Below are 57,671 nucleotides of genomic sequence, written 5' to 3' on the forward strand. Positions count from 1 at the left end.
AAGATTAGATCTATTCAGCACACTTTGGCTCGTATGAACAAAATAGATCTAAAAAGTAGCGCTATAGCTGACGGATACGGCAGAAATGGCCGCAATCGGCGCCAGGCTGACAGAATAGAGCTAAAAATTAGATCTAATCAGCACACTTTGGCTCGTATGAACAAAATAGATCTAAAAAGTAGCGCTATAGCTGGCGGATTCGGTGGAAATGGTCGCAATCGGCGGCAGACTGACAGAATAGATCTAAAGATTAGATCTATTCAGCACACTTTGGCTCGTATGAACAAAATAGATCTAATAACTAGCTCTAATCAGCACACTGTCAAGGTTCGCTGGAGCGACATGTTACTTTACGAATTATGCCGTCGCGTAATGGCCCGCCGCACGAAGCGGTCTCAGGTGTTCAAAAAGCATAAGAAATAGCCAAAAGATACCCTTTCCTCATCAACCACTCATGCCTTATGATGAATGAGGAATTAGCTTACAAGAGAGATACTGGCATAGTGGAGTGTAGAGCATGAATAATAAGTGGTTGAATTACGGCGGGCTGGTGCTGATCGCCGTCGTGTGGGGAGCAAATTTCGGCATTTCGCGGTTAGCGATGGAGTCGTTTAACCCGATTGTATTCTCGATTTTAAGGTTTGGTTTGGCGATCCCCTTTTTCTTTCTGATCCTAAAGCTGACGGAGGGGAGTGTCGGCATCCCGTGGCGGCTGGTGCCGAAACTGGCGTTAATAGGTCTTGTCGGCGTTACAATGCTGGAAATTATGGTCATGTATTCGATCAAATATACGACGCTGGCCAACGCATCGCTTCTTAATGTAGCGCCATGGCCGATCTTTGCGGCGATATTCGCACCATTATTCACGCGCGAGTCCATTACAATGAGGCTCGTCGTGGGCGGCGGGATATCGATTGTCGGCGTATGTCTCGTCATTCTCGGCGGGGGCGAAAGCTTCAACCTCTCCTCCGAAAATATGCTGGGCAACGCGATGGCTTTCGCCGTCAGCATCATCGGTCCGCTGTTCAACCTGAGCTCCATGTCGCTCATGAAGCAATATTCGGCGCTGCGGGTCAGCACCTGGACGATTGTGTTCGGCACGCTGTTCATGCTGCCTCTGACATTCGGCGGGTGGGGCCAGACGAATTGGGCAGAACTCGGCACTGGGCATTACCTCTCGATCGCATACAATGTTCTCATTTGCACGGTTGTAGCCTTTGTCATATGGAACGCCTGCATGTACAAGGTGGGGGCGACGAGGTCCAACTTCTTCCGCTACGCGGTTCCCGCGGCGGCAGTTGTTGCAGGCTACTTTATGTTCGATGAGCGGATCGCACTGCTCCAAATGTGCGGCGCCGGCTGCATGGCCGCAGGCCTCATCTGGATCTCCATCGAGCGCAAACGGCCCGACAGCAATGAGCTTCCGATAAGCGCGCCTCCGCAAGGCCAAATCGTATAGCATGGTCGCAGTTGCAAGGGTTGCCGAGCAAGGTCAGTATCGGACGATGTTCGGGCAACCCTTTCTTATTATGTGGGCAACGTCTCGAGCTGTTAAAGACTTATGGACTATTATCACTCGGATTCACTAGCGGTTCGGTAAGTTATAAAGAAATAAGGCTATCCAAGCGGATGGCCTGTTAATGGTTTAATTTGTTGATTGGAAATTAAAAGCTTTCCAAATTCGTTCTGTTGTCCGACATCAATCAAATCTCAACAAGCTCCATTGATTTCAAACCATACTTACTAGTTTACTTGGCGCGTCCTCACGCTGCATTGGATCGAAGAGTTGGATAGCAAGTGCCTTACAAACCTTATCGACCGTATCTAGTTTTACTCCACCAAACCCAGCTTCGATTTGAGAAATCCGTGCTTGTGTTGTATGAGCACGTTTGGCCAACTCGCTTTGGGTTAAACCGGCCTTTTGCCGATGCACAAGTACCATATTTCCAACAAATACGGCAAAGCTGTCTAAGTACTCTGCTACCGCGGGGTCTTTTCTAGCTTCTTGCATAAATTCAGCAAAGTCGTGCCCCGGTTTATTACGAGGTCTATCAGTGATTTCAGGTATCGGAAAATCATAATTGTGTTCTGTCATTTTTGTTCACTCTCCCCTTCAGATAAGCTAATGTATTTCTTCGGCTCTTTTAGGAAATCGGAGATCAGATTAAATGCTTCATTTCGGATTGCCTTGAATGCTGGATCTGTTGTTTGTCCTTTAATAACTGCGCGTATCATAACCAAATAGTTTACACCTTGATTCTGATGTTCTATAAAAACAATCCTGACAGCACTAGGTTCCCAATTGATTCTAAATTCAAGCAACGGAACAAACCCTACAAGGTCTTTGGCAATTAGAGTTGTATACGGATTACCATCATCACGGGATAATGTGATGCGGTTTGCTAGAGCATGAGCTACGCCATAATTCTCTAGAGTCTGTAAACCGTTTGTAACTAAGAAAAATACTTGCTTTAAATGCGGGTCATTACTTCCAGCAGTTTTGAGCGCCTCAAGAAAATCTAAAACTGGCTTCGCTCCGTTAGGATTTGTGTAAAATTCAATTACGTTTTTCATTATTATACCACGCGCGATATTTTTTTATCAATCGCATTTTTCCTTTCCTAAAATTATGTATGTAAAATTCAATATTTATAATAACATACAAAGAGAGCTATGCCGTGCTGAAATAGTGCATTTGTTGCTATTGAGCTGTATAGCTAGAAAAATGGTAAAATCAGGGATGGAGAGATTTTATCATTTACATTAGAGGCGCACATGGACGATATAACATATCAAAATCGCCTCCCCATAACTACCTCCTCATGTACACTTACTTAACAAAATGCTTCTGCGCTTCATCAATTTGGCTATTCGATGAAGTGGTCTGTGTCAGGCGCTCGCGGCTGCCAAGCTGTCCTTGAACGACCAGCAACTGAAATTTATTTTCAACCGTTTTGGAAGTGTTTGCAATAATTGCGACAATTGCAAAAAATGTAGCAACAGCAACGGTTTCCGCTGTTTCACCCAGGCATTAGAACAACCTCGAATATCTGACGCTCATGGAAAGCGAGCAGGTGCGCGAAGGCATTCTAAACTACTTGGAGCTTGCGAAGGAAGCGGGCCTCAAGATTGGTTTGGCCTCAAGCTCGCACCGCGCATGGATCGACAAATATATGGACCAGCTCGGCATCGCGCATTATTTCGAATGCATCCGAACGGCGGATGACGTGGCGAAGGTGAAGCCCGATCCGGAGCTCTACGTGCAGACGCTTGCCGGTCTCGGCGTGAGCGCAAGCGAAGCGGTAGCGATCGAAGATTCTCCCAACGGAGCCCGGGCTGCAGCCTCCGCAGGCATGGCCTGCATAGTCGTCCCTAATACGATGACGAGGAGCTTGTCGTTCGACGAGTCCCGCCACTATTATCACTCGGATTCACTGGCGAATATCGATTTTAACCAAATGGCAGCGGGCAAGCTGATAAGCATCTCCCAATAGGTCGTTCACTGGACGATGAAGGCTGTTCATTTTGGCGCAGGAAATATAGGAAGAGGTTTTATCGGACTTCTTCTGTCCGGTGCGGGCTACGAGGTGACGTTCGTGGTGACCTCTACACATTATCGCTTGCGAGAATGCCATTGCCGGCAGCTCCCTGTTAAAGAGGCAGATTTATCAGCATTTGGCGGGGGAGTGGCGTGAGAAGGCGGATTACTACATTGCGTTCCCGGACGCGGCGGTCGATCGGATCGTACCCATTCAGGAGCATGAGGATGTGCTGAAGGTGACGGTAGAGCCGTATTTTGAATGGGTGATTGACCGTTCAGCAATGATCGAGGGCCATCGGCAAATTGACGGCGTCAAATATGTGGATGCATTGGAACCTTACATTGAACGAAAGCTATTCACCGTTAACACGGGCCACTGCACGGCGGCTTACCATGGCTACCTGGAGGGATGCGATACGATTCAGGACGTCATGAAGGATTCGCGGCTGAAGGCGGAAGTGCTGAATGTGCTGCTAGAGACGGGAAGTCTGCTCACCTCCAAGTACCATTGGGACGAGAAGAAGCATCGGAAATATATTAACAAAATGCTGCTGCGCTTCACCAATTCCCGGCTTTCCGATGACGTGGTCCGCGTCGGCCGCTCACCGCTCCGCAAGCTGAGCTTGAATGACCGGCTCGTCAGGCCGGCTCTGCAGGCGCATCGGCTCGGCATGAATATCCCCCACCTGACCTCGGCGATTGCCGCTGCGCTCCTGTTCGATTACGACAAGGACGAGGAGGCGGTTTTCCTCCAGAACGCGATTCGCAAAACGGGCATTCACGAGGTCATCACCGACCACATGGGTATCCCCCACAAGCACGCGATCCATCAACAAATCGTAGACAGCTACGCCGCGCTCAAAGAGAGCTATGCCGCGCTGAAATGATTAGGCTGACGCCAATATGGAAAAGCTTAATAAAAACCATATATAGGGCGGTATGTAAATGCACTTCGTATACAATGCGCTTTTCTTATATGCCGGTATAAAATGGGGAGATTGGAGGAGGTGGCGGGATTATTATCCGACTATCCTATTCTTTATTTGCGGCGACCTGCTCATGAACTTTCTCCTTTATAATTATTCGATGTGGACCTATCAAGAAACTTTTTTTGGCGAGCAAATATTACGAAATCATACTTTTATCAGCCTCATGATTATGTTTATCGTCTATCCGTCGACGATCTTGATTTATCTTGGCCGATTCCCTCAAGGCAGATGGAAGCAAGCGTTGTGGGTGGCTTTTTGGACTTTATTATATTCATCTATGGAATACATCAATCTCCATTACTTGCATTTGATTAAACATCATAACGGCTGGGAAATGTGGTGGTCTGTGTTCTTTAATGTATTTATGTTTTTAATTATTAAAATCCATTATAAACATCCTCTTCTGGCATGGGGGATATCCATCATTATGATCTTATTTTTGTGGTTCATGTTCGATATACCTATTGAAAAGCTGAAGTGACACGAAGCGCCTTGTAGCTTAGGTGCTTTTTATAATTCAATCTAATTTCGGGGTGTGAATTGGGTGCTGTTGGAAAGAATGATTGAAACAGCCGTTTGGATAATAACGACCATTTTATTAATCGTGTTTGTGCCAAAAAGAAAATGGCATGAGGCCCAGCTTAGCTTCATATTCATGCAAGTTCCATCTTGTTTATTTGGGCTTCTTGTCGTTGAATACAATTTAATCGAATACCCTGTTCGTTTTTTTGCGAATGCAACGAATTCGAGTTTTACTTTTGAATATTATGCTTTGCCTGCAATGAGCGTCCTCTACAATTTGTACTTTCCACAAGGGAAATCGTTGTCCAGAAAAATAATGTATGCATTAGCATTCCCTTCCGTTACGACATTCACGGAAGTTATCCTTGAACGTTATACCGATAATATTGAATATGTGCATTGGACATGGTACTTTTCATGGCTCAGTATGCTGCTGGTGCTGCACCTCTCGTATTTGTACACCAGATGGTTCATGAGGACTGTGAGATGGTGAAAAGGAAAAAAGCCGCTCGAATCGAGCGGCTTATTCCTTTCACCGAATATCCTCAGCTATCCGATCGACTACAACAGCCATCCATAATCTTGTCGGCAGTCCACTACATAATCAACAAACACCATGCTATCTTTTATTTGATAAATGAGCAGATATCTCTTGCATAATAGCAGCTTCCGATATTTATTAATGGGCAAAGCGGAGTCGGATAACCAGGGGTTCCGATCTGGGAGCCTTTCCAATGATTTAGCAGAAGCCTTAAAATCATCGATCAGATTTTGTGCGGCCTCTACGCTTACTTGCGCTAAAAATCGAGCATGTGAAACCAGCATTGCACTTGCTTTATCCGAAATAATGACGGTATAGCTTCTATTTGCGTTTTCCATCTATGACCTCTTTGACGGCTTTCTCCATCATGGAAGCTGCATCAGCAATCGAAACGCCTTGTTTTCCGCTTAACCTTTCCTCTTCGGCAGCTACCAGGTTTTCTCTCAACCTGAGCATGCTCTCACGTCTTGTGAATGCCGCGATATCCATTACGACCAAATCGCCCTCGCCGTTTTTTGTAAGATAGACAGGCTCGCCGGTTTCTTTGCACATCTCTGAAATTTCATTGTAATTATTCCTTATTGCCGCTGAAGGTTTAATATACATAACCGATCCCTCCCTTAATAGTATTATTATACTCTTATTATGACCTTATTATACTACGCTATCCTAAAATGCCGCAACGACTAATCGCCTCCCCATAACTACCTCCCCATGTACACTTACTTAACAAAATGCTGCTTCTCTTCACCAATCTAAGTTAGTGAATAAATCCAACATAGCGCGCCGAAAGTGGCTTGGGAGCCGAATGTGGCTCGGGAGCTGAATGTGGCTTGTGATGTTAGATGTCACCCAATTTCCCATCAAATGAAACCTTACATGACAATGGATTAAATCGCATAATATTTGCACTTTTCTGCGAAAAAATCCTTTTAAAATGGTTTTGGACAAGGTAGAATCAGAAAAGCGGCTTTTCGACGAGTCGAATTTTAGGGTGAAGGAATGAACCGGAAATGACAGTTAGTGTAATGGAAGAAACGTTAAATCCGTATCAAATCGCGCAGCAGCAAATCGACGCGGCAGCGGCGTATTTGAATTTGCCGGAGCATGTTACTCAAATTTTGAAGCAGCCAAAACGGGTATTGTCGGTAAGCTTCTCCGTTCGTATGGACGATGGCTCGATTCGCGTGTTCGAGGGCTATCGTGCCCAGCATAACGATGCGATCGGACCGACGAAGGGCGGCATTCGCTTCCATCCGGAAGTGACGCTTGACGAGGTAAAAGCATTGTCGATGTGGATGAGCTTCAAATGCGGCGTTGTCGGACTCCCGTACGGCGGAGGCAAAGGCGGTGTGATCTGCGATCCGCGCGAGCTCAGCAAGGGCGAGCTGGAACGCGTCAGCCGCGCATTCATGGAGGCTATCGCTGATTTTGTCGGGCCGGACAAGGATATTCCTGCACCGGACGTATACACGACGCCGCAAATTATGGGCTGGATGATGGATACTTACAGCAGACTGAAGGGCGTCAATTCGCCTGGCGTCATTACGGGCAAGCCGCTTATTATCGGCGGTTCGAAGGGGCGCAACGAAGCGACGGCGCAAGGCTGCGTGTACACGATCCTTGCCGCGCTGAAGGATAGGCAGCTTCCGGTGCAGAACGCGACGGCGGCGGTTCAAGGCTTCGGCAACGCAGGCCGCATTGCGGCGCGCTTGCTTAGCGAGGCAGGCTGCCGAATCGTAGCCGTAAGCGACTCCAAAGGCGGTATCTATGATCCGAACGGATTGGACATCGAGAGAATCTCCGCGCTAAAGGATCATTCGTCCATTCGCGAGTATGGCGAGTCCTTCGTTATTTCCAATGCGGCTCTGCTTGAGCTGGATGTAGATATTCTAGTGCCGGCGGCGCTTGAGAACGTCATCACAGCCGTCAATGCCGATCGCATTAAAGCGAAGATCGTTGCCGAAGCGGCGAACGGCCCGACTACGCCGGAGGCGGATCGGGTGCTCGCGGCCAAAGGCATCACGGTTATTCCGGACGTACTCGCCAATGCCGGCGGCGTGACGGTGTCTTATTTTGAATGGGTGCAGAACCTCATGAACTACTACTGGAGCGAAGCGGAAGTGCTCGGGAAGCTGGAGACGAACATGATTCAATCGTATGTGGCGGTTCGCGATCTTGCGCAAGAGCATAGCACCGACCTGCGTACGGCCGCTTATATGATTTCCATTAAACGAATTGCAGCGGCTATGGAAGCGAGAGGCTGGATTTAAGCGATTCATTCGCAAGTCTAAAAATATATTCCGAAAAGGTGGCAGCATCATGGCAGAGCAGATTCGCATTGGTATAGCAGGTTACGGTAATTTGGGGCGCGGCGTAGAACTCGCCATCAAACAAAATCCGGATATGCGCTTGGACGCTATATTTACGCGCAGAGCGCCGGAATCGATTCCTTCCGAGACGAAAGTGTATTCGATTGAAGATGCAGAGCGCTTCGTGAACGATATCGACGTTATGATCCTGTGCGGCGGCTCCGCGACGGATCTGCCGGAGCAAGGACCGGCGTTCGCCCGCTTGTTCCATACGGTGGACAGCTTCGATACGCACGCGCGTATTCCGGAATATTACGAACAGGTGGATGCGGCGGCCAAAGCAAGCGGCAAGGTCAGCGTCATCTCGACGGGCTGGGATCCGGGCTTGTTCTCGCTGAACCGTCTGCTGGCGGAATCGATCCTGCCCGAGGGCAAGGAATATACGTTCTGGGGCAAGGGCGTAAGCCAAGGCCATTCCGATGCGATTCGCCGGGTGACCGGCGTGAAGCACGGCGTGCAGTACACGATTCCCAGCGAGGCGGCGGTCGAACGCGTGCGCGGCGGCGAGAATCCGGAGCTGGCAACGCGCGAGAAGCATATCCGCGAATGCTATATCGCAGCAGAGGAGGGCGCTGATCAGGAGGCTATTGCGGAGGAAATCAAGGCGATGCCGAACTATTTTGCCGACTATGATACGACGGTGCATTTCATTGACGAAGCGACGATGAAGGCCGAGCATGGGTCGATGCCGCATGGCGGCTTAGTGCTGCGCAGCGGCAAGACGGGCGTGAACAGCACGCAAATTATCGAGTTCGGACTGAAGCTGGACAGCAATCCGGAATTTACGGCAAGTGTACTAGCGGCCTATGCCCGTGCTGCTTATAAATTAGCCCGCGAAGGACAAGCCGGCGCCAAGACGGTGTTCGACATTCCGTTCGCGTATCTTTCGCCAAAATCCGGCGCAGAGCTTCGAAAAGAGCTGCTATAGCGCAGAAAAATATTTTTCAGAAAAGCGCTTTCTTCTACATTTATTGCCTTTACGAGATTGGAAAATGTAGGATATACTGAAATGGTTGAAATAGTTCTGTCGAATTAGATCGAAAAGTGCTGATAACATGACTTATTTATGATAGAATAGTCTCAAACGTGCCTATCAGGTGCTTTTGATCAAATTCTGTTAGGAGATCAGCATGATAGACATCCATACCCATATTTTACCCGGATTGGACGATGGCGCAGCGAATTGGGATGATACTTTGGACATGGCCCGGGCAGCCAGCTCAGAAGGAATCACAACGATCATTGCAACTCCGCATCATGCCAACGGGTCCTATACCAATCTAGCAGACGACGTAGCTGAGCACACTCTCTCCGTTAACGAACAGTTACGTGCGAAGGGTGTGCCTGTTACGATTATGACAGGTCAAGAAATCCGAGTTCATGACGATTTGCTGGAGGCTTGGCACAGGAAGGAGCTGCTCCCCTTAGCCGGCTCGAAATATGTATTGCTGGAGATGCCGTCCTCTCGCATACCGAAGGCGATGATCGAGCTCATTCATGAGCTGAATGTCATGAAGCTTAAACCGATCATCGCACACCCGGAACGAAATGCGGAGGTTGTGCAGCATCCCGAGCGGCTGGCCGAGCTGGTGGAAGCCGGGGCGTTCGCGCAGGTTACATCCCATTCGCTCTTAGGGGGATTCGGCAAACGAATCGAGCAATCCGCTTGGACTCTATTGAAGAATGGCTCCATACATATCGTAGCTTCGGATGCGCATCATATCGAGCGGCGCGGCTTTCGCCTGCGCGAAGCGTACGATGCCATTGAGAGGCGGATGGGAGAACAGTGGAAGAGTTACTTGCAAATCAATGCCCGTCATGTTTTGGAGGACGAGCCGTTTAACCCGCAGCCCTTCGCTGCGAATTCAACCGAGGGTGCCTTGCGCCGAGTTCTTTCCTATATCTTCAATAGATAGCTCGAGTTAGCAGGGAAAGTAGTGCAACGAAATACATATGGCAAGAGATTCGAATTGGCTTTACTAGTCATTCATCTAGTAGATGGATGCAACTATTTCTAATATAGAGGTGAGAGAGAGTGACATTAAGGAAAAAATTAGCAGTATCCACAATTGCAGCGAGTGTCGCTATGTCCGCATTCGCTGGCATTCCGCTTAGCAACAAAGGTTTGGCGGAGAAGCTTGGAGTAAGCGGGGTTGCTTATGCATCTGCTGCTTTCCCGAGCGCGACTGTAACGACTAAAGTGAAACAGCTTCGTGATGCGCTTATTGCAACTAACGGTTTGGACAAGGTTCAAGAACTTCGTGCGGTAATTAGCGGCTTGTCAGATCCGGTTAAAGGCGACATCGCAGATCCGATTGTAGCGAAGTTTATGAAGGGTACTGCTCCAGCGGATCAAGCGGCTAAAATAGCTGTACTGAAAAATCTATTTGTAGACGTATTAGCTCTGACGTATGACCCGTCGCTTACAGGATTGGAAAAAATTCGTACCGAGTATAACGGCGTACTTCAAAGCTATGCATCTGCTGCTCAAGTGCCGGATTTAACGATAGACAATATCGTTAATTATTTTCTCTTGATTCAAGACCAAGCCATGCTGCAATTGAGGACGAAGTCTTACACTGAACTATCAGCTCTGTTGACCGATCCGGTTGGCTTTAACAAGCTTCTTGAACAATCGTTGGCTGCATTGCCTGATAAGCAATATGATGTCGAAAAAATACTCCTTTACTATGGAGTAACAACAGAAGATGTTGCCAGTGTATTGTCAAATCTTAAAATCAAGGTTGATAATAATGGGAAATTTGCGATTGCTGCATTAGCTCTATACAATGCTTATCTGCACTTGAATCCTGCACCCGTTACACCAACACCTGGCGGCGGAATTATTACTCCACCTCCGGTAACAATCGAAGTTCCGAAGGAAGCTGCAGATCTGGCTGGGAAGCTGGTTGATCTCAAAGGCGCAATCACTAAAGCGACTGGTGAAGAGAAAGCGAAGCTGATCGAAGAGGCTGTCAAAGAAGCTCAAACGCTTGTTGACAAGCTTGCAGAAATTAAGAACACAGTTACAATCGTTGACGGCAAAGCTGCTCTTAAGCTGGACGAGAATAAAACACTTTCCGCAATCGCGGGTATTGCTGCAATTGCTGATAGCTTGAAAGCAGCGGCAACCGGCACTGAGCTTTCTGCTCTTAAAGTAACGATCGATCTTGGCGCTGTAGCACAAGACGATGTTGAAATCGACCTATCCACTGCCATCATGGAGCAAGCCATTAAAGCGGGCCTTACAGCTGTTTCGCTTAAAGTAGACGATCTGACAGTAGATCTTCCAGTTGGCGGTACATTCTCTTCCGCAATTAACTTCACGATCAACAAGTCCGATGCAAGCGAAGAAGTAACCGGCGGTCTGAAAGCAGCTTCCAAAGTTTATGACTTCAACTTATCAATTGGCGGAGTAGCAACAACAACCTTTAGCCAACCAATCGTAATCAGCATTCCGCTGGGCGATACAACTGGTCTTGATATCGAATTGCTGTCGATCGCTAAGATCGTAGACGGCAAGCTTGAATTCCATGGCGGACGCATTGAGAACGGCCATATCATTGAGCCGCGCGATACTTTCTCTTCCTATGTAGTAGTAGAGAACAAAGTTTCATTCAATGATTTAGCTAGAGTTCAAGCTTGGGCTGGACGTTCGATTGAAGTGGTAGCTGCCAAAGGCGCAATTATCGGTAAGTCCGAAGGCGTATTCGCTCCAGATGCGAAAGTAACGCGCGCTGAGTTTGCGAAAATGCTAATCCGTGCCCTTGACCTGGATAACAGTTCCGCTACGGAAGGCTTTGCCGATGTGAAAGCTGGCGACTGGTTTGCACCTTACGTGGCTGCAGCAGCAGAGCTCAAAATCATCAACGGCCGTTCCGCTTCGAAATTCGATCCGAACGCTACGATCACACGCGCTGAGATGGCAACCATGATCGCTCGCGCCTTGAAAGTATCGCAAGGCGCTTCCGATGTAGCTGACGTGGATGCGGCTCTTAAAGGCTTCTCCGATACCGGTAAAATCAGCGCTTCATTGAAAGACGGCGTTGCATTCGCAGCCAGCCATGAAATTGTAATTGGCAGCAACGGCAAATTCGCACCGAACAGCAACGCGACTCGCGCAGAAGCGGCTGTCATTATTTACCGGGCGATTAATTTCGGCAAATAACTTATAATTAAGACAAAATCTTCCTCTCATGCAGATGGGAGGAAGATTTTTTATCGAAATTTGTAGTCTAATGATAGATTCTAGGTTATTATGTATATAAGTATAGTTCTACGGGGTTATATCTATCCTGCCGAATTGTATCTAATGGAGGAGTATAGAGTGTCTAACGAACTAGATTTGCGACAGTATATGGCTGTTCTTAAGAAGAGATTAGCTCTTATTTTATTGTCAGTATTCATTTGTTCTGCAGCGGCAGCCGCATTTAGTTTATTATTTCAAGATCCTGTTTACGAGGCTTCAACGAAAATCATTGTTAACCAAACAGCTGCACAGACGACAACTAGCCAACTGGATATCAACCAAATCAACTCGAACATAATGATGATTAATACTTATAAAGAGATTATTAAAACGCCGGCAATTTTAGATAAAGTGGCCGAGCAATATCCCCAATTAGGTTTGACGGCTAATGAACTTTCCCGCAAAATCCAGGTTAACTCCGTTAATAATACACAGGTTATGACATTAGTCGTACAGGATGTGGATTATAAACATGCGGCACATGTTGTGAACGCAGTATCCAAAGTGTTTCAAGAAGAGATTCAACACATATTCAAAGTAGAGAATGTGTCGATTTTAAATGAAGCTGTTCTAACAGAACAACCAAATCCAGTATCCCCAAATGTCGTGCTTAATATCGCAATCGCATTTATCGTGTCACTGATGCTTACTGTTGGTATTTCCTTTTTACTTGAATATTTGGACGATACTATTAAGTCTGAAGCAGATGTAATGCAGTACTTAGGCCAACCAACGCTAGCCATGATATCACGAATGAGTCCAGAAGATGCTAATTCTAGCCAACTAAGTAAATCCAAACAAACCTATAAGGCAGGTGAATTAGAACGTGTCTCAATCGAAAAATAGACGTCAACTCGTTACAATGACGAATCCTCGGTCGCCTATTGCTGAATCCTACCGTACGTTGCGGACGAATATTGATTTCTCATCAGTTGATGAGAAGCTTCAAGTGATTATGGTTTCCTCTGCAGGTCCTGGAGAAGGCAAATCGACAACAATAACGAATCTGGCTGTTACTTTCGCTCAATCTGAGAGGAAAGTCATTCTAATTGATGCTGATCTTCGCAAGCCAACCGCCCACCATACGTTTTCGATCTCTAATCGTTGGGGGTTATCCTCTGTTCTCTCGCAGCAATGCTCAATAGATGAAACTATTCAGATTTCCGATATACCTAATTTGGATGTGATCACCTCGGGTGCAATTCCTCCAAACCCGGCAGAAATGATGGCCTCGAAGAGAATGACCGCAGTTATTGATCAGTTGCGGCAAATGTATGACATTATTCTTATCGATACGCCGCCACTATTAGCTGTTACCGATGCTCAGATCATTGCAACCAAAAGCGATGGCGTCATATTAGTTGTTGATCAAGGTAAAGTGAAGAGAGATATTGCTGCTAAAGCAGTGAAAAATTTAGAAAATGTTAACGCACGTATTCTTGGTGTTGTTCTTAACAACGTCAAGCGCAAGACTAATGAAGAAGCATACTATTACTATTATGGCGTGCAAGATAAGTGAATAATGTGCGTATATAGTAGAGAATTAAAGGAGCAGTGCGGTTATGAAAGTAAGAAAAGCGATTATACCAGCTGCCGGTCTTGGGACCAGGTTTCTACCAGCTACAAAGGCAATGCCTAAAGAAATGCTGCCTATTGTAGATAAACCAACGATTCAATATATCGTGGAAGAAGCCATCGAATCAGGGATTGAAGATATTATTATCGTTACAGGAAAAGGAAAGCGAGCTATTGAAGACCACTTTGATTATTCATTTGAGTTAGAAGAAAACCTCTTTAAGAGTGGTAAACTCGATTTACTGAGAGAAGTACAGAAGTCATCTAATATGGTTGATATTCATTATATTCGTCAAAAAGAACCAAAAGGACTTGGCCATGCGATATGGTGCGCCCGTAATTTTATCGGAAATGAACCATTTGCTGTACTGTTAGGTGATGATATTGTGAAAGCCGATACCCCTTGTCTCAAACAGCTAATTGAACAATATGAGCGTCATAATGCTTCGGTAATAGGTGTGCAAAACGTATCGGTTGATGAAGTTTCGCGGTATGGAATAGTAGATAGTAAAGAAATAGATAATCGTTTATATGGTGTACATAATTTGATTGAGAAACCCAGTAGAGAGGTAGCGCCCTCTAATTTAGCGGTAATGGGGCGTTATATTCTTACTCCAAAGATATTTGAGATATTAGACAATCAGAAACCCGGGGCAGGAGGGGAAATACAGCTTACTGATGCTATAGCTCAATTAATTCAATATGAAAAAGTGTACGCTTATAATTTTGAAGGTATCCGATATGATGTTGGTGAAAAAATGGGCTTTATTAAAACAACTATTGAGTTTGCACTACAACGCGAAGATTTGAGGAATAATCTATTAGAGTATTTATCGCAATTAGTTGAAGAGAAATTAATAAGAGTTAAAGCTTAAGTATTTAAAAATAACATTTGTAGGGTGATACAATGTCATTATCCAATCAATCGTCTAGTGTAATACAGGGTGAGATAACTCAGCTTCAGGATACTTCATCTACTAGAATAGCGTTTAAAAATTATTACATAATAAAAAGATTTATAGATTTATTGGGTGCGTTTATCGGAATAGTATTATCGATGCCTATATTTTTATTACTAATTGTAATTATGAAGATTCAAGACCCTAAAGGGCCTGTGATATTTAGGCAATGGAGAATCGGAGAAAACGGAAAGAAATTTGCCATTTACAAGTTTCGCTCTATGGTTCGAAATGCTGAGAAAGTTCTTAAGTCTGATGAAGCTTTATACAAGAAATATATAGAAAACAACTATAAACTTGAGCCGGATGAAGATCCGCGTATTACGAAAATTGGATATTTCCTTCGTAAATCTAGTTTAGATGAACTTCCACAATTAATTAATGTGCTTATCGGAAATATGAGCCTCGTAGGACCGCGTCCGGTCGTGGAAGTAGAACTTAAGGAATATAAGCATAAGCTCGATGATTTCCTTTCCGTCAAACCAGGTATTACAGGATATTGGCAAGTATGTGGAAGAAGTGATGTAGGCTACCCTGAAAGAGTCGATTTGGAATTATATTATGTATATAATAAATCCATAAAACTTGACTTTAATATATTATTAAAAACAATAGTAATTGTTTTAAGAAGAAATGGTGCTTACTAGTATGAATTATCGAATATCACTCAATTAATATAAATTTAAAGGTAACACCATGAGAAAGAAGTTGGAATTTATATTATGGGTACTAAAAAACGTATTATTGAAAATATGATTTCTCTTTTCGTGCTTCAAGGAGCGAACTATTTGTTGCCGTTAATCACTCTACCTTACCTTGTAAGAGTACTGGGATCAGAAAAATTCGGCTTGCTCGCCTTTGGTTCAGCATTTATTTATTACTTTGTAGTTATTACTGAATACGGTTTTAATCTTACTGCAACGCGTAAGATTGCCATTCATCGTGACGATAAACAAAAGGTTTCAGAGATCTTTAGTACAATAATGTTTATTAAAGTTTTCCTAACATTAATAACTTTTGTGATAATGGCTGCTATGGTATTAATTATACCTAAGCTTCGCTTGGAATGGGAACTTTATTTTGCATTATTTTTGACGGTATTAGGGAATGTTATGTTTCCGGTTTGGTTTTTTCAAGGAATGGAAAAAATGAAGTATATAACGATCCTTAATATAGTTGCTAAGATTATTACTACTATAGCTATTTTTATATTTATCCAAAAACAGTCTGATTACCTTTTGGCGGCATTCATACAATCATTAGGCTTTGTAATAGCAGGTCTACTTAGCTTATGTGTAATATGGCGACAGTTTTCAATACGTTTATCAAGGCCAGCGTACTGGTCAAGTATTGCAAATGAATTAAAGGAAGGTGGTCAAGTATTTATTGCCACTTTATCGGGAGTTGTATATGGACAGGGCACCGTACTAATTACAGGTTTTATAGCAGGACAATCTGCTGCGGGATATTATGCCATTGCACAGAAAGTGGCATCAGCAATAGTTGGATTGGTTCAACCCGTTACGCAAGCAATATACCCTTATTTATGCAAGTTAATTTCAAACGACTTAAGTAAATATATAAATTTTAAAAAACGAATACTATTTTATGGTTTAGCAACTGGAGTTGTTTTAGGTATTATTCTTGTTTATTCTTCTGATTGGGTTGTTAAATTGATAACTGGTGAAATAAGTCCTGAATTAATCATGTTACTTAAAATTTATTCACTGGTTATATTATTTACAATGATGAATGTGTTGTTAAACCCGTTTGTACTTTCTATGGAAAAATTTAATGCGATGCAAAAAATGTATATAATAACAGCAATCTTATTCTTAGTTGTATCCATCCCAGCTACTATGTGGCTAAATACTTACGGCATGGTAATAAGTATTCTTATAATTGAAGTTTATGTATTCATTAATAGCTTAAGAATTACAAAGGTGGATATAAAATGGCAAAGATCTCAGTGATTATTAATACTTTAAATGAAGAACAGAATATTGGTAACTGTCTTGAATGTGTGAAATGGGCGGATGAGATTATTGTTGTAGATATGTACAGCAATGATAAAACGGTTGAAATTGTACGTGAGTATACAGACAAGGTGTATTTTCATGAACGTATGGGTTATGCTGATCCTGCGAGGCAGTTTGCTTTAAATCAAGCTAACAATGAATGGATTTTGGTAGTAGATGCAGATGAGTTAGTGCCTAAAGAAATGCGAAATCGTATTATAGAAATTGCAGACTCTGGAAAATGGGATGCGGTATTATTACCTCATCTCAATTATTTTTTTGGACATAAAATGGAGGCTTCTGGATGTGGGCCTTTACAAAATATGCATATTCGTTTTTTCAAAAAATCAGTCATGCAATATTCTGATCGCATTCATAATTTTGCGCATGTTACTCCATCGGCACGTATTTATTATCTTAAAGATACCAGTTGTTCTTTTATTCATTTTAGTTATTTAGATGTTGAACATTTTTTGGAAAAGGTAAATAGATATACCACCATTGAAGCTAATAATGCTAAAAAATCTGGTGAAACTTTCTCTTTATTAAGGACAATTTGGAGAGGATTTAAAGAAGTTGTTTATTTTTTTGTGAAGAAGGGTTATAAAGATGGGCTTTATGGTTTTGCGTTATCTATATTTATGCTATCTTATAGAATTAGTGTTGGGCTAAAACTATATTTGTTGGAAAAATATCAAACTGAAAACCCTCGAAGTGCAATTATTGAAAATTATCAAAGTATAGCTGATTATTTTATTCAAGAATATCGTAATGAAAAAACTTAATGGAATTTTGTAATAAGGAAGGTGATAATGTGAAAGTAAAAGTATTAACAAGATATCCGTGGTCAATTGGTTACGGTGGTGCTGAGGTTCAAGCACAGAAATATGTTGATTATGCTTTGAATAAAGGTATCGATATTTCTTTCATGGACCACTACAGCAAGAGCGTTGATTATGATATATTACATTTGGTTGGTTCGGATTATAATACTTTTCAAATGATTAACTTTGCTAAATCTAAGAATATAAAAGTTGTATTATCACCAGTTTATTACACAACACAGTTAAAAGCTAAGATGATTTCGGTCTATCTGAAACTATTTAAAACGAAACATCATTCATCTCATAATTTAATGAAATATGCTATGGAATCAGCTGACTTTTTATTACCAAACAGCATGATAGAACAACACCAGTTAATTGAAGTGTTTGGGTTAAAACATAAGATTAATTCATTTAAAGTTATTTATAATGGAGTGGATGATGAAGATATAGAATCTGTAAATAGAGATCATTTTGTAAATCAGTATGGTATCAATCGTGAGTATATATTGTGTGTTTCTATGATAGATAGAAGAAAAAATACCCTAAAACTTGTAGAAGCATACCTTCAATCAGGTAGTGATAGCCAATTGGTTATTGTAGGAGATATTAGAGATGAGAACAATATCTATACCGACAAGTTTAGAAAGTTAGTTGATGGGAACAAAAGTAAAATAAAACACATTCCTCTCATTACAGATAAATCTTTACTTAATTCAGCTTATGCTGCAGCAAAGGTACATGCCATGCCTAGTCTATTTGAAACGCCTGGCTTGTCAAATTTGGAAGCAGCAAGTTTTGGGTGTAATCTGGTTGTTGGGGATTGTCCTCCAGTTAGAGAATATTTTAATGATTTACCATTTTACGCTAATCCAAATAGTATTGACAGCATTGCTAATGCAATAATCAATGCAGAAAAAGAGGATAGATCTCAAGATGCAAGGGTTATTGCTTCTAGATATTATTGGCATAAAGTCGTTGATGATCTTGCTGATATTTATAGATTAGTAGTCAACTCCTAAAAATATTTATTTTTTAGAAAGCGAAATAAATAATGAGTGATATCCTGATCAGGATCATCTTGTTTTAATTTGTGATATGGATACGAAAGATCCATATCACAAAATGTTATTGGAGCGTATGACTAGTGAGCCATGGGTGGAAAAGGTCTTTGTAACTGGATTTTTATCGGATGAAGATGTGGTTCGAATCTTAGCCGCAGCGGATGCCGTCTTATATAAAAAGCATTATAAAATGAGATTGGAGATTTATTTAACTGATAAGATAAAGGTTAACCGGAATATTATTAGAGCATTAGTCAATTTGATGAGAAGGTTAGATTTATAGCCTGATCCTTACTTGAAAAGGTGAAGCAGATAATGAAAATATTACTTATCAGTGGTTCTTTTCCACAAATGAAGTGTGGCGTCGGGGATTATACATTCTTATTAGCGAAAGAATTGTCAGATAGAAATAATATAGAACTTGCTGTATTAACAAGTTCAAATGTTGATATGAATGATTATCGTGATGATCGATTTCGTGTTCATCCAATCATTAAGAGATGGGATATAAGAAATTTTATTGAAATTATTAAATTCATTCGTTACTATAATCCAGATATAGTCCATGTACAATATCCTACAATGGGATATAAAAAGAGCATATTTCCTAACTTGATTCCTTTAGTAATGAAAATATTAAAAGTTACGACTGTACAAACATGGCATGAACCACTAAGTTGGAAAGGGAATTTTCGTTATATACCTAATCTGATTTCAGAAAACAATATTATATTTGTTGAATCTAATTATCTTTCAATGATAAGCCATGTTTATAGGCGTTTTTTGAAAAATAAAAATTATATACACATTCCTATTTCGTCAAATATTCCTAAATCTGTGTTAAGTGATGAGGAAAAAGTGAGTTTAAGAAATAAATTCGATAAAAACGATAAGAGAATAATTGGTTATTTTGGATTTGTTACTGAAAATAAAGGAATAGAGTATATATTTACTTTCTCCAATCCTAAGACGGATGTAATAATATTAATATGTGATCTTGACGCAAATAATTTATATCATAACAAAATATTAAACTTAGTCGAAAATTATAGAAAAAACAATGGAGAAATATATATAACAGGCCATCTTTCAAAATATGATGTTTCAAACCTGCTTTCTATTGTTGACGTTATTGCCTTGCCTTTTGTTAATGGTGTTTCTGAAAGGAATGGCTCATTTTTAGCCGCAAGAGCACAGGGGACATTAATATTAACAACCCATAAAGCTTTGAGAGGTTATGATAAAGAGAATAATGTTTATTATGTTCAATGTAATGATATCGAAATGATGAGAAATGTTTTCGAGTTTATAAAAAAAAATGATTCAAAAGAAAAGTTCGAATATGAAATAAGCTGGAGTAAAGTTGCTTCTCAGCATCTTGATTACTATAAGGAAATTTCTCTATAATAGAAGATTTAATAACTAAATTTGAAGGAGTTAATATGATTTCCTCTCAAACACAATATGAAGAACTTGGATCAAACAATAGAGTAAAGCGAATCATAATCGGGTTTGTAAAAAGTCGAAGTAATATTGAGACATCATTTGTTGGATTTTTGCTATTCTTGTCATTTTATTACTTTAGTTATAGATATCCATTTCAAATAAATAGTTCGTTGACAAGCCCAACTTACAAAGATACACCGTTTATCCTTCAGGTCTTAAAATATGTACTGTTTTTGTGGGGGATATATTTCACAAGTTTAAAAGCCTTTGCAAACCGTTTAAAACCTCAATATAACAAAGAAAAAATGTTTTTTTTCTTTGTATATCTTTATTTGTTCATTATTCCAGTCACTAGCGGCACTATGGCAAAGAGTTCATACTTAATTGAGACAGGAATATTTTTTATTGCATTGCTTCCGATTCTTTTATTTTCAAACGGTAATTTAGATGCTGTAAAAGTTAGCAGGTCCTTCTCTCTATTCTTATGGGTTTCGATATTATATGAAATCGTTCAAATTGCTTTGTTTATAATTAACGACAGATTACCTGCACTTGCTTACTCCAATTCGTGGTCCGTCCGTTTCGGATCAGTTTGGGATGATCCCAATAGTTTTTCTTTTATACTTGCTTTTCTAATCCCATTTGTTGTTCTTAAGAAGGGTGCGAAAATTGAAAAAATCTTTGTTGTTTCGTTCTTATTGGTTGCACTCATGCTAACCCAGTCTCTAACAGGAATTGCGGGAGTTTTTGCGAGTTTGTTTCTCGGTACTTTCCTGATAAACATAGTTAAACCGAGGAAATCTAGCGCGCGATTATTATTTTTAATCGTTATTTTATATAGTATTGGGGCAATTATGTGTTATATTTTATATTTGAATTCCCCACAGTTACAAAACCTTTGGTATCTTAAGCAAGATAGTATAAATGCACATCTAAATATCATAGATACTTTTTACCAAGCGGGATATGTTGAACTTATGGGTTTTAATCCCCAAGGAATGCACGGCGAATCAGGTTATATAAACATACTGTTAAACTTCGGAATTATCTACTTAATAGTTTACCTATTAGTCCAACTGATAGTTATTGTGAAATTGTTGAAAATAATAAAGGGTTCGCCAAAAGAGGGTTCGGAAATATATTACGGAGCGTTATTTTTTGTAATTAGCTTTGCTTTAGGTATGACTAACCTTCCGCTAGACGTTGCTTTTCCTATTAATTTAGCCTATATAATTTGCGTAATATTTGTTTACACCTTTGAACAGAACGAATCATAGAAACGGGTAAGAAACACTAGTTTATTGATAGATGCATATTTTCCAATCGATTCTAAAGGAGTTTAACATGCACCAAATAACAATCGACTTGAGAATGCTTCATAATTCGGGAATAGGAACCTATATTCGAAATCTTGTTCCTTTAGTTATTAGGTTATTCCCTGATACCTCGTATAACCTTATTGGAAATATCACGGAAATGAAGCAATATGATTGGGCGCAAAATAAGAATATAACCTTAATCGATTGTAAGTCGAAGATATATTCAGTCTCAGAGCAATATGAACTTGTTCGCAAAATCCCAAAGGATACTACTCTATTTTGGTCTCCGCATTATAATATTCCTATCCTCTATCGCGGTAAATTACTAGTGACGGTCCATGATGTCTTCCATTTGGCTATGCCGCAGTTTACAGGCGGTTATCATAAAAGATTATATGCAAAAGGGATGTTTCATTTCTTACGTTCTAAAGCGAAATCGATTATTTGTATTTCTGAGTTTACGCAATCGGAGCTAATAAGATTAACTGGAAAGAAAAAACATCAACCGATACATGTTATCTCTAATGGTGTTAATAATAAATGGTTGAATGTGGAGAAAAAACATAGCCCGCATAATAAACCCTATTTACTTTACGTCGGCAACGTAAAACCTAATAAGAACCTCAAAAATCTGATAAAAGCTTTTGATATGATTAAAGGACAGATTCCCCATGATCTTCTCATTGTCGGGAAAAAAGAAGGGTTTATTACAGGGGATGCTGCTGTCTTTGAAAGCACAGACGATCATCTGGACAGGCTGCATTTTACAGGCCATGTTAGTGAAGAATTATTGGAACAATATTTTGCTAATGCCGATATGCTAGTATTTCCTTCACTTTATGAAGGCTTTGGGTTGCCGCCTCTGGAAGCAATGGCATGCGGATGTCCTGTTTTAGTGTCAAGCGCTGCTTCACTACCGGAAGTATGCGGGGAAGCGGCTCTGTATTGCGATCCGTACCAGCCGGAAGATATTGCAGCACAAATTAAACGATTAGTATCTGATTCTGTTCTTCAAGATCAACTTAGAGCAAAAGGGCTTGAAAAAGCGAAGCAATTCACGTGGGACCGTTGTGCTATGGAGACGGCCAAGGTGATAAGAGAGGTATTGGAAGCATGAGAATAGCAATAGTTCATGAATGGTTGACTACCTATGCAGGGTCGGAACGAGTGCTTGAACAGCTGATGATCCTTTATCCGGAGGCAGATTTATTTAGCGTAGTAGACTATTTGCCTGAAGACCGGCGAGGGTTTATCCTGAATAAGAAGGTTACTACATCCTTTATACAAAAACTGCCCTTTGCAAAAAGGATATTTCGTAATTATCTGCCTCTAATGCCACTTGCTGTCGAACAATTTGATTTATCGCAATATGATCTTGTGGTCTCAAGTTCACACGCCGTTGCAAAAGGAATAATTACTGGTCCTAGTCAGCTTCACATCTCCTATGTGCACTCTCCCATTCGATATGCTTGGGATTTACAACATCAATATTTAAATGAGACGGGACTGAATCGGGGCGTAAAGGGCTGGATAACTAGAGGAATCCTGCATAATATTCGAAAATGGGATTACCGTACAGCAAATGGGGTAGATGCTTTTCTGGCCAACTCAGCATTTATCGGAAGAAGAATCTGGAAGGTTTATCGAAGAGAAGCACAAGTGATTTATCCTCCGGTTGATGTTGAGTCCTTTACCTATAAAGAGGTCAAAGAGGATTTTTATTTGACAGCCTCAAGGATGGTACCCTATAAAAAGATCGATTTAATTGTCGAGGCTTTTAAGCAAATGCCGGATAAAAAGCTGGTTGTTATCGGTGACGGGCCGGATTATGATAAAATCAAAGCGCTCGCCGGACCTAATGTTTCCTTGTTAGGATATCAATCCTTTGAAGTTTTAAAGGACCATATGCAGCGGGCTCAGGCATTTGTGTTTGCGGCCGAGGAGGATTTTGGTATTACACCGGTAGAGGCGCAAGCTTGCGGTACGCCTGTTATTGCATTTGGTAAAGGTGGAGCGTTAGAAACGATCATTGGCTTGGAATCGGAACAACCTACAGGGGTATTTTTTAAGGAACAGACTCTCGAATCCTTAGTGGATGCGGTAAACCGTTTTAACCGGGAAAGAACTCGAATTTCTACACGAGCATGCAGAGAAAATGCAATGCGCTTTTCAAACGAAAGATTTAGGCGGGAAATCAAGGAATACATAAATCAGCGTGTTGTTGAGTTTACTAGTATAACGATGTAGAGGAGAATAATTAAATGTATACATTAGGGAATGTGCTCAATGTTAATCAAACGTATTATGCCGTAGTCGAAAAACTGAATAAGGGCGTTATCACGTTTCAATGCATGAAGCAGAACACAGGCTATAATCTGGACCTTATTGGATAGCGAAATGACTGATATTTTAATTCTTCCCGAGGATACTTCCAATTCAACGCCAAGCTGGTTTGGATTTATTCTAACGGTGAAGGATGGCAGTAAGTATTCGAGGAATGCCATTACCCAATGGCTAATACAGATAAAATTATGTATGATACGTTCCTTGTCGGTGTGTATCCTGGATTAAACGATGAAATGATCGATTATATGGCAGCGCAAATTATCGACGCTGTTGAGCATTCAAAACTATAATTAGGATGTGTTCACTATGAAGCTCGTACTACTATCAGGGGGATCGGGACAAAGGTTATGGCCATTGTCTAATCAAGCGAGGTCGAAGCAATTTCTTAAAGTGCTTCAGAATCCACAAGGCGATCTGGAATCCATGGTGCAGCGGGTATGGAGGCAGCTGGAGCATGTCGGTTTATCCAATCAATCTGTTATTGCGACGAGTAAGACGCAAGTGGATATGATTCGTAATCAGATTGGTCAAGATGTATCCATCGTCGTTGAACCAGAACGCAGGGATACGTTTCCGGCTATTGCTTTAGCAGCTTCCTACTTTTATAGTGAGCAGAATGTTGATTTAGATGAAGTGGTGGGCGTTCTTCCGGTAGACCCCTATGTGGAAGACACTTTTTTTGAAAAAGTGTCACAGCTAGAAGATATTGTGCAACATTCCGGGGCCAATCTAGCGTTAATAGGAGTAGAGCCCACCTTTCCTTCATCAAAATATGGATATATTGTTCCGTACAGTTCTGAACCGGATAAAGGGTATCGATTAGTCAGTCATTTTCAGGAGAAGCCATCGGAAGAGGCAGCGGCTAAACTTCTGCAAGATCGAGCATTATGGAACTGCGGTGTATTTGCTTTTAAACTTGGCTACTTAATTGACCTAATTAAATCTCTTAAACTTCCATTTGATTATCCAACATTGCTCAAACAATATGGGCAATTGACCAAGATAAGCTTCGATTACCAGGTTGTTGAGAAGACCGAAAATATTGTGGTTCTTCCTTATGATGGTTACTGGAAAGATCTTGGCACTTGGAATACGCTCACGGAAGAGATGGGCACAAGCCAGCTGGGGCTTGGTGCTATTAGCAAAGATAGTGAGAATGCCCATTTGATTAACGAGCTTGATATCCCGGTTACAATACTGGGAGTCTCTAATGTTGTAGTGGCCGTAAGTCCAGATGGAATTCTGGTATCGGATAAAGACGCAAGTCCAAGACTAAAGGAAATGCTTCATTTTGACCAAAGACCGATGTACGAGGAACGTCATTGGGGTTGGTATCGGGTATTGGACTATACTCGGTTTGATCAGAAAGAGGAAGTGCTTACTCGTCGTATAGGAATAACGGCAGGTCGAAATCTTAGCTATCAACTGCATAATATTCGGAGAGAAGTATGGACGATTATTCGCGGCGAAGGTGAGTTTGTATTAAATCATCAACATCGTTATGTTAAAGCAGGCGATGTATTGGAAATTCCAGTGAAAACGATGCATGCTCTTAAAGCAATAACGGATCTGGAATTGATTGAGGTACAATCCGGTGAAGAGTTAATGGAGCTGGATGTGATTGAAATCTATAACGATTGGGTAGATATTGAACAATATTGTTTAGTAAGTAGTACGTAATAAAATAGGATTTTGAATGAAATGGACGCTTGGTGCAACGCTAAGCCTCCTTTTTGTTATTTTGGCTGGAGTTAATTGGAGAATTCAACATCCCACTTCTAAAAAAGGATTTGATCATATGCTTACAAGAGTAAAAAGAATGAGGCCATGGCTGAAATGGACACTTGGTACTGTGCTGGGTCTATTTATCCTAGGAATATGCGGGATTGGATATTTATTTTATCAAGTGAAGTCCATTTCCTTGGAAGATATCAAGGAGAGGCAATCGGCGAATGCGATTGTAGATGCGGAAGACTCTGATGAGACTGAGGTTCCTAAAGCTTTGGACGGTGCAGTAGGAAAGGCGAATGAATTTGCGAATAAACCAATTGAAACACAGGATGCTCTTGATGTCGCAGCTATACTTCTTAACTCGGGTCTTAGCTTTAAAGAAATTTATTGGCTGCAGGGCAGCGCTTCAGATGATTTGCCTACAGAAGAGAAACAGAGAATTCGAGATCTTCTCTTGGAGAAACTATCAGCAGAGGAGATTGAGGCACTACGGTCCATTACGACTCAATACGGCAAAGGTTTGCTTATTCTAGATCCAAACTATCCTATTGAGGCTGTAGGCGTTAAGGATGAGGCAGAACGCGCACGAATAATTGAACAAGCGAATGCCAAGCAACCGGAAACGAATAAGCCTGAAGTTGAATCTGAACAGACTACAGTTAAACCTGTTCCAATTGAGCCTGAGATTGAAAGTGAAACCGAGACTGCAACGAAACCAATTAGTGAAGAACAGCAAGCCGTTAAGGAAGGTATTCAAGCAGACTATAACTCTCAATTAAGTGCTCTCCAATCTAGTTGTGTTGCGAAGAGCAATGCATTGGCTTCTCAATTAGTTAGTGATGTTAAAGGAAAACAAGCGAACGGCGAGGAGATTTCCATAGACTTATTACAAAATACGTATTTGCCTAAAATTGCGGCATCGGAAGCACAATGCGACAACCAATTTTCTTTCACATTAGCGAACGCTAAACTAGAATACGAAACTGCTGGGTTAGATTCAGCGGAACTAAACGAGTGGCAATCTACGTATAATTCTGCCAAAGCCATAGCGAAATCAAATGCTTTATCGCAATTGAGCGCTGCATTGTCTGCAAAATAAGCAAAGTGGAGGATGACATAATATGAGAGTTTCTGTCGCAGGAACAGGTTATGTAGGACTCGTAACTGCAGTCACTTTGGCCGAGAAGGGCCATTTCGTGACTTGTGTTGATATCGATGAAGAAAAAATTGAATTAATGAGAAGAGGCATCTGTCCAATATATGAGCCTGGGTTGGAAGAGCTTATGATTAGAAATAAGGAGAAAATCTCTTATACTACTGACTATATGGCTGCATATAAGCGGGCAGAAGTTATAATTGTTGGTGTAGGAACACCTGAAAAGAAGGATGGATCCGCAAATCTAAAGTATATTTATGAGGTTGCGAGGCAAATAGCCCATACAGTGGAACGGGATTGTCTTGTAGTAATTAAGTCGACTGTACCTGTAGGGACAAATGATAAGATTGCACAAATGATTAAAGAGAATATAAAGAATCATGTAGTGGTTGACGTTGTTTCAAATCCTGAATTTTTATCCCAGGGTACGGCAGTTAAGGATACTCTCTATGCTAAGAGAATTGTAATCGGTGTGGAAACGGAGCGCGCAGGAAATGTTATGAGGGAAATGTATGATCGGTTTGATATTCCTTATGTAATGACAGATCGTAAAAGCGCTGAAATGATAAAATATGCATCGAATGATTTCCTTGCATTGAAAATATCATACATTAATGAAATTGCTAATTTGTGTGAAATTGTCGGTGCCGATATTGAAGATGTAGCTAAAGGAATGGGAATGGACCCGAGAATTGGTGATCGTTTCTTGAATGCCGGTATTGGATACGGTGGTTCATGTTTCCCCAAGGATACTAAGGCCTTGCATTGGCTGGCTAGTTTTAATGATTACGAGTTGAAGACAATCAAAGCGGCAATTGAGGTTAATGAGAACCAAAAAATTAAACTGGTGAAGAAAGCTAGAAAATACTTTGATCATTTTAATGGTTTAAATGTTGCAGTATTGGGGCTTACATTCAAGCCGGAAACTGACGATTTGAGAGACGCTCCTTCCATTGAAAATATTCCTTTGCTATTGGATGATGGAGCGAATGTTAGAGTTTGGGATCCCGCAGGGATGGAGAACTTTAAGAAGAGGCTTCCCAGCGACATCATATATTGTGAGTCTATTGAGGAAGCTATTACAAATGCAGATGTATGTTTTATTTTTACAGAATGGTCTGAGATAAAAAAATTTGATATTCATAAATACTCAGAGCTGATGAAATATCCGCTCGTTATTGATGGCAGAAATTGTTATGAGTTGAGTTCTGCAAAAGAAGCTGGAATTGTATATGATTCTATTGGTAGAAAAAGAGTATTTTGAGACCTGTGAGAGTCATTTTTTATTCGACATAGGAAAGGACTTATCAAGCTCAGCTTGATGCAGGGCGGAATATTGTCGGGAGCATGGGTTAACTGTAGAAGACTACGGAATCCCAATGCCTAATATTTATCATATTAAGACTCTCTCATTCATATCTTGTAGGGATATGGAAGGGGGAGTCTTATTTGGACAAGCAACCTCGGTTTGGAAACCACAATAAAAACAACTTAATAAAGCTGCATAAAAACCTCTATATTAACCCTAGTGATCCTCTGTATTACGAGAAGGTGCTGCGCTACCAGGATGCTCATTCGGCGGAAGCCCACTTTAGACTGGGGCAAAAGCACGAAAGCAATGGTTCGCTTTCCGGGGCGCTGGCCCATTACAAGGAAGCGTCCCGCGATTTATATTCTCCTTACTCCGTGAAGGCCAAAGAAGCTATTCGCCGAATCGAACGGGATAGGCAGCCGCAGCGGGATCAGCCGCTCACAGCGGGACATGCAGCCCCCGGATCCGTTCCTTCTTCAGCTTCAAAATGGAATAAGCGGCTGTTGATAGCCCTCCTGCTGGCGATCTTGGTGCTCTTCATGATCGGGCCGGGGATGAAGCCGGTCAAAACGATCGTGTCATCCCTCATGCCTCCGAAAGTCGGGCTGGACGTTTTATACGAAAGCATTGATGTTCCGTTCATCGTCTATATTCAGCGGGATGAGCCTAACGACAAGATAGAGAGGCTGCTTCATCGCAGAGCCTTGGATATGAGCAGGACGATGCCATCGCAAAACATTCAACTCTATGGGATTTTCACAACGAATCCGGAGAAATCGGGCCAGGCGATTCCGCTTGCAAACGACAAGCTGAAAGAGAGTGCCGCTGTCCTTGCGGAGTACAACGCTTCCGTCGACCCGAACGTGCGGATCCGCTTTCTTCATCCGGATTATCAACAAGCGCAGCAGCCAGGCTCATCCCCTCTCCTTTCCATAGGAACGAATCTCGTTCGGACAGCTTTGCAAACCTATATGGCGGATAACGGCAGGCCGCCGAACAGCCTTGATCAGCTTACGGGGGATTACCCGGACAATTATCTCAGTTTTATCCCGAACGAAGCGGGCACAGGAACCAATCGCGTACATGGCAGCTATAATGGAACAGGAGGCTGGGTATACAACAATGATACCGCGGACGTGGAGAAGATGTTCTTTCCTAACCGTTCGGGCGAGGCAGGCCGCATTCCATTCGAACCCCTGGCAATAGTGGTCTCCAAGCAGAATTACAAGCTGCAGCTCTTAAGCGGAAATCTAGTTATCCAGACGATGGAGGCAGGGCTTGGGAAGGATAACCGTACACCTGAGGGAACCTTCACGATCGATGAGCGGGTATGGGAACCGAAAGCGGAAAGGGCGAACGCATACGGAGCGGCTGGACTTGGCATGGGGAATATAGCCATCCACGGAACGTATGACGAGCCGTCGATCGGAGCCAATCAATCCATGGGGTGTATCCGTTTAACGAATCAACATGTACGCGAGCTCTTCCCCTTTGCCGCCAAAGGCACGGTGGTGAGTATTAAGGAAGAAGCGGCGGCAGCGGGGCAAATCGATGATCCCATCATCGATTTGCCTTCCTTAATTCCCGGCGATTCATTCAAATCCAATGAAAACTCAACCACCATTTTCAACTGGTTAGGCTGACGAAATTTTATCGACGTCTGTTAAGGGGGAATCGTTTTGTGTGATTTTCACTTTTTCGATACTTTTCTTTTTGGATCATATAACTTTTGGTAAACAGAATCTTCGTGGAACATAAAAAAGTAAAATTTATGTTGCGTATTTTGAAAAAAAGGTTTAAAATGTTTAACTGGGATAATGAATATAAATAGTATAATTGGTGAATGATATGGTATACTATAAGGGAGGTGAATATCATGCCAAAACTAAATGAACAGGATTTTGTGCTTGAATTTGAAGAGTATGCATTAGCGCCACAACTAGCAGAAGAAGAACGTAAATTGCTCGAAGATGCAAAACGAGTCATTTTGCGTCTCATCCATCAACAATCGAATTTCCCCGTTGCTAGCGTTGTTAAGGTAATTAAAATGCAACCCGAGGATTTAAAATCAGAAATCGAAGCCAAATACATCCCCGTTGAAGAAGTTGCAGAACTTTTCGGCATAAGCCAGCAAGGCGTATATAAATGGATCAACAAAGGTAAGGTTGATTTCGAAGAGGTTCACACGCCCGGCGGCTCGAAAAAATTGATTTTACGCGCACAGTTTAACGATCCGAAGTATCACAAGCAGATAGAATCCGTTCGCCGCACAAGGGAAGCACTTGCTAAAGTAAAGCCGCCAGAAAAAGAGGAAGATCTCTACCCCATTAGTAATAATCAATCGCAGATGGAGGAGCTAGATGTCAAATAAACAGCGTGTCATCTGCGATACAAATATTTATATTTACGCTTCTTGGGACTATAAGCCAGCAGTCGAGCTTATCAACGAACTTCGTTTCGACTATGATATTGAACTGCTGATGCCGAAATTGCTCGAAAAACTGGCGATATACGTGCACAATGGTTTGAAAAAGACGGCAAGAAGTTGCCTTCGCCAGATGCCATCATTGCCGCAACTGCAATTTTGAATGATGCCAAGCTTTATAGCAATAATGATGGGGATTTTTCTTACGCTGTAGATAATTTTGGGTTGCAATACGAGAACCCAATCAATCGAATGGTTCTAGATCGGTTCATGCAGGAAAATGGTTTAAAGTTCGATCAAAAAGATACAATGGAAACACTTGAGCGCGTAATCGAAGGTTTAAACGAAAGCGAACTTCGGGAGCTTGCTTATAAGTCGATAGGACTTCTGAACGACGAGGCGAAGAAAGATCAAATTAAATTTGCACGGAACCTAAAAAAGAAACGAATGTAGCAGTGAAATAACGGGTTCAGTTAATCTATAATTCCACGAATGTCTTCTCGCCGCGATACTTCGCTCTTATGATTAATACTTAGTTTTTGATTACATACATTTGACGTGCGAGTTTGCCTATATCATCTTGAAAGTGAGTCGTGGTGAAATGGCTGTGGAATATCGTAATGACCAATACATTCAAGATGAAAGTGTTCGATGGAAGGCAAGGATGTCCATTGTGAGGTGGAGCTGACGAAATTCGACAAAAAACCCTCGTATACAGATTTCGAGGTCCGTATTATAATAGGGCTTAAGTATCAACCGAATATGTGGAGGCGTTGAACCCGGATACGTATGTGGGCACTTGAATCCGGTGGAGCCAATAGTGCAACCGGCCATCTTTCTATAGAAAGATGGTTTTTCGCGTTCCTAATTTCCTAATATTGGCATTTATTGCGAAAGGAGCTATGTAGCGGGATGGGCAACCCCCAAAGAAGGAAGTATGCAATAACCTATACATACCCATTTTCGTCAAATTAAGAGTTATTATTATAAAAATCCCCTTACAACCTGTTGCACAATATGACAGAGTCTGCTCCATTTACCGTATATAATTAAGAAACAAATATCGATCGGGAGGTTATTAATCATATGCCCAATTATTATTTCAAAGAAATATGGTCCCCTCTTAAATTAATAGGCATTCGCTTCTTTCGTGATGATGAATCTCGGGTTTGGGTGAAGCTTTGGTCAAAGTCGCGACGTCCTCTCGGGAGCAGAAAAACAATCTAACGCAGTTACGGAGAAGCTTCCTTGACCCTGGCGGTTGGGGATTTTTTGATTAATCATTTCGTCATCAAATTAACTTTCCAGCATATATTGTAAAAGGAATTTTGCGTGAGGGAATGTCTATTCTATTCGTTCGGAAATAGATTGGGTTAATAAGAGAAGGGGCGAGAGAATGAAGAAAAGAAGATTTTTTTTGATTTTGGGTCTGTTGATAGCGGTTATCTCGACGGCCGTGAGTTTTGCAACGGAGTCAGGCACCACCACATTGGGTATTACAGCGAGCGCAAACTCTGCTTCCGTCACGCTTCCCAGCGGGACAGGCCAAGCTGCTGGAAAATATAATGGTGAAGCGCCAACATGGAGCCCGGTAGTAAATTCTACGGGTTCGATTACCGCCGGCGACTTATATATTGTGAACATGGTTTCAGCGGGGGTGAATAAGCGTTTAACTTTATATCTCAATAACCCGGATCAATTAAGCAAAGCTTATTCTTATCTTAATATGAAAGTGACCGTGTATAAAGCAAATATCGCTGCAGCTCCAACCGCTTGGACGCCAGTTGCCGGTGGTACCTCTTATTTGAGCTTAATTAATGGTTATATTTCCTTCGATCTAACAAATGGAGAAAAATACGCAGTCAGCGTAGATAGTGGAAGCTATTACAATATGAAAACCTCTGGTGTAGTTCTCGCACCGTCTTTCTTCGCGGAGCTTAGATAATCGAATATTTCATTAAACAAAAGGGGGCGGCTGAATGAAACGAGTAAGAGTAATCTTTCTCATTGCATTTGCCGCCCTTTTTATATTTACATCCGTCAGCTTTGCCTTTCAGGTTCTAAATCTGAATATCAATATCACCCCTGAAAGCTCGCTTCCCAGCGGACAAGCGGCTTTAATAACAGGCGCTTCAGATAACTTGACGCTCCAAGTGGGAAATTCGCAAAAAATTCAGGGTGTCGGGCTCTTTGAGATTGAACTTGGATCCGCCAGAATCAGCGATCAGGTGAAGGTAAACGTGATGTTGGTTTACCCGGAGAAGATCAGAGGGGCTCTAAACAACCCGAATGCCTTTATTGATGTAGCCGTATGGTATGAGGATCTTGATGGGACTCATTATTACAATGGGACCACGGTAGCAAGAGACCCGGGCGCTACGGCTCAAGCGCGTTTAAGTGAAATGTATGCTAGCGCAATTCTTCAGCCTACAAGGGCAGGGAAAACGAAAATGTATATTTTGGCAAGCATCACCGTACCCGGCGGTGCGCCTAGCGGCGCTCAAGACCAATTAGATCAACTCGAGTTTTTCTGTGATGTGCGTTTATAATCAGGTAAGGAAGAAATCGAAAGGGAAGCTGGAATAGATGAGGATACCGCGAAAACATCTGAGAAAAGGAGTAGCCCTTGGCCTATTCTTCTGTTTGATTCTGCTCGTATTCTACTTCCAATACACCACTCCGCCTTTCATCGGGATTCCGAGCCGAAGCATGGAGCCGGCCTTTCATATCGGAGATTTGGTTGTGGTGAAAAGTGTCCCTGCCTCCAGTATTGGAATAGGAGATATTATTGTCATTGACGTACCGGAATTGATCCGGGACAAGTATAATTATCCGTCTTCGATCGTCCATCGTGTTATCCAGGTAGATTCCAACGGCGAAAGCCTGCTGTTCCGCATCAAGGGGGATCATAACGCCAGCGAGGATCCGTTTACTGTGTTTGACGAGGATATTATGGGGAAGGTGTATGCCAAAGTTCCTTACCTCGGCTATGCTATTCTTTTTCTGCATAGTAAGCAAGGTTATCGTTTTATCTTAATCTCGGCCATCATATACGCTATTTATATCATGTGGGAAATCATTGAAAATAGAAAAAAGATAATGAAGCAGGATATTTCCGATATTATCTTCTCCAAAATTTTATCTCGCATCGATGCTTTGGAAAAAAATCAGCAAGAACAAAAACAGCTGCTGGAACAGCTAATTGCTGAACTAAAACGGGGGGATTCAACTAAGAAGGGTGGATAATAGGCCCAACAAATTAACTCACATACTCATTTACAGGGTGGTGAAACGGCTATGATATCTTCCGAGGTTGCAAAAGCTTTTCTCGAAGATGCTATTATTCATTCCATACACATAGATCAATCCGGTACAGATGATCTTCTGATCTTAGTCGTGAACGAGGATATCGATGATATCAGCTTATATTTATCGAGATTGAAAAGAAAGATCATGAGAAGGTACCCGGCCTATTATTTCGAAATTACTTACGTAGCTTTAGAGGAGCTAGGTGACTATATAATTCCGAGTGATACAAGGATAATGCACAAATAGGGGCAGTAGAGAAGTCGTTCGAGCTTCGCTACTGCTCCTTTTCTGTTGCCTTATTGATCGATATTTACGGCGAGCAGCTTCATAAATTGCGCTTACCAGAACAGACGGTGTAAAATAGAAAGGACATTGAAGTACTATGATAGGAGTAGGGTATAATCAATTCTGCTTTAGTGTATATTGTTGATAATGTAGGAATGGGGTGAGAATTGTGCTAATCCAGTTTAAAGTTGCAAATTTTTTATCGTACAATGAAGAAGTGACATTTAGTATGGTGGCAAGTGATGACACGAAATATAATGACCACAAAAGTGAAGTTGACGGACTAAGTGTGTTACGTTGTGCAGCTCTTTATGGGGCAAATGCTTCAGGAAAGTCTAATTTAATTAAAAGTATTGATTTTGCGAGAAGTTTAGTTGTGCAAGAACACTCAAAAAGATTATTTTATAAGCCATTTAAACTGAATGGTGCCCAGAAGGATGAACCTTCAAAGTTTCAATTTCTTTTCATTAAAAACAACACAACTTATGACTATGGATTTTCAATGAACTGGGACAGAATTATTGATGAATGGTTATATAGAATAGACGGATCCGACGAGGAGATACTCTTTACCAGGTCGACAGATAAAGATGGATTGACTACTGCGATCATTTCAGACAGCGTTGGAAACAATGATATTAAAGATAGGAAAAAAGCGGAACTAGTTTCTGAAACAATAGGTGTCAAACAAAAGAAACAATTACTTCTCCCCAAACTTGCTGAAAGTAATATCAAATTGTTTGAAACAGTGTATGATTGGTTTCAAGAAATCGTTATTATTTATCCGGATACAAAATTTGATATACATGAAATACGTTCACTCAGAGACAAGCAATTTCTTCAATTTTTGTCAAATGCGATGCATCAACTTGGTACAGGTATAAATAAAATTGTCTATGTTGAACAAGATTTTGATACAAATACAACTTTTGCGGATCTTCCTAATGAATTAAAAGATAAAATATATGATGTTATCAGCGACATAGAAGAGGATACCATCGCTGTATTTGAAATTAGTAACAAAAAACATCTTTTAAAGCGTGAAGGCAGTGACATTAAGGTAATTAAACTCATGACTAAGCATCAAATGGATAATGGAAAATTTAAAAATTTTGAAATGTCTGAGGAGTCAGATGGTACGCAACGTTTATTCGATATATTACCCATGATTTTTGATCTTTATAGTAATAATAGAGTGTATCTTATTGATGAAATGGATAGAAGTTTGCATACCATGTTAAGCATTAATATACTAAAACAATTTCTGAATGATTTTCCTTCTGATAACAAGAGCCAGCTTATTTTCACATCTCATGATACTAATTTGATGGATTTACTGAGGGATGATGAAATTTGGTTGGTACAAAAAAACAGTAAACATTCATCTGAGATCATTTCATTGTATGATTTTGAAACCGATGACAGACTCTCGCTCATAAAAGGATATCTAAATGGTCGTTTTGGTGGGGTGCCCAACATTAAAAATGGTATCTTTAACGATAAAAAGAGCAGGAGGGTATGAAGTGACCTCTAGATCCTCGGTGAACAAAGATCTTGTTTGAGAACGATGTTAATCGATGGCCGCAACGAACAGGCTCACATGTTTTTAGACTAATTGAGAGCATAAAGAACTCTTATTAATAAACCATCGTAACAACTCTTCAGACAGGTTGATTATAAAGATTTGATATGCCATAATTCCTAACGATAGAGTCATAGGCGTCCACAATTCTTTGAAATAATAATTAGAGAAAAGGACTTAACGATGAAAAACAGATGTCTAACCGTGATTATGCTCCTTATTAGTTTATTGCTCAGTATAGCTCCTCTGAGCGCTTCGGCCGCTGGATCGGCAGCGGTCACCGCCGCTATCCAGACAAAAACCCAGCCGATCAGCCTCGTCTTTGATGGACAGGAGCTAAAGCTGCCGGATAAGCAGTATTCTTTCATTTATCAGGGACGCACCTACGTCCCGATTCGCTATATCTCCTATGCCCTTCAGAAAATGGTCGCATGGGACGGCGAGAAGGCGACGATCTCAGAGCCGACGGAGAAGGAGCTTGCTTCGCTGAAGAAGCATTTGCAGAGCGCGGCGGCAGGCACGCAGAAGCCGCAGGCAAGCGTTACGATTAGCATGAAGTCGGTGAAGGCGAAGCTTGTGTTCGACGGGAAAGAGAAGGTTTTGCCTGCCGGACAAATCCTCTTCAACTACAACGGCTCGATCTATGTGCCGCTGCGGTTCTTGGCGGAGTCGGCAGGCACCGATATCGGCTGGGATCCGGCGACGAAGACGGTTAGCGGCGAATCGGCTGCTTTCCGGGCGGAGCAGGGAGCCGGTGAAGAGGAGGCTTCCCTAGAACCGGAGGAAGGTTCGGAGGGCAGTGAAGGTACCGGCACCGAGGCTGGAGCGGGTGCAGGCGCGGGTGGAGGTACCGGAGCTGGCGGCGGTGCTGCCGGTACGGTAAAGCTGACGTATGAGCAAATTACGGCCGATGCGGAAGCTAGGCTGGGGGCGCTGCGCAATAGCTGCGAAACAACGCTCTTCGGTATTCTTTTAGAGAATAGCGGGGCGGACAACGAATTGCTGAAATCAAAGTTATTGCAGGAAGTAGACAATTGCACTGCAAAATTTGAAGCTATTATGACCGATGTAACTGCACAGCTTGCGACGAACGGATACAGCACGGCGGTCATTGCCGACTACCGCGCAGCTTATCAAGCTCAGCTTGATGCAGGGCGGAATATTGTCGGGAGCATGGGATGAACACTCCCGCCACTTACCTACACTGACGCTTCGGAAGAAGTGGGGGTTTCGGGTGTATCAACCTGACTTATTTCAGGATGCTTAACACCAGTGGAGTTGACACGTTGACGGATTGGTTACCGTCCAACCCCACTATCCCATTGGCTATGCCTTTGAGAGTACGTATGAGCCTATTGTAAGATTCTTAAGAATCTCGGCTCTTTCGGAGGCTTGAACATTTTAGCAAAGATCTTTTTTGCGAATTCAGGAAGATCCGATTCACCTCACCACTTTGTAGAAGTGGGAGTCCTCTCGGCTAAATTTGATAGATAAATTATAAGGAAGACGTCTCCTGTATTACTGCAAGCGCAGTCATACGATTAATGGGGGCGTCTTTTCCTTTTTCCCCGTTTAACATACGGACATTATGTAAAAAGTGCTATACGCAGCACATATGTGGGGGATTTGCATATAGTTCCTGGTGCTAAGGGGGTGATGGATATGACATTCAATCAGAAAGTCATTCTAGATCGAATTAATCTTTATTTGGATAGTGAGGGACTTAGGAAAGAACGATTAGCCAAAAGACTCGGTAAATCCCCTTCGGCATTTTATGCAAACTTAAGTGGTAAGCACCTAAAAACAGCTTATCAATTTGCTGTCGAGTTGGCTGAAGTATTGGGTCTGCCGCCTACGTACTTTATCGAGGAGAATTTTCATTACGGATTTCGATGAGATCATGGATACCCTTGAAACCATACCGAAAGCCTGCCTGTATGATACAGCGGCTATATCAAAGCATGAGTTGGTTTTTTTTCGCAATGGTCTGCAACTGCACAGGGAGTTTGTCGGAACTCACCCCATTATTATAACCAATACGATACTTGACGAGCTAAGATTCTATGAAGATACTGAGGAACGATATGCCGGCTATTTGAAGCAGTTTGAAAAAATAATTTTGATCGATGAAACAACTTTTGTGAAATACTTCTACGAGATGTATTCTCCAAAGCAACGTTCTTTAACCAAGTACAAAGGATGTGCAATCCGTTCCTTTCGCACGATCCACCCATTAGCTGAAGCCATACATAATACTCACTCTGAACAAGCAGAGAATAGAATTATTGATTTATTCAACACTTATTTTTCTAGCGGTAAGAATAAAGGTGAATACTCTTTATTATGGTTATCAAATATGTTGCGGGATGTATTTCCGAGGCTCGCCATTACTTTTATAGGCATAGATCGTGATTTATTCCATATCGTGGATTATGAGATTCGTATTCTAAGCAATGATTCCATTCTGCAAGCTTTGTTAAGAAGATACAGAAATGTTCCGTGATCCTTCGTTTTTCCTAAGCTTTAGAGAGAAGGTTGTCCCCCTGCTGCGTACGTATATCAGTATCGGATGACCATTTGGAATCATATTTGACCATTAACCGCACACGGAGAAATGCCTGGGTATTAGCAGATAAGAGTCCCTCCTTGCGTGTAACGCTCACGGCGGAGGAGGATTCATCGATTATTCTGGAAACGTTGGATTTGCAGGATATTCTTGCGGAAGTTGAAAATAGGAACATTAAGATGAATCTTAATGTGGCGGCCATTCAGGCCGAAATCGTTCGACCTTCCTATCTGCCGAAGCTAATCGCCAAAGGCAAGGCTCCGGTGCAGGGAAAGGATGCCGAGCTGGATTTGTTCTTCTCGGGAAATATCGAGAGCATTTTTACAGAGGTCAGCGGTGTTATTGACTATAAAAATCATATGAATATTCCTTCCGTCAGGAGAGGAGATGTCATTGCCAAGAAAACGCCCCCTGTGGAAGGGCAAGCGGGATATGATGTATTTGGCAGAGTCTTGTTCTCCGATCCGGTAAAGGACATTCGTATAGCAGGGAAAAAACATGTCGAGATTACCCAGGATTTCCTTGTCATTGCGCGGAAAGAAGGCAGACCCCGCGTTACAGGCCATCAAATCAAGTACTTTGACATTAACACCGCCTATATTGTACCGAGTAATGTCGATTTGAAAACAGGCAATATCGTTTTTGCCGGCGATGTCATCGTCTATGGGGACGTCACGGACAATATGATTATTGAGTCTCTGGGGAACATCTATGTATCCGGCAGCGTGTTTAATGCAACCTTAACTGCGACGGGCAGTATTGCGGTCAAGGGAAATGTGATTGGAAGCAATCTGTATTCGGGTTATTTCGGCATGCTGTATAACAGGCTCTATAACAGCTCGAAGCAATTGATTGATATCTTCGAGAAGATGATGCAAAGCGCAAAAATGCTGCTTCATGAGATTGGCAAGAAAAACATGCAGGTTCGGTACGGACAAGTGCTGGTGCTGCTTATGGAAAGTAAATATCAGCAAGCCGGAGATGTGGTGAAGGAATTGTTAGGTGTCGTTGCAGGCATACAGTCTTACCACAAAGAAGAATTGATACAGCTCAAGCATTATTTGGAGTTATTCCTGCAGCCGGCAAAAATGATAGAGATGATGACAGGCCATAGAATGGAGGATTTCTTGCGCATCTTGAGGGAAGCCTTCATGTTCGTCGCATTAAGCCAAGAATCTCATGTTGAGATTCAAATCAATCAAGGCCAAAAATCCATATTCAAATCAAATGGCGATATCTTTATTCGGAAAGAGGGAGTTATCCAATGCGATCTCTATTCAGCGGGGAATATTATATTCATCTTGGACAACTCGGTATGCCGGGGCTCCAAGCTTGAAGCCGGTGATACCATCTCTGCTATGAATGTCGGCGGAGTTACTGGAGCAGGGACAAGCCTTAAGGCTGCCAAAAAGGTCATCGTGAAGAAAATGTTTGAAGGATCTTTGATCGGATCAGTATGAAGCAACTGGTTTAAGAAGGCGAGGAATAATATGAATCAAGATCCGTAGGAATCGACGAGTTCTGGATGACGGATGAGAAGGGAAATCGTGAATTGCCGACAATTGACTGCATTGATTTTTGTAACACATGTGTTACAATTTGAGTATGATAGACAAAGGGGAGTACGAAAGGAGAATGTTCTATGTCGACTACATTGTATAAAGATCTAGGTGCAAAGTTAAGAACAGCAAGGGAATCATGTGATTTAACCCAGAGTAAGGCAGCTCAATATCTTGGAATAGCGAGAGAGTTAATATCTTATTATGAAAATGGTACGAGACAAATTGACTTACTTACATTAAACAAGTTATCTAACCTATACGGTTTCCCAGTTGAGCATTTTTTATCAAACGAATCTCAAGATGATAGTACGGTTGCTCTTGCTTTTCGATCAAACGGATTAAGTGAAACTGATTTAGATGTATTGGCAAGGGCCAATGAATTTCTCCATAATCTAAACTGGTTAAATAAAGTGCTGAACGGAAGGTCTGAATCATGACGGTTGATAATTGGATTTCTGTTTGCCGCAAGCAAGCTGCTGAGGTAAGAAAGGATTTTGGAATAAGTTTGTTTAGTCCTATTGAAGTCATGAAGATTTATCATGAATCAAAAATAAATGTCATTATTGAACCAATCGAGAGTGACATTTCCGGTTTTTTTCTAAGGAAAGGCTCAAGTGAACTGGTGTTTATAAACTCTGCAAGGAGTAAAGGTCATCAAGTATTTACTGCGGCTCACGAATTTTATCATATTAAATTTGATCCAGACCTCCCTGGACGTGCTTGCTCCGTCGGAAAATTTGACAAACGTTCTCAATCTGAGTTCAAAGCAGACATGTTTGCTGCGTACTTGCTCGCTCCAGATGAGGCTATTCACCATCATATTCATCGTTTAGGCCAAGACGCAGGTAACTTGAATTATAATGATGTAATTGAATTGGAGCAGCATTTTGGAATTAGCCATCAGACGATGATGAATAGATTAAGACAAATGGAACTTTTAACCCCGGATCAAATTGATCGTTATAGGTCAGGGGTCATCGATCGAGCATTGAGAAGCGGATTTGACGTCAGTTTATACAAACCTACAAATGAAAGAAAAATAATATCGGAATATGCTGAAAAAGCCTTAAAAGCCCTGGAAAGAGAACTCATCTCGGAAGGGAAGTATGAGGAGCTATTGTTAGAGGGTGGGTTTGCTGACATCATATTTGGTGAAGAGAATGAGGAGGGTGACTTACTTTGAGATCAGTATCGAGTATTTCTCCCTTTCTGTTTGACACTGACTGCATCAGCTCATTTTTATGGGCTAATAAATTAGACATATTATATCAACTTTATGCCGGACAAATCTTTATTCCTAGTCAAGTGGAAGATGAACTTAATAGATTGAGTAGATTCTCACATCATAAATGGATCCCAGAATTATTAAGCGCTGAGATTGCAGTCAATAGAATACATAAGATTGATATAATCTTGGGAACAGATGAGGGTAATGAATTTATTCGGTTAACATCGGCTAACGGTCATAAACCATTAGGAAAAGGTGAAGCAGCTGTTATCTCTTGGGCGAGATTTCGAGGAGGCACGGTAGCAAGCAACAATTTAAGGGATGTTAAGCAATATTGTTCAGACAACGATTTAGGACTTATTTCAACTGATGATATTCTTTGTATAGCTCATAACCATGGGATAATTGACGATGCTGAGGCTAACTCCATATGGACACTTATGACCAGTAAAAACAGGAAATTGCCGCCCTATGGTTTTTCTGAAGCATACACTAGATTTATTAACGATCTCTCTAAATGAGAAAGCTGGAATTCGTTCATTCACGCAGCATTTCCATTATATGGTCGTATTCATTTAATGGCGGGACGGATATAAATGAGTACATGCTCTGGCTTATGCTTCTGAAGCAATCTAAACATCCGGTGCCTTCCTAATGAATCGGCGCTATGAATAATTATTTTATCGGCATATACGTTATTCGCAGTCATATATTTGGCTACTTCGTATCCGGTTGGCTTTCCATAACCTAAGTTGTAATCCAGTGAGAGCGTAGCAATTGTATTTGTTTTTAAGAGCGCAATACAATCCTTCGCTGTCCTTACCAAACAAAATCCTGGAGGGCAGCGCCTTTTATCATCAAGGAATACGTCCATGCTTTCATTTCCCCCAAACACGTAGTTGTCGTGGCATTATAGTATGAGGAGAAGGTTTTTTTGGATTGGGCTAGAGAGCGAAAGAATGCTTTGAATGGAATGAAATCCCTTTCAAGGTCTTTTAACCTACTTAAATGCAATAATCTGTTACTGTTAAGCAGGAAATTGTAATTTTTTGTAGAATACCATTAATGTTTACTATACCTTCATAAAGTAGAGGTGTGTCCGACACTATGATTTGTTAGGAGAGCTCTTTATGCATATCACGGAATTACAACAAAAAATAGAGAATCTTCGAAAACAAATGATAGAGAAATTTATGAAGAGCGGCTCGTATCAAACAGAAGAAGTCATCGATGCCAGCCAGCAGCTGGACCGCGTGCTCAACTGCTATGATTGTCTGCGCTACAAGAGAAATTGCAAATTCGAGTTTGAGTGTGTTGATATCGAGGGTAACTGATGCCTTCAGCAAGCGTAATCCTGTTTAACGGGGCTGCGTGTTCTGAAGGCATTTTTTTGTCGGCTGTGAAGTTTACGGCAGGAAGTGCAATCGATGAGAGTCTGAGGAGTTAAAGATCAAAACATGCGTTTCCTTTTGTTTTTCTTATATTTGTACCAGTACCTTCCGTTCTCGTCTTTGAATATTCGAATGCCAAAAAACTTCAATGGCGTTGACAGCTCCGTAAACATAAGATAGCCGGACATGGTTATCACCTCGCTATTATTCTTTTATAACAATACCAAACTTTGTGCTTATTGACTAGTTATGATAGGGACTTTTGTATTGTAAACATATGACTAAAGTCGTATGTCATTGTGTTATTTATACCAAAATATTATATATTTACCAGTACCTCATTAATGCATGCAATACTAGATCTAAAATCTCCGTGCATGCTCCAACTGGACTCTTGTGGGCCGCTTCTCCGAAATAGATCTAGAAACTAGCTCTAATTTCCCCAAACTAACCAATCCTGCAATAATAGATCTAAAAAGTAGCTCTAATGTGTCCGTACCTGCCTCAACTGGCCTCAGGGCTAATGGGGCTTGAGAGGGTACAGTTACTGGACAAATCCAACATAGAGCTCCAGATGGGGTGAAATGGGGCAAAGTTACTGTACAAATCCAGTATAGCGCGCCAAACGAGGTGCGAGAGGAGCTTGAATGAGGTTAGTGGATTTTTTTTTCAGTTAAGTGTGTTAAGTGTGAGCGCTGCGTTTTGCTTGTCTCTTATTTTCAAGTATGATAGATAGAGCAGTGTTTCTATTGGAGGTGCTTACCATAGCGAAAAAATCGATCAGAGCCTTTCCCTCCCTGATATGGGGAGTTTTATTTGCGGCGTGGCTTATGTTTTTGTTTTTTTTATCGTCCCAATCGTATGAGCAGCAGAGCATTCAGCCGTTTCTGTTCAAAACTTTTGAATTCCATCAGCTCATCAGCTGGCTGCCGGATATGACGATTACGTACCGGACCAGAACGATCCATTCGCATACGAACCCGTACCAGTTTATCGAGTTTCTGTTCCGCAAGGGTGCGCATCTATTCGTATATGCGGTGCTTGCGGCGATTCTGTTCATGCTCATGCGCTCGCTCAATCCGAGGCGCTGGCTGCGCGCGATTGCGGTGACGCTCGCCGTGGGGCTTGCCGTCCCGGCGCTGGATGAATGGAATCAGCTAAATTCCGGGCATCGTACGGGTAATGTGACGGATGTTTGGCTTGATTTTGCAGGGGGATGTATCGGAATCTTGGTCTGCTTGTGCGTATTAGGTCTCCTTAAGCTTCGGAGGAAAATGTAAATTGATGTCGAATACTCTTCTGTAGAAATGTTAGCGAACGGGGGGATTTCCGATATGATCAAGCAGAAGCCGGGATCCAGATTGCGATTAAGCATATCAAAAATTGCAGGGCTGTATATGCTTGGCGGCATTCTTTGGGTTATTTTCACGGATTATTGGCTTGGCCGCTCGCTTCAACATACGATTCATCTCCAGGGATCCCTTAAGGGAGTACTATATGTCGTCATTACGGGGTTTCTGCTCTACTTGCTTATGAAGGGCTATTTGAGGCAAATTCTCGAGGCCAAGCAGAAGGCTCAAAGAAGCGAGGAAAACTTTCGTAATATTTTTGAGCATGCGAATGACGGTATTGCCTTGTTCTCGATTGATGATTATTTCTCTCTAACGTTCAAAGGCTCGAACGGCCTGTTTCAGAGTATGACGGGTTATACGGAGGAGGAGCTTCGCCATATTTCTCCCTTCCAATATATGCGTACGGGTGAGCGCGCCTCGTCGATATTCAAGCTGGTGAAGGACGGGGCGCAGGTGGAGGAAATCGAGATTCGCCAGAAGGACGGCACCCTTGTCCCGGTCGAGGTGAATTCGAAAACGTTCAAGAAAAAGGATCGCATCGAGGTGGTCTCGGTGTTCCGCGATATGACGGACCGCAAGCATGCGGATCAAATGATTCATTTTCTCGCTAATCACGATTATTTAACCGGTTTGCCCAATCCCCGCGTATTATTTGATGAGCTCGCGCTCTATGTTAATGAAGGCAGAGGTTTTTCGCTGCTTATTATACAGATTGACCGGTTCAAATGGATAAAAAGCACGATCGGAAGAAAGAGCGGCAATGAGCTGCTTGTGCAGATCGGAGGACGGCTGAAGCAGGCTCTCCATGAGGATAGCCTGATTACGAGAATAGGCGATGACCATTTCAAAATGTTGCTGCCGGCTTGCGATAAGCAACGGGTTGTGGCGCTTTATGCTCGGCTTGAGGAACGGCTCGTTCAGCCGTATCTGATTGGCGAGGATGAGATTAAGCTGGATTTTCGAATGGGCAGCGCAAGCTTCCCCGGCGATGCGGAAGAGGAAGAGACGATTATAAGTCTAGCTTACTCTATGCTCAATCAGGCGGGAGTTGGGGAGCATGATCAGGCTGCGAATCGGGAGCAACTGACGGATATGAGGCGCAAGGTGCTTATCGAGAAGGAGCTTCCGCACGCGATTGCGAACGGGCAGCTCTCGCTGGTTTATCAGCCGAAGGTACAATTGTCCTCGTCGGGCATTATTGGGGTGGAGGCACTGCTTAGATGGAAGCACCCTGCGCTTGGCGATATTCCGCCCGCAGCATTCATTCCCGTCGCCGAGGAGATGGGCGTTATCGTACCGATCGGGGAATGGGTGCTGGTCGAAGCGTGCCGGCAAATTAAAATTTTCCAGGAGCAGTCGGGATCACCCGTCACGGTATCGGTTAATATTTCATCGAGACAATTCGTCCAGCGGCATTTTGTCCAGGTCGTGAAGCAAGCGATTCGGGATACGGGCATTCGGCCGGAGCATCTGCTCCTTGAGATTACGGAAAGCATCATCATCAACTTTGAGTCGACGGTTCATGTGTTGAGAGAGTTGAAGGAGCTGGGCGTACGGATTAGTATGGATGATTTTGGGACCGGATATTGCTCTCTAGCCTACTTAAAGCATCTGCCCATCGACGAGCTGAAGATTGACCGGTCCTTTATTCAAGATATTTTGCATCAAACGAATGACCGCAATCTCGTACAAACGATTATTACTCTGGCGCATCATATGAATATGCAGGTGGTGGCCGAAGGCGTAGAGGATGAGGAGCAGCTGGCGTGTCTGAAAGAATTGAAGTGCGATATTATGCAGGGGTATTTGTTCAGCCCGCCTATCGACCCCGATGCTTTCCTTAGGCTTCCGAAACGTATGATGGGTAGTTAACTCTGTGATTTACAAATTCTATATCAATTCCATACATGGACATAATATTCCTTCTGTACCATTTAGTTTGACCAGGCGTACGGCATGTAGCGCTGGGTACATTCCAGATCTCAGGGGGAAACAATGTGAGCTTTAGACGGGAGCATGTGCGAAAATCGCTGAAATGGCTTATGGCCGGATTACTGACGGTCGCCTGTATCGGTCCATACGGCGCGGTTGCGGTGGAGGAATCGGATGCCCCAACTTTTAAAATGAATAAAATCGCAACCTGCGACAGCTTGGCCGGCTTCGATAAGGGCGGTACGGAAATTGTGGCTTACGACTGGAAGGGCAAGCGCGCTTATTCTACAAACTCGGAAGTGAAGGCGATCGATATTCTCGATATGTCCAAGCTCGGCGAGGAAGAGGAGATCGAGCTGCTCGATCGGGTTGGAATAGATTCTTTAAAGATTCCCGGCTTTGTGCCGGATGGCATTACGAGCGTCGCGATACATCCGTCGGGCGCTTACATTGCTGCTTCTGTGTCGTCGAGTCCGCTTACGGACAACGGCAAGGTCGTGTTTATGGATTTGAACGGGACGATGATTGGCTGGGTAACGGTCGGTGCGCTTCCTGACATGCTGACGTTCACGCCGGACGGCAAGCAGCTGCTTGTCGCAAATGAGGGCGAGCCTTCGGCGGATTATACGATTGATCCGGAGGGCTCGGTATCGATCATCGATGTGACGAAGATGCTTAGCGAGCTGACGGATGCGGATGTGACGACGGCGGGCTTCGGCGACGTGGAAATTCCGGATGGCGTACGCGTGTTTGCAGGTCTGCCGGAGGGCAATCCGTCTACGACGGCAGAGCATATGGAGCCGGAATTTATTTCGGTATCGGCGGACAGCAAGTTCGCGTATGTGGCTTTGCAGGAAAACAATGCGATCGGCGTGCTGAATTTAACGACATTAATATTTGATGAGGTGCGTGCGCTTGGCGTGAAGGATCACTCGCTGCCGGGCAATGGCAGTGCCAAATGGGGCTTGTGAGCGAGTATCAAATGGGGCGAACTGCATAAAGTCATGATGATGGACGGGGACTGTCACTCAAGCGGCGCAAGCTGCTGGGAGGACGGTCCCTGTTTTGTTTTACATGCGAATAAATACCTTGAAGTGTAGTTATCGATGTTTAGTCTTCGTTATATAATCCGTCGCCGCGAATCTGTATACTTCGTATTGAAAGCGTGCACAAGAAAGTATATACGGGAGGGTTAAGTATGAAAATGTTCAGAAAACGCTGGTTAGGCCAGGGATTGAGCATCGTGCTTGCTGCAACGATGCTGGCAGCGTGCTCAAACGGCGGCGGACAAACTAGCAACACAGCAACTGGCAAAGAGAACACGGCGGAGGATAACGTGAATAACGCCGCGCCAGCCGCAAAACCGTTTGAAGGCACAAGTATTACGTTAGTAACGGCGAATCATCCTTGGGGAGATGCGATTAAACCGTTCATTCCCGAGTTTGAGGCTGAGACGGGGATGAAAGTAAATGTGGAAAGTTATTTTGAAGATCAGCTGACACAGAAGCTTACGGTCCAGTTCACGACGGGCTCCAATACGCCGGATGTGTTCATGTATCGTCCGCTTCAGGAGGGCAAGCTGTTTTTCAAAAACGGCTGGGTACATCCTTTGGATGAATACGTGAATAAAGACCCCGAATACGATTTCGCGGACTTGTCCAAATCGGCTGTCGGATCGGCGACCGTAGACGGTAAGGTGGCCGGCATTCCAATCATTACAGAGCAGCAAATCTTATACTACCGCAAGGATCTGCTGGAAGCGGCAGGGATCGCGGTACCGAAAACGATGGATGAATTGGTTGCCGCGGTTAAACAGCTTCATGACCCCGGCAAAGAGATGTACGGTTTCGTAGCCAGAGGACAGCGCTCGCCGCTTGTCACGCAAGTCTCTTCGTTCCTGTTTTCCGAAGGCGGAGATTTCACGAACGGAGATAAGGCGACGATTAACACGCCGGAAGCCATTAAAGCTTTTACGACCTATGGTACCTTATTGAAGGATTACGGCCCTCCGGGCGTACTCAATATGTCATGGCCGCAAGCGATCGGCATTTTCGCGCAAGGCAAGGTAGCTTTCTATACGGACGCGAACTCGATTTATAAGAACGCAACGGACCCTGAAAAGTCGCAAATTGCCGATAAAATCGGATTTGCACCGTTCCCGGCCGGCTCGGCCGGCTCCAAACCGTATAACATTACCTCTTGGGGACTGGCCGTGAATGCGAACGCAGCCAACAAGGAAGCGGCATGGGCATTCATCGAGTGGGCGACCGGCAAGGAGCTGGTCCTGAAAACCCAGCAAGCAGGCAATCCCGGAGCGCGTTCTTCGGTTTGGGATAACCCTGAAGGGACAACCGGATTTCCGTCCGAGCTGGTAGATGTCATCAAAGAAAGCGTGAAGGGCGGTGTCGACCATGACCGTCCGACCGTCATCAGCGTCGGTGAAGCGCGCGATGCGGTAGGCGAGATCGTTCAGCAGATCATGACCGGCGAGACGAACATTCAACCGGTTGCCGATAAAGCTAATGAAGCTTTGCAAAAGATAATCGACAGCGAAAAAACAAAATAAGGCGAGACGGCCTAACGGTCAAAAGGGTCATTCCGTGACCCTTTTGATTTGTCATTTCGAATTGGGAGGAAAGGGGAGTTCCATATGCAGTACAACTGGTTTGATCGAAATTTGAAATGGATCTATACGATGCCTGCGGTGATATTCGTGTTAGTTATGATGGTATTTCCGATCCTGTATACCGTACGGATAAGTTTCTTTGAGTGGAGTATGTCCGCCATTACGCCTCCAAAGTGGGTCGGATTGGACAACTATATTACGCTTTTGAACGATAGCCGATTCTGGGGAGCGGTACGCTCCACTTTATATTTTACGTTTGCGGCGCTTGCCGTTGAAGTTGTATTAGGGGTTGCCATCGCCTTACTGCTCACTCGGGATTTCCGGGGCAAAAATATGGTGAAAACGGTTTTCCTTCTGCCTATGGTGGCGACTCCGGTCGCGATGGGGCTGGTGTGGCAATTGATTTATGAGCCGACGATCGGCGCGGCCAACATGATATTGGAAGCGGTCGGACTGAAGCCGCAGCTGTGGCTTGCTTCCCCCAATCAGGCCATTTCCTCGCTCATTATCGTTGATGTCTGGCAGTGGACTCCGATGATCGCCCTTATTGTTATGGCGGGGCTGGCTACGATTCCGACCGACCCCTATGAAGCGGCTGACGTCGACGGGGCCGGCAGATGGAGAAAGTTCATTTCGATTACGCTTCCGCTGTTAAAGCCAACGATTATGGTTGCTGCGATGCTGCGCTTGATCGACGTGCTGAAAACCTTCGATATTATTTATGCGACAACGCAGGGCGGACCGAATCTGGCTACCGAGACGTTGAACATTTACGGTTATGTATTAGGTTTTCAATATTTTAAGCTGGGGATGGCTTCCTCGCTTCTGGTCCTGTTCTTCGCGTTGGTCATGGGCTTGACGATATTTATGATCCTGATGCGCAAAAGAATGGAGGGGCGTTATGAATAAGCAAAAGAAGACGGCAAATCTGATTTTCGGCGTTTTAACTATTGCGGTGCTGCTTTTATTTGCTTTTCCTTTCTTCTGGATGCTGCTTGCTTCTTTCAAAACGCAGGGGCAAATCATGTCGACGGAGCAGTTGTTTGTATTTAAGCCGACGATGGACAATTATTCGGATGTATTCAAGGAATATGATTTTCTGAAATACATCTTGAACAGTTTCGTTGTCGCGCTTGGATCGACGCTGTTCGCCCTGCTGCTCGGACTGCCGGCGGCTTACGCAATCGCCAGACATAAGCTTCACAAGTTAGGGCTTGTCATTCTCATAGCCCGGATTATTCCCGGGATCACATTCCTGATTCCCTGGTTTATCTTATTTTCGAAGCTTGAGCTGATCGACTCCTACACGTCTTTGATCCTCAGTCATATGCTCGTGGGGCTGCCATTCATTATTTGGATCATGATTTCCTTCTTCGAAGCGCTTCCGACCGAAATCGAGGAATCGGGTCTGATTGACGGTTGTACGCGTCATCAAGTTTTTATGCGAATTATTTTACCGATTTCCGGACCCGGTATCATTACGTCGTCACTGCTTTCGTTCATTTTCTCGTGGAATAACTTTATGTTTTCCATCATTCTTGCCGGTGACAAGACGAAGCCGCTTCCGGTGGCGGTATTCAATTTCATGTCGTATTCGGAAATCAACTGGGGCGGGCTTATGGCGGCTGCATGCATCATCACCCTTCCCGTACTCATAATCGCGCTGCTTGCGCAGCGTTATGTCGTCAGCGGGTTGGCGGCCGGCGCCGTGAAGGGCTAAACGTTATTTGCTTTTCTATTGGTTAATGATGTTTACTATTAGTTATAATGGAACAATAAGCGTTCGAGTTATTTTATTATGATCGGGTCGCGACAAGGAGGTCAGGTCTATGAAGCGGTTTCGCAGTCTGCGGCTGCTTGCGGGAATCTGGGCTCTATCGGTTTCCGTTTTGGCGTCGGGGTGTGCAGGCATTTCTCATTCCGGGCATAACAGGGGGGAGTCGCCGCTGCCGTTTCAAGGGAAAACGATCACACTGGTAACGGCCAATCATCCTTGGGCGGATGCGATCAGGCCGCTCCTTCCCGAATTTGAAGCCGCAACGGGCGTGAACGTGATCATTCAAGGATTTTTCGAGGATCAGTTGACCCAGAAGCTTACGCTTCAGCTGACAACGGGAGCCGAAACGCCGGATGTGTTTATGTATCGCCCTTTGCAGGAAGGGAAGCTGTTTTATAAGAACGGTTGGCTGGAGCCGCTCGATGACTATGTTCGACAGGACGCTGAGTACGATCGCAGCGATTTTTCAAGTGAAGCGATCCGCTCTGCAACCGTAGACGGGAAACTTGCCGGTATTCCGGTCATTATGGAGCAGGGAATCTTATACTACCGGAAAGATCTTCTGCAGAAGGCTGGAATCCCGGTGCCGGATACGATTGACAAGCTTGTATCCGCTGCCCGGTTGCTGCATGATCCGGACAACGGGGTTTACGGCTTTGTCGCAAGGGGACAGCGTTCTCCCTTGGTCACGCAGGTTTCGTCTTTTCTCTATTCCGAAGGCGGCGATTTCACCAGCGGGCAACAAGCGACCATCAATACGCCGGAAGCGATGAGAGCATTCACCATTTACGGAAGCCTTCTAAGAGATTATGGGCCTCCGGGCGTAATCAACATGTCCTGGCCGCAAGCGAGCGCGTTTTTTGCCGAAGGCAAAGCCGCCTTTTATACGGATGCGAATTCGATCTTTAAAAGCGCAAGCGATCCGGCGCGTTCGACGATCGCCGAGCATATCGGATTCGCTTCCTTTCCCGCTGGCGGAAACGGCTCGAGGACTTACAATATTACATCCTGGGGACTGGCCATGAATCCGAAAGCCGTCGATAAAGCGGCGGCGTGGGCGTTTATACGCTGGGCGACAAGCAAAGAGATCGTGCTCCAAACGCAGCGCAAAGGCAACCCGGGTGCCCGTTATTCCGTTTGGAACATGTCCGAGGGTACGGCAGGGTTCCCGAAAGAGATGGTCGAGGTCATCAAACAATACGGCATAGGCGGTGTCGACCACGACCGTCCGACTGTCATCAACGTGGCGGAGGCCAGGGAAACGGTCGGAGAAATCGTTCAACGCGTAATGACGGGCGATCCCGATCTTCAGCAGGCGGCGGACAGAGCGAATGCCGCGCTGCAAGCGATATTGGATAAAGAAGCGGAATGAGAAGGTGATCGTCATACGTTACAGGATATCGATATTCGATAAGATTATCATTACGATCATTCTGCTGCTTATCCCCGTTCTGTTCTTGTACAGCTACTCCAACCGGATTGCGGGCAGCGTGGTGGAGGAGCAGCTCCGCTCGTCCAATTTGAACGAATTATCGTTTTTCTTGAACCGGATGGATTCAAATATTGAGAATTTGTCCCTGTTTCCGGTTATATTAAGCTACGATCCGCATATTCGGGATTTTATCGGGGGTACCGGCGAGGCGGCCGGCAATCCGTTAAAGGCGCAATCCCGCATGACGGAGAAATTAAGTCTTCAAAGCGTATCCAGCAGCTGGACCAATGATTTGACAATCGCGATGCCGGAGAGCAAGAGGGTGCTGTCCTCTAATATTTATGTTAACGGTATGGGGGAGTGGATGTGGGACGGTCCCATCCGGAAGACATGGTCCTACGAAGAGGACCATTCCCGCGGATTTCCGGTCGGTACCTTTATCCGGGAGACCAGCGAACCCGCCAATGCGGCAACGGCCTTGCAAGCCGATGCGGTATTTCAGGTTCGTTTTCCCGTGGAGACCATTACCGACCTGCTGGACATTTACCGAAAGGACGAGCAGAGCGATCCATTCCTGTACCATCCGGATTACCGGCCGATTCGGAACAGCACGCCTGACTTGTCGATCGAAGAGCCGATTATACGGAATGTGTTGCATAGGTCCTTGACGGATGCAGGCCAGGAAACGATTGTTATCAACGATCAATCGTATTTGGTCAGTTATGTGAAATCACGCCAGCTGGGCTGGTATCTGGTAGATTATGTTCCGGTCCAAAGAATCTTGTCCCCAATTACAACGGCACGCAATTGGTTCTACGGTTCAATCGCCTTTCTGCTTATGATCGGACTTATCGCTTCGTTTCTGCTTTACCGTAATGTCCAGATTCCGATCCGAACGATGATCAAAGGCGTGAAGCGGATGAGCCGGGGGGATTTATCCTCGCGTATCGATTATAAAGCGAAGAACGAATTCGATGATTTAATCCGGCATTACAATGAAATGGCCGGCCGGATTCAGGTCTTGATCGAGGATGTTTATACGGAGAAGCTGCGGTCCCGCGAGGCAACGCTAAAGCAGCTTCAGTCTCAGATAAACCCGCATTTTCTGTATAATTCGCTGTTCTTTGTCATTAATTCCGCCATGCTGGAGGATCGCGATGCGGTAGTTGCCATGGCCGAAAATTTGGCTGAGTATTACAGGTACACCGCAAGGGTTGAGAACCAGCAGGTTACCCTTCGGGATGAGCTCGATTTGGTGCGTCACTATCTGAATATTCATCATTTGAGGATGCAGCGTCTGGCGTTCGCGATAACCGTCCCGGAAGACATGATGGATGAGCCTGTCCCGCGCCTCCTTCTTCAGCCGCTGGTGGAGAATGCCATCGTCCATGGCATCGAGCCTCGGGTGACGGGCGGCACCATTACCATTACTGGCGAGCAGAATGAAAGGCGGAACCGGATCGTCATAGCCGATAATGGTTCGGGGCTGTCTGAGTCCGAGCTGCGCCGGCTGACGATTCAACTTAATGGACCGATGACCGATGAACTCGGTTGCGGGACGTGGAACGTACACCGGCGTTTGCAATATCTATTCGGTGAAGGCTCGGGATTATCGTTCAGGCATGCGCCAGGCGGGGGGCTGGAAGCCGTTCTGACATGGAACCGGACGAGCAGCATTGCGAAACCAAGGCTAGAGGAGGGAGATCATGACCCAACTATTGATCGTGGATGACGAGGCTCATGTCGTGGATCGTTTCTCGACCACGATTGACTGGAAGGCCATTGGCGTAGAGCAGGTTTTCAAAGCCTATTCCGGACTCGAAGCCCTCGCGCTCCTCAGGCAATTTTCCATCGATATCGTCATTACCGATATTAAAATGCCAGGCATGTCGGGCTTGCAATTGATCGCTGAAATCCGCCGGCTCTGGCCCAAAACCAAATGCATATTATTGTCCGGGTATTCGGATTTCAATTACGCTAAAAAGGCCATTCTGTACCAGACCGAGGATTACTTGCTGAAGCCGGTAAAGGAAGAAGAATTGCTGGCCGCCGTCGAGCGGGTCCTTGCAAAGCTGGAATTGGAATGGGAGGAAGTCGTCTCCAATCAGAGGCTGACCTATACGTTTAAGGAAAATCTCCCTTTGCTGAGGGCGAATTTGCTCCTGGAACTGCTTCAGGGCCGAAGATGGGAGACAACCGCTCTGCATGACAAAATGAAGATGCTGGAGCTTTCCGACCACGAATGGCAATTCTGTTCGCTGATGGTGGTCCGTTTGGACGAGCTTTTTCTCCAGTACGATCTTCGAGATCTGTCCTGGAAGGACTATGCAATCGGCAATATGGTCGAAGAGTTGTTCGGCGGGCGATATGCGATCTGGTATGCCAAAGACGCTCATGATTATCTCGTTTTTGCGATGACGGCGAAGCGGGAGGCGGCCGGGGAGAACGACACGGTCTGGTTCGAGCGTACGGCGGCTGCCCTGCAAACGGCGGTGGGCACGTATCTGAAGGGTAAAATTTCCGTCATGGTCTGTCATGACGGGCGGTTTCCTTATGATTTGGCATCGCTGTACAGCCGTTCGATCGGAGCATTCCGCAAACGGATCGGAAGCGAACGGGAGCTGTTTATGCGTCTGGAAGACGATCGTTCGGAAGAGGGGATTGGGTCTCTGAAAAGCCTCTACGAGCCGCCTGCATTGATTCATTTGCTGGAGGCGGCGAGGTGGAGCGACATCGCAGAGAAGCTTCGGCTGATCTTTGACGATATGGACATGGAGGATACCCGACCCGGTTCGCAGGAGCATCTTCTTGAAATCTATTTCACGATCGCCTCCGCCTATTCGTATATCGCGCATAAAAACGGAAGGCATTTATCGGAATTGCTCGGGAATGAGTACGGAAAAATGACGGAAGGTCTCCCTTTCCGTTCCGTGAACCAGCTCCGCGAATGGTCGCTCAGGACGCTGCACAGGATCCGCGAGGATATGGACCGCGAGACGAAGGATTCAAGGATGGCCCTGATCCGGGAAATCCAGGCTTTTATTGAACAAAACGTCCAGCAGGATGTCTCCTTGCAATCGATCGCCGATCATGTGTATCTTCATCCGGTATATGTTTCGAAGGTGTATAAGCTGGAAACCGGTGAAAATTTAAGCGACTATGCGCAGCGTGTGCGCATGAACAAGGCGGAGTATCTTCTGAAGCACAGCGCGGACAAAATTTATGAAATCGCTGCAAGCCTCGGCTATCAGCGTCCGCATTCCTTCAACCATGCATTCAAAAAAAAGTTCGGCATGACCCCTCAGGAATACAGAGACCGATTCTCTTAAGAGCATTTGATTGGCGCCCCGAATGAGGGGTATTTTTTTCTCAAAAAGTTTAATAAAATAAACCCGGAGGCGCTACATCAAGCATTTAAGAGATTCAAAGCGCTTTCATAGCAGATATTGATAGAATTAGCTTTTTTTCGAGTTGTACGTTCTACATGTTGTGAAATATACTAAAATAGGACGATATTATTATTTACATTTTATTAATAGGAGAGAAAGCCGCACACCCTGTTTTGAAAACGCATACATTTATTATCGAAAAACCAATAGCCTCCCCTGTTTAATGGCAAGAGTCACTGTGTCCTGCATGGGAATGAATACTTCTAATGCTTGATCCTCGCTCAGCAAATAACCGTGTATAAGGGGTGTTGGGGATGCGAAATGTACTTCTTATTGAAGACTATCTTAACGTTCGATTGGTGTTGAAGCTGCTTCTTGAAAAAAACAACTTTAGAGTGATTGGCGAAGCTTCAGATGGCGTTGATGGGGTAGAGAAGTATATTCATCTGCGTCCCGATATCACGATTGTGGACTATTCATTGCCTCTATTAAACGGCTATATGATCGCTCGATTAATCCGGAGCCTTGATCAAAATGCTTGCATTATTTTGTGTACCGGACAAGCGGAGCATGTGAAGGATGTGTTTTACGAGCTTGGGGTTTTTGCGGTATTGCCTAAGCCTTTTACGGAGGAGCAGCTGTTGAACGCGATTCGCGCTTGTTCGTAGAGTGGACTTCATCTCAATCTGTCCCACATCTCAGACTGCCGAGATCTTCTCGGCAGTTTTTTCATGCTCGCAGCCTGTCCATTAACTCGCCGCTCTCGAGCCCCATTTGGCTCGCTATGATGGATTAAGTTTATAAAAGTTTGGCTGAGGCAATAATGGATTTTGAAAAGCTGGAGCAGGGAGGAGGGGGGGAGTTATGGGGAGGCCTGAAAAAGCGGAGTCGTTAAAAAAAAGTCTTGATGACAATATTCAACATGTAAAAGAAACTCTTGGAAACAGTAACGATATCGTCATTCGTGAGATTCGGATTGGAAAAGAGCAGGAAATTAAGGCAGGCGTTTTCTATACCGATGGATTGGCCGATGCAAAGACAATCCAAAGCTACGTCATGGAATCCCTGATGCTGGATATCCGAGAAACCGACATGGAAGAAAAGCTTTCAAGAAATCCCTTAATCCATTTGAAAGAATCGGTCCTTACGATCGGTTCGCTTCAAGATGTAAGCGATTTTGATGCTTTTTTCTCTTCTCTTTTATCGGGGGATACTCTCATCTTGGTGGATGGATTTAATCAAGGATTTGCATTGAGTACGGCAGGTTGGGAAGACCGCGGTGTACAAGAGCCTACTTCCCAAACGGTGGTTCGAGGGCCGCGGGAGGGATTTTCAGAAAATTTACGTACCAATACAGCACTTATTCGACGGAAAATTAAAGATCCTAATCTTTGGATGGAAACTAAAGTCGTGGGTCGTGTGACAAAAACGAATGTATCGATGATGTATATGAATGGAATCGTCAATGACAAGGTGGTCGAAGAAGTTCGGACACGGCTGGATCGCATTGATATCGACGGGATTCTGGAAAGCGGCTATATTGAAGAATTGATTCAAGATGAGACATACACCCCTTTTCCAACGGTTTACAATACGGAGCGGCCGGATGTCATCGCTGCGGGACTTCTGGAGGGACGCGTAGCCATTTTGGTGGACGGGACCCCTTTTGTTCTTTTGGTGCCCGCTTTATTCACTCAATATTTTCAATCCGCAGAGGACTATTATCAACGTTCCGATTTCGGTCTGCTTCGTATGCTGCGTTATCTGGCTTTGTTTATCGGACTCCTTGGACCCTCGCTGTATATCGCCATAACGACATTTCATCAGGAAATGTTTCCTACTTCCCTCCTGATAAGTTTAGCGGCTCAAAGGGAAGGCGTTCCTTTCCCTGCTTTTGTGGAAGCGCTCATGATGGAAGTGACCTTTGAAATTTTACGGGAAGCGGGGGTGAGAATGCCTCGGGCAGTCGGCCAAGCGGTATCCATTGTAGGAGCCTTGGTCATTGGACAAGCGGCGGTTGAAGCGGGAATCGTATCTGCTGCCATGGTCATCGTGGTATCGATCACCGCAATTGCCAACTTCTCCGTTCCTGCTTTTAATATGGGGATTTCGATCAGGATTTCGCGTTTTGCTTTGATGGGGCTTGCCGCTTCTTTCGGTTTATTCGGCATCACCGTAGGGTTGATCGCCTTCGTTCTTCACTTGTGCAGCTTGCGTTCCTTCGGTGTACCCTATATGGCGCCCATGGCTCCTTTCGTATTGGCTGACCAGAAGGACACGATATTTCGATTGCCGCAATGGGCATTGTTTTCCCGTCCGCGCCTAATCAGCCAAAAAAACGTGATCCGCGAGCAAAATCCTCCGACGACCAAACCTTCACTCAGGAAGGGGGATTCTCAATGAGGAGAAGAGTCATGTTGCTTTGTATACTGATCGTTGTTCTAGTGATCAGTACAGGTTGCTGGAACCGTAGAGAATTAAATGAGCTTGCGATTATTATGGCGTTTGGATTAGATAAAGCGGGTGAGCAATTTGTGGTGACCGCTCAAGTGGTGAATCCCGGACAAGTCGCGGCGAAGGAAGGCGGGGGAGGCCGGTCGCCCGTCGTCACTTTCCAAAAGAGAGGAGATACCATACATGAGGCGATTCGAAAAATCACGACGGTCTCCCCCAGAAAATTGTATGGGGCCCATGTCCGAATGGTCGTGATTGGGGAGGACTTGGCTAAAGAAGGATTTGGAGAAGCGTTGGATCTTTTATCTAGAGATGCTGAAATTCGAACCGATTTTTTTATCGTCGTAGCGAAAGAAGAAAAAGCGGAAGATGTCTTGCATGTATTGACTACATTGGA

General features: G+C 43.8%; 57 protein-coding genes, 1 pseudogene and 1 riboswitch (1 of these 59 running past the window's edge). Of the genes and pseudogenes, 53 read left to right on the top strand and 5 right to left on the bottom strand.

Annotated elements, in window-relative coordinates:
• Positions 1–517: 517 nt before the first annotated feature.
• Positions 518–1,459: a DMT family transporter gene (locus tag L1N85_RS15085; RefSeq protein ID WP_235239909.1), complete on the top strand. Its 942-nt coding sequence runs from the start codon at positions 518–520 to the stop codon at positions 1,457–1,459.
• A 270-nt stretch (positions 1,460–1,729) separates the two neighbouring features.
• Here the strand turns inward: L1N85_RS15085 and L1N85_RS15090 are convergent, their stop codons facing one another.
• Both L1N85_RS15090 and L1N85_RS15095 read right to left on the bottom strand, forming a co-directional pair.
• Positions 1,730–2,095 (bottom strand): helix-turn-helix domain-containing protein, encoded by a 366-nt coding sequence (locus L1N85_RS15090; RefSeq protein WP_235239910.1) that lies wholly within the window; start codon positions 2,093–2,095, stop codon positions 1,730–1,732.
• Entirely contained in the window at positions 2,092–2,574 is a 483-nt protein-coding gene (locus L1N85_RS15095) for a hypothetical protein (protein WP_235239911.1), read from the bottom strand. Before L1N85_RS15095 ends, L1N85_RS15090 begins: the two co-directional genes overlap by 4 nt.
• A 485-nt stretch (positions 2,575–3,059) precedes the next feature.
• Here L1N85_RS15095 and L1N85_RS15100 point away from each other — a divergent pair, with 485 nt between their 5' ends.
• From L1N85_RS15100 to L1N85_RS15115, 4 genes and pseudogenes are all read left to right on the top strand, one after another.
• Complete coding sequence (locus L1N85_RS15100) at positions 3,060–3,494, top strand: HAD-IA family hydrolase (RefSeq protein ID WP_235239912.1); 435 nt, start codon at positions 3,060–3,062, stop codon at positions 3,492–3,494.
• 15 nt (positions 3,495–3,509) lie between these two features.
• Positions 3,510–4,428 (top strand): annotated as a pseudogene (locus tag L1N85_RS15105) (mannitol-1-phosphate 5-dehydrogenase).
• 58 nt (positions 4,429–4,486) lie between these two features.
• Positions 4,487–5,011, top strand: a complete 525-nt coding sequence (locus tag L1N85_RS15110) for a CBO0543 family protein (protein ID WP_235239913.1) — start codon at positions 4,487–4,489, stop codon at positions 5,009–5,011.
• Positions 5,012–5,074: 63 nt separating this feature from the next.
• Complete coding sequence (locus L1N85_RS15115; protein WP_235239914.1) at positions 5,075–5,545, top strand: CBO0543 family protein; 471 nt, start codon at positions 5,075–5,077, stop codon at positions 5,543–5,545.
• 68 nt (positions 5,546–5,613) lie between these two features.
• On the opposite strand, the gene L1N85_RS15120 is transcribed toward L1N85_RS15115, so the two are convergent.
• Together L1N85_RS15120 and L1N85_RS15125 are read right to left on the bottom strand one after the other, a co-directional pair.
• The gene (locus tag L1N85_RS15120; RefSeq protein ID WP_235239915.1) at positions 5,614–5,931 is read right to left on the bottom strand and encodes a type II toxin-antitoxin system RelE/ParE family toxin; all 318 of its coding nucleotides are present in this window, start codon (positions 5,929–5,931) and stop codon (positions 5,614–5,616) included.
• Positions 5,915–6,199, bottom strand: coding sequence for a type II toxin-antitoxin system prevent-host-death family antitoxin (locus L1N85_RS15125; RefSeq protein WP_235239916.1), 285 nt, complete (start codon positions 6,197–6,199; stop codon positions 5,915–5,917). Before L1N85_RS15125 ends, L1N85_RS15120 begins: the two co-directional genes overlap by 17 nt.
• Positions 6,200–6,606: 407 nt before the next feature.
• Between L1N85_RS15125 and L1N85_RS15130 the strand changes: the two genes are divergently transcribed.
• The 35 genes from L1N85_RS15130 to L1N85_RS15290 all read left to right on the top strand — a co-directional run bounded on the left by L1N85_RS15130 (position 6,607) and on the right by L1N85_RS15290 (position 41,442).
• Positions 6,607–7,866 (top strand): Glu/Leu/Phe/Val family dehydrogenase, encoded by a 1,260-nt coding sequence (locus L1N85_RS15130; RefSeq protein WP_328285219.1) that lies wholly within the window; start codon positions 6,607–6,609, stop codon positions 7,864–7,866.
• Positions 7,867–7,915: 49 nt separating this feature from the next.
• Entirely contained in the window at positions 7,916–8,893 is a 978-nt protein-coding gene (locus L1N85_RS15135) for a diaminopimelate dehydrogenase (protein ID WP_235239917.1), read from the top strand.
• A gap of 202 nt (positions 8,894–9,095) precedes the next feature.
• Positions 9,096–9,881, top strand: coding sequence for a tyrosine-protein phosphatase (locus tag L1N85_RS15140; protein ID WP_235239918.1), 786 nt, complete (start codon positions 9,096–9,098; stop codon positions 9,879–9,881).
• A 119-nt stretch (positions 9,882–10,000) separates the two neighbouring features.
• Positions 10,001–12,133, top strand: a complete 2,133-nt coding sequence (locus L1N85_RS27635; protein WP_235239919.1) for an S-layer homology domain-containing protein — start codon at positions 10,001–10,003, stop codon at positions 12,131–12,133.
• A 159-nt stretch (positions 12,134–12,292) separates the two neighbouring features.
• Positions 12,293–13,060 carry a YveK family protein gene (locus L1N85_RS15150; RefSeq protein ID WP_235239920.1) on the top strand — a complete coding sequence of 256 codons (768 nt, stop codon included), beginning with the start codon at positions 12,293–12,295 and terminating at the stop codon, positions 13,058–13,060.
• Complete coding sequence (locus L1N85_RS15155; RefSeq protein ID WP_235239921.1) at positions 13,041–13,733, top strand: CpsD/CapB family tyrosine-protein kinase; 693 nt, start codon at positions 13,041–13,043, stop codon at positions 13,731–13,733. The genes L1N85_RS15150 and L1N85_RS15155 overlap by 20 nt, the downstream gene beginning before the upstream one ends.
• Positions 13,734–13,776: 43 nt before the next feature.
• On the top strand, positions 13,777–14,664 hold the full coding sequence (gene galU, locus L1N85_RS15160; protein ID WP_235239922.1) for a UTP--glucose-1-phosphate uridylyltransferase GalU: 888 nt from the start codon (positions 13,777–13,779) through the stop codon (positions 14,662–14,664).
• Between the two features lie 32 nt (positions 14,665–14,696).
• Positions 14,697–15,395, top strand: coding sequence for a sugar transferase (locus L1N85_RS15165; protein WP_235239923.1), 699 nt, complete (start codon positions 14,697–14,699; stop codon positions 15,393–15,395).
• A 75-nt stretch (positions 15,396–15,470) separates the two neighbouring features.
• The gene (locus L1N85_RS15170) at positions 15,471–16,721 is read left to right on the top strand and encodes an oligosaccharide flippase family protein (protein WP_235239924.1); all 1,251 of its coding nucleotides are present in this window, start codon (positions 15,471–15,473) and stop codon (positions 16,719–16,721) included.
• On the top strand, positions 16,703–17,551 hold the full coding sequence (locus tag L1N85_RS15175) for a glycosyltransferase family 2 protein (protein WP_235239925.1): 849 nt from the start codon (positions 16,703–16,705) through the stop codon (positions 17,549–17,551). Before L1N85_RS15170 ends, L1N85_RS15175 begins: the two co-directional genes overlap by 19 nt.
• A 29-nt stretch (positions 17,552–17,580) precedes the next feature.
• Positions 17,581–18,612 carry a glycosyltransferase gene (locus tag L1N85_RS27640; protein WP_235239926.1) on the top strand — a complete coding sequence of 344 codons (1,032 nt, stop codon included), beginning with the start codon at positions 17,581–17,583 and terminating at the stop codon, positions 18,610–18,612.
• Between the two features lie 357 nt (positions 18,613–18,969).
• Complete coding sequence (locus L1N85_RS15185) at positions 18,970–20,061, top strand: glycosyltransferase (protein WP_235239927.1); 1,092 nt, start codon at positions 18,970–18,972, stop codon at positions 20,059–20,061.
• A 35-nt stretch (positions 20,062–20,096) separates the two neighbouring features.
• Positions 20,097–21,377 carry a hypothetical protein gene (locus L1N85_RS15190; RefSeq protein WP_235239928.1) on the top strand — a complete coding sequence of 427 codons (1,281 nt, stop codon included), beginning with the start codon at positions 20,097–20,099 and terminating at the stop codon, positions 21,375–21,377.
• Positions 21,378–21,444: 67 nt separating this feature from the next.
• Complete coding sequence (locus L1N85_RS15195; protein ID WP_235239929.1) at positions 21,445–22,536, top strand: glycosyltransferase family 4 protein; 1,092 nt, start codon at positions 21,445–21,447, stop codon at positions 22,534–22,536.
• On the top strand, positions 22,533–23,666 hold the full coding sequence (locus tag L1N85_RS15200; RefSeq protein ID WP_235239930.1) for a glycosyltransferase family 4 protein: 1,134 nt from the start codon (positions 22,533–22,535) through the stop codon (positions 23,664–23,666). Before L1N85_RS15195 ends, L1N85_RS15200 begins: the two co-directional genes overlap by 4 nt.
• 14 nt (positions 23,667–23,680) lie before the next feature.
• Positions 23,681–23,812: a hypothetical protein gene (locus L1N85_RS27220; protein WP_268818309.1), complete on the top strand. Its 132-nt coding sequence runs from the start codon at positions 23,681–23,683 to the stop codon at positions 23,810–23,812.
• A 117-nt stretch (positions 23,813–23,929) separates the two neighbouring features.
• The gene (locus L1N85_RS27225) at positions 23,930–24,055 is read left to right on the top strand and encodes a hypothetical protein (RefSeq protein ID WP_268818310.1); all 126 of its coding nucleotides are present in this window, start codon (positions 23,930–23,932) and stop codon (positions 24,053–24,055) included.
• Between the two features lie 16 nt (positions 24,056–24,071).
• Complete coding sequence (locus L1N85_RS15205; protein ID WP_235239931.1) at positions 24,072–25,445, top strand: sugar phosphate nucleotidyltransferase; 1,374 nt, start codon at positions 24,072–24,074, stop codon at positions 25,443–25,445.
• Between the two features lie 16 nt (positions 25,446–25,461).
• Positions 25,462–26,595, top strand: coding sequence for a hypothetical protein (locus L1N85_RS15210; RefSeq protein WP_235239932.1), 1,134 nt, complete (start codon positions 25,462–25,464; stop codon positions 26,593–26,595).
• Between the two features lie 22 nt (positions 26,596–26,617).
• Positions 26,618–27,916, top strand: a complete 1,299-nt coding sequence (locus L1N85_RS15215; RefSeq protein WP_235239933.1) for a UDP-glucose dehydrogenase family protein — start codon at positions 26,618–26,620, stop codon at positions 27,914–27,916.
• 185 nt (positions 27,917–28,101) lie between these two features.
• Positions 28,102–29,607, top strand: coding sequence for a L,D-transpeptidase (locus tag L1N85_RS15220; protein ID WP_235239934.1), 1,506 nt, complete (start codon positions 28,102–28,104; stop codon positions 29,605–29,607).
• A 233-nt stretch (positions 29,608–29,840) separates the two neighbouring features.
• Entirely contained in the window at positions 29,841–30,335 is a 495-nt protein-coding gene (locus tag L1N85_RS15225) for a helix-turn-helix domain-containing protein (RefSeq protein ID WP_235239935.1), read from the top strand.
• Positions 30,325–30,552 (top strand): hypothetical protein, encoded by a 228-nt coding sequence (locus tag L1N85_RS15230; RefSeq protein WP_235239936.1) that lies wholly within the window; start codon positions 30,325–30,327, stop codon positions 30,550–30,552. The genes L1N85_RS15225 and L1N85_RS15230 overlap by 11 nt, the downstream gene beginning before the upstream one ends.
• Complete coding sequence (locus L1N85_RS15235; protein ID WP_235239937.1) at positions 30,510–30,842, top strand: PIN domain-containing protein; 333 nt, start codon at positions 30,510–30,512, stop codon at positions 30,840–30,842. The genes L1N85_RS15230 and L1N85_RS15235 overlap by 43 nt, the downstream gene beginning before the upstream one ends.
• Positions 30,843–31,146: 304 nt before the next feature.
• Positions 31,147–31,230: riboswitch (cyclic di-GMP riboswitch) on the top strand.
• A 555-nt stretch (positions 31,231–31,785) separates the two neighbouring features.
• A complete protein-coding gene (locus L1N85_RS15240; RefSeq protein ID WP_235239938.1) occupies positions 31,786–32,334 on the top strand; it encodes a hypothetical protein in 549 nt (182 codons plus the stop codon).
• A gap of 34 nt (positions 32,335–32,368) precedes the next feature.
• A complete protein-coding gene (locus L1N85_RS15245) occupies positions 32,369–32,938 on the top strand; it encodes a hypothetical protein (protein WP_235239939.1) in 570 nt (189 codons plus the stop codon).
• A 37-nt stretch (positions 32,939–32,975) separates the two neighbouring features.
• Positions 32,976–33,635 (top strand): signal peptidase I, encoded by a 660-nt coding sequence (locus tag L1N85_RS15250; protein ID WP_235239940.1) that lies wholly within the window; start codon positions 32,976–32,978, stop codon positions 33,633–33,635.
• A gap of 577 nt (positions 33,636–34,212) precedes the next feature.
• Entirely contained in the window at positions 34,213–35,505 is a 1,293-nt protein-coding gene (locus tag L1N85_RS15255) for an AAA family ATPase (protein ID WP_235239941.1), read from the top strand.
• A 243-nt stretch (positions 35,506–35,748) separates the two neighbouring features.
• A complete protein-coding gene (locus L1N85_RS15260) occupies positions 35,749–36,747 on the top strand; it encodes a copper amine oxidase N-terminal domain-containing protein (protein ID WP_235239942.1) in 999 nt (332 codons plus the stop codon).
• 480 nt (positions 36,748–37,227) lie between these two features.
• A complete protein-coding gene (locus tag L1N85_RS15265) occupies positions 37,228–37,461 on the top strand; it encodes a helix-turn-helix domain-containing protein (protein WP_235239943.1) in 234 nt (77 codons plus the stop codon).
• A 4-nt stretch (positions 37,462–37,465) separates the two neighbouring features.
• On the top strand, positions 37,466–38,068 hold the full coding sequence (locus L1N85_RS15270) for a hypothetical protein (RefSeq protein ID WP_235239944.1): 603 nt from the start codon (positions 37,466–37,468) through the stop codon (positions 38,066–38,068).
• Positions 38,069–38,154: 86 nt separating this feature from the next.
• The gene (locus L1N85_RS15275; RefSeq protein ID WP_235239963.1) at positions 38,155–39,591 is read left to right on the top strand and encodes a FapA family protein; all 1,437 of its coding nucleotides are present in this window, start codon (positions 38,155–38,157) and stop codon (positions 39,589–39,591) included.
• Between the two features lie 182 nt (positions 39,592–39,773).
• A complete protein-coding gene (locus L1N85_RS15280; protein ID WP_235239945.1) occupies positions 39,774–40,130 on the top strand; it encodes a helix-turn-helix domain-containing protein in 357 nt (118 codons plus the stop codon).
• Complete coding sequence (locus L1N85_RS15285) at positions 40,127–40,876, top strand: ImmA/IrrE family metallo-endopeptidase (protein WP_235239946.1); 750 nt, start codon at positions 40,127–40,129, stop codon at positions 40,874–40,876. Before L1N85_RS15280 ends, L1N85_RS15285 begins: the two co-directional genes overlap by 4 nt.
• On the top strand, positions 40,873–41,442 hold the full coding sequence (locus tag L1N85_RS15290) for a hypothetical protein (protein ID WP_235239947.1): 570 nt from the start codon (positions 40,873–40,875) through the stop codon (positions 41,440–41,442). Before L1N85_RS15285 ends, L1N85_RS15290 begins: the two co-directional genes overlap by 4 nt.
• A gap of 50 nt (positions 41,443–41,492) precedes the next feature.
• Here L1N85_RS15290 and L1N85_RS27945 read toward each other — a convergent pair whose 3' ends face one another.
• A complete protein-coding gene (locus L1N85_RS27945) occupies positions 41,493–41,795 on the bottom strand; it encodes a cyclic-phosphate processing receiver domain-containing protein (RefSeq protein ID WP_407946439.1) in 303 nt (100 codons plus the stop codon).
• Positions 41,796–42,051: 256 nt separating this feature from the next.
• On the opposite strand from L1N85_RS27945, the gene L1N85_RS15295 reads away from it, so the two are divergent.
• The 13 genes from L1N85_RS15295 to L1N85_RS15355 form a co-directional block, all read left to right on the top strand.
• On the top strand, positions 42,052–42,255 hold the full coding sequence (locus L1N85_RS15295) for an aspartyl-phosphate phosphatase Spo0E family protein (RefSeq protein WP_235239948.1): 204 nt from the start codon (positions 42,052–42,054) through the stop codon (positions 42,253–42,255).
• An 812-nt stretch (positions 42,256–43,067) separates the two neighbouring features.
• A complete protein-coding gene (locus tag L1N85_RS15300) occupies positions 43,068–43,592 on the top strand; it encodes a VanZ family protein (protein ID WP_235239964.1) in 525 nt (174 codons plus the stop codon).
• Between the two features lie 54 nt (positions 43,593–43,646).
• Complete coding sequence (locus L1N85_RS15305; RefSeq protein WP_235239949.1) at positions 43,647–45,536, top strand: putative bifunctional diguanylate cyclase/phosphodiesterase; 1,890 nt, start codon at positions 43,647–43,649, stop codon at positions 45,534–45,536.
• Between the two features lie 125 nt (positions 45,537–45,661).
• A complete protein-coding gene (locus L1N85_RS15310; RefSeq protein ID WP_235239950.1) occupies positions 45,662–46,567 on the top strand; it encodes a choice-of-anchor I domain-containing protein in 906 nt (301 codons plus the stop codon).
• A 227-nt stretch (positions 46,568–46,794) separates the two neighbouring features.
• Positions 46,795–48,162 (top strand): ABC transporter substrate-binding protein, encoded by a 1,368-nt coding sequence (locus L1N85_RS15315; protein ID WP_235239951.1) that lies wholly within the window; start codon positions 46,795–46,797, stop codon positions 48,160–48,162.
• Between the two features lie 84 nt (positions 48,163–48,246).
• Positions 48,247–49,131, top strand: coding sequence for a carbohydrate ABC transporter permease (locus L1N85_RS15320; RefSeq protein WP_235239952.1), 885 nt, complete (start codon positions 48,247–48,249; stop codon positions 49,129–49,131).
• A complete protein-coding gene (locus L1N85_RS15325; RefSeq protein ID WP_235239953.1) occupies positions 49,124–49,942 on the top strand; it encodes a carbohydrate ABC transporter permease in 819 nt (272 codons plus the stop codon). Before L1N85_RS15320 ends, L1N85_RS15325 begins: the two co-directional genes overlap by 8 nt.
• 109 nt (positions 49,943–50,051) lie before the next feature.
• A complete protein-coding gene (locus L1N85_RS15330) occupies positions 50,052–51,371 on the top strand; it encodes an ABC transporter substrate-binding protein (RefSeq protein WP_235239954.1) in 1,320 nt (439 codons plus the stop codon).
• Positions 51,331–53,163 carry a sensor histidine kinase gene (locus L1N85_RS15335; RefSeq protein WP_235239955.1) on the top strand — a complete coding sequence of 611 codons (1,833 nt, stop codon included), beginning with the start codon at positions 51,331–51,333 and terminating at the stop codon, positions 53,161–53,163. The genes L1N85_RS15330 and L1N85_RS15335 overlap by 41 nt, the downstream gene beginning before the upstream one ends.
• Complete coding sequence (locus L1N85_RS15340; RefSeq protein ID WP_235239956.1) at positions 53,138–54,760, top strand: response regulator; 1,623 nt, start codon at positions 53,138–53,140, stop codon at positions 54,758–54,760. Before L1N85_RS15335 ends, L1N85_RS15340 begins: the two co-directional genes overlap by 26 nt.
• Before the next feature lie 374 nt (positions 54,761–55,134).
• Positions 55,135–55,488, top strand: coding sequence for a response regulator (locus L1N85_RS15345; protein ID WP_235239957.1), 354 nt, complete (start codon positions 55,135–55,137; stop codon positions 55,486–55,488).
• Positions 55,489–55,684: 196 nt separating this feature from the next.
• Positions 55,685–57,223 (top strand): spore germination protein, encoded by a 1,539-nt coding sequence (locus L1N85_RS15350; protein ID WP_235239958.1) that lies wholly within the window; start codon positions 55,685–55,687, stop codon positions 57,221–57,223.
• Positions 57,118–57,671, top strand: the 5' portion of a protein-coding gene (locus L1N85_RS15355) for a Ger(x)C family spore germination protein (RefSeq protein ID WP_328285220.1). The gene runs 748 nt beyond the window's last position; the window shows 554 of its 1,302 coding nt (coding positions 1–554); its start codon is at positions 57,118–57,120; its stop codon lies off the right edge, out of view. The genes L1N85_RS15350 and L1N85_RS15355 overlap by 106 nt, the downstream gene beginning before the upstream one ends.

The sequence above is a fragment of the Paenibacillus alkaliterrae genome (assembly GCF_021532375.1).
Lineage (GTDB): Bacteria > Bacillota > Bacilli > Paenibacillales > Paenibacillaceae > Pristimantibacillus > Pristimantibacillus alkaliterrae.

What these genes read in the sequence shown, in the direction of transcription:
- L1N85_RS15230 (WP_235239936.1), top strand. Translation starts at nt 30,325, where the DNA reads ATGTCAAATAAACAGCGTGTCATCTGCGATACAAATATTTATATTTAC.
- L1N85_RS15215 (WP_235239933.1), top strand. Translation starts at nt 26,618, where the DNA reads ATGAGAGTTTCTGTCGCAGGAACAGGTTATGTAGGACTCGTAACTGCA.
- L1N85_RS15225 (WP_235239935.1), top strand. Translation starts at nt 29,841, where the DNA reads ATGCCAAAACTAAATGAACAGGATTTTGTGCTTGAATTTGAAGAGTAT.
- L1N85_RS15175 (WP_235239925.1), top strand. Translation starts at nt 16,703, where the DNA reads ATGGCAAAGATCTCAGTGATTATTAATACTTTAAATGAAGAACAGAAT.
- L1N85_RS15135 (WP_235239917.1), top strand. Translation starts at nt 7,916, where the DNA reads ATGGCAGAGCAGATTCGCATTGGTATAGCAGGTTACGGTAATTTGGGG.
- L1N85_RS15095 (WP_235239911.1), bottom strand. Translation starts at nt 2,574, where the DNA reads ATGAAAAACGTAATTGAATTTTACACAAATCCTAACGGAGCGAAGCCA.
- L1N85_RS15270 (WP_235239944.1), top strand. Translation starts at nt 37,466, where the DNA reads ATGGATACCCTTGAAACCATACCGAAAGCCTGCCTGTATGATACAGCG.
- L1N85_RS15110 (WP_235239913.1), top strand. Translation starts at nt 4,487, where the DNA reads ATGCACTTCGTATACAATGCGCTTTTCTTATATGCCGGTATAAAATGG.
- L1N85_RS15190 (WP_235239928.1), top strand. Translation starts at nt 20,097, where the DNA reads ATGATTTCCTCTCAAACACAATATGAAGAACTTGGATCAAACAATAGA.
- L1N85_RS15280 (WP_235239945.1), top strand. Translation starts at nt 39,774, where the DNA reads ATGTCGACTACATTGTATAAAGATCTAGGTGCAAAGTTAAGAACAGCA.
- L1N85_RS15100 (WP_235239912.1), top strand. Translation starts at nt 3,060, where the DNA reads ATGGAAAGCGAGCAGGTGCGCGAAGGCATTCTAAACTACTTGGAGCTT.
- L1N85_RS27225 (WP_268818310.1), top strand. Translation starts at nt 23,930, where the DNA reads ATGGCTAATACAGATAAAATTATGTATGATACGTTCCTTGTCGGTGTG.
- L1N85_RS15305 (WP_235239949.1), top strand. Translation starts at nt 43,647, where the DNA reads ATGATCAAGCAGAAGCCGGGATCCAGATTGCGATTAAGCATATCAAAA.
- L1N85_RS15130 (WP_328285219.1), top strand. Translation starts at nt 6,607, where the DNA reads ATGACAGTTAGTGTAATGGAAGAAACGTTAAATCCGTATCAAATCGCG.
- L1N85_RS15340 (WP_235239956.1), top strand. Translation starts at nt 53,138, where the DNA reads ATGACCCAACTATTGATCGTGGATGACGAGGCTCATGTCGTGGATCGT.
- L1N85_RS15250 (WP_235239940.1), top strand. Translation starts at nt 32,976, where the DNA reads ATGAGGATACCGCGAAAACATCTGAGAAAAGGAGTAGCCCTTGGCCTA.
- L1N85_RS15125 (WP_235239916.1), bottom strand. Translation starts at nt 6,199, where the DNA reads ATGTATATTAAACCTTCAGCGGCAATAAGGAATAATTACAATGAAATT.
- L1N85_RS15185 (WP_235239927.1), top strand. Translation starts at nt 18,970, where the DNA reads ATGAAAATATTACTTATCAGTGGTTCTTTTCCACAAATGAAGTGTGGC.
- L1N85_RS15165 (WP_235239923.1), top strand. Translation starts at nt 14,697, where the DNA reads ATGTCATTATCCAATCAATCGTCTAGTGTAATACAGGGTGAGATAACT.
- L1N85_RS15090 (WP_235239910.1), bottom strand. Translation starts at nt 2,095, where the DNA reads ATGACAGAACACAATTATGATTTTCCGATACCTGAAATCACTGATAGA.
- L1N85_RS15120 (WP_235239915.1), bottom strand. Translation starts at nt 5,931, where the DNA reads ATGGAAAACGCAAATAGAAGCTATACCGTCATTATTTCGGATAAAGCA.
- L1N85_RS15210 (WP_235239932.1), top strand. Translation starts at nt 25,462, where the DNA reads ATGAAATGGACGCTTGGTGCAACGCTAAGCCTCCTTTTTGTTATTTTG.
- L1N85_RS15335 (WP_235239955.1), top strand. Translation starts at nt 51,331, where the DNA reads ATGCCGCGCTGCAAGCGATATTGGATAAAGAAGCGGAATGAGAAGGTG.
- L1N85_RS15320 (WP_235239952.1), top strand. Translation starts at nt 48,247, where the DNA reads ATGCAGTACAACTGGTTTGATCGAAATTTGAAATGGATCTATACGATG.
- L1N85_RS27220 (WP_268818309.1), top strand. Translation starts at nt 23,681, where the DNA reads ATGTATACATTAGGGAATGTGCTCAATGTTAATCAAACGTATTATGCC.
- L1N85_RS15260 (WP_235239942.1), top strand. Translation starts at nt 35,749, where the DNA reads ATGAAAAACAGATGTCTAACCGTGATTATGCTCCTTATTAGTTTATTG.
- L1N85_RS15265 (WP_235239943.1), top strand. Translation starts at nt 37,228, where the DNA reads ATGACATTCAATCAGAAAGTCATTCTAGATCGAATTAATCTTTATTTG.
- L1N85_RS15255 (WP_235239941.1), top strand. Translation starts at nt 34,213, where the DNA reads ATGGTGGCAAGTGATGACACGAAATATAATGACCACAAAAGTGAAGTT.
- L1N85_RS15195 (WP_235239929.1), top strand. Translation starts at nt 21,445, where the DNA reads ATGCACCAAATAACAATCGACTTGAGAATGCTTCATAATTCGGGAATA.
- L1N85_RS15325 (WP_235239953.1), top strand. Translation starts at nt 49,124, where the DNA reads ATGAATAAGCAAAAGAAGACGGCAAATCTGATTTTCGGCGTTTTAACT.
- galU (WP_235239922.1), top strand. Translation starts at nt 13,777, where the DNA reads ATGAAAGTAAGAAAAGCGATTATACCAGCTGCCGGTCTTGGGACCAGG.
- L1N85_RS15140 (WP_235239918.1), top strand. Translation starts at nt 9,096, where the DNA reads ATGATAGACATCCATACCCATATTTTACCCGGATTGGACGATGGCGCA.
- L1N85_RS15245 (WP_235239939.1), top strand. Translation starts at nt 32,369, where the DNA reads ATGAAACGAGTAAGAGTAATCTTTCTCATTGCATTTGCCGCCCTTTTT.
- L1N85_RS15345 (WP_235239957.1), top strand. Translation starts at nt 55,135, where the DNA reads ATGCGAAATGTACTTCTTATTGAAGACTATCTTAACGTTCGATTGGTG.
- L1N85_RS15205 (WP_235239931.1), top strand. Translation starts at nt 24,072, where the DNA reads ATGAAGCTCGTACTACTATCAGGGGGATCGGGACAAAGGTTATGGCCA.
- L1N85_RS15330 (WP_235239954.1), top strand. Translation starts at nt 50,052, where the DNA reads ATGAAGCGGTTTCGCAGTCTGCGGCTGCTTGCGGGAATCTGGGCTCTA.
- L1N85_RS15085 (WP_235239909.1), top strand. Translation starts at nt 518, where the DNA reads ATGAATAATAAGTGGTTGAATTACGGCGGGCTGGTGCTGATCGCCGTC.
- L1N85_RS15350 (WP_235239958.1), top strand. Translation starts at nt 55,685, where the DNA reads ATGGGGAGGCCTGAAAAAGCGGAGTCGTTAAAAAAAAGTCTTGATGAC.
- L1N85_RS27945 (WP_407946439.1), bottom strand. Translation starts at nt 41,795, where the DNA reads ATGGACGTATTCCTTGATGATAAAAGGCGCTGCCCTCCAGGATTTTGT.
- L1N85_RS15295 (WP_235239948.1), top strand. Translation starts at nt 42,052, where the DNA reads ATGCATATCACGGAATTACAACAAAAAATAGAGAATCTTCGAAAACAA.
- L1N85_RS15170 (WP_235239924.1), top strand. Translation starts at nt 15,471, where the DNA reads ATGGGTACTAAAAAACGTATTATTGAAAATATGATTTCTCTTTTCGTG.
- L1N85_RS15315 (WP_235239951.1), top strand. Translation starts at nt 46,795, where the DNA reads ATGAAAATGTTCAGAAAACGCTGGTTAGGCCAGGGATTGAGCATCGTG.
- L1N85_RS15285 (WP_235239946.1), top strand. Translation starts at nt 40,127, where the DNA reads ATGACGGTTGATAATTGGATTTCTGTTTGCCGCAAGCAAGCTGCTGAG.
- L1N85_RS15200 (WP_235239930.1), top strand. Translation starts at nt 22,533, where the DNA reads ATGAGAATAGCAATAGTTCATGAATGGTTGACTACCTATGCAGGGTCG.
- L1N85_RS15240 (WP_235239938.1), top strand. Translation starts at nt 31,786, where the DNA reads ATGAAGAAAAGAAGATTTTTTTTGATTTTGGGTCTGTTGATAGCGGTT.